We start from the raw sequence: 57,671 nt of genomic DNA, 5'->3' as shown, positions 1-57,671 counted from the left end.
TTTAAACTATTTTTGTCACAAATTAGCAAAGATATGCTATAGTAATTAGAAAATATTTAGCATTCTAAAATATTGAGTAAAGGAGAATGTAATTTGCGCTATTTAACAGCAGGAGAATCTCATGGAAAACAATTAACAACAATAATTGAAGGAATTCCATCAAAAATGCCGATAACGAAAGACAATATAAATGAATCGCTATTACGCAGGCAAGGTGGACACGGAAGAGGAAAAAGACAGCAAATTGAAAAGGATCTGGTAAATATCACGAGTGGTATCCGTCATGGATATACATTAGGTTCACCAATCTCTCTCGTTATTACGAATGATGATTTTAAACATTGGACAGACATTATGGGAGAAGACCCTCTTAGTGAAGATGTTGCAATACGTAGAGTTGTATCTAAACCAAGACCTGGACATGCCGACTTAAACGGTGCATTAAAATATGGACATCGAGATATGAGGAACGTTTTAGAGCGGTCATCCGCCCGTGAGACAGCAGCTAGAGTTGCAGCGGGTGCTGTTGCAAAGACACTTTTAAAACAATTAGGAATTGAAGTTTGTGGATATGTAAAAGAAATAGCAGGAATTCGTGCAAAAGAGATAGGTTCACTATCTATGGAAGAACGACAAAATCGTATAACAGAATCACCTGTAATGGTATTAGATAAAGACGTGGAACAAGAAATGATGGATAAAATCGATCAAACGAAAAAAGAAGGGGATTCTATTGGCGGGGTTTGTGAAGTGTATGTAGAAGGCATGCCAGCCGGAGTTGGATCGTATGTTCATTATGACCGTAAATTGGACTCTAGGATTGCGGGTTCCGTCGTTAGCATCAATGCCTTTAAAGGTGTTGAGTTTGGTATTGGATTTGAAGCAGCTAAAAAGTATGGAAGTGAAGTGCATGACGAAATTTCCTGGAATGAAGAACAAGGTTATTACCGAACTTCGAATCGTTTAGGAGGCTTTGAAGGGGGAATGACTACTGGAATGCCAATTGTCGTTCGAGGTGTTATGAAGCCAATTCCCACCCTAATGCGAAAACCACTTGAAAGTGTTGATATTGAGACGAAAGAACCCTTTAAAGCGACAGTAGAAAGGTCTGACGCCTGTGCTGTACCTGCTGCATCTGTTGTTATGGAACATGTTGTGGCATTTGAATTAGCAAAAGCCATCACAGAACAATTTCCTAATGATCAATTTACGAAACTCAAAAAGGCCATTGATGATTACCGTGATGAAATAAGGTGTTTTTAGTGGAAAAGGTTCAAGTTCAATCTAGCACAAATAATTATCAGATCATTATTGGAAATGGGCTAATGAAGGATATATCACACTATCTGACTAAGGAGTATTCATCCATCTTAATCATTACCGATGATAAAGTGGCAGATCTGTATTTACAAAAGATAAAACTAGGCTTACCTAAGGATAGAGTGTTTGAGGCTATCGTTCCAGCTGGAGAACAATCTAAAAGCATCGATATCTTCTATCGTTTACATACAGATGCTATTAAATTTGGGTTAGATCGTCATTCATTAATCATAGCTTTAGGTGGGGGTGTAGTAGGTGATTTAGCGGGATTTGTTGCCTCTACTTTTATGCGCGGAATTGATTTTGTTCAAGTTCCTACTACTATTTTAGCACACGATAGCAGTGTTGGTGGGAAAGTTGCTATTAATCATGAGTTAGGTAAAAACATGATTGGAAACTTTTTTGCGCCAGTTTCGGTGATTTATGATGTTGAAACACTTTCGTCACTTAGCAAAAAAGAAGTTCGTTCCGGTTATGCAGAAATAATGAAAGAATCTATGATTTCTGACGATCGAATGTTTAACGAAATACGTGATACTAGACTAGATAGAATTACAAACCATCAACTTCAAAAACATCTATCATATGGGATAGAAGTAAAAGCTGCAATTGTCCAAGAGGATGAAAAAGAATCAGGAGTGCGAAAATACTTAAATCTAGGGCATACACTGGGACATGCATTGGAAGCAGAAATGGGTTATGGCAAGTTGACTCACGGAGAAGCAGTAGCTATCGGCTTGCTATTCTCTCTGCATGTTAGTAATGAAATTTATGGTGCAAATCTACCATTTCAATCGTTATTTACATGGTTAAAAGAGAACGATTATCCTATTGATATTACTAATTGGGATTATGATGCTGTTATTAACCGAATGAAATCAGACAAAAAGACGACAAATAAGCAAATTCAAATGGTATTACTTAAAGAAATAGGAAAGCCAACTGTTGAAAAAATTAATGATGATGCGTTAAAAACCTATTTACAATCTTTTAAAGGAAAGCTGGTGTCTAAATGACAAGAGGGGTTCGAGGAGCAACAACCGTTTCTCTAAATGAGGAGAAAGAAATTCTAAAGAATACCAAAGTATTAGTAGAGGAAATGATTGAAAAAAATGATATTTCTGCTTCCGACGTGTCCCATGTGTTTATTTCAGTAACGAGGGATTTAAATGCTACTTTCCCTGCAAAGGTTCTTAGAGAAATTGAAGGATGGAAGTATGTACCAGTCATGTGCATGGCTGAGATAGATGTTCCTAATAGCTTGCCTAAATGTATTCGAATTATGATGGTGACAAATACAGGCCTGTCCCAGGAAGAAATTATTCATGTCTTCCAAAATGAAGCAGTCAAATTAAGACCAGATTTAATTAAGGGTGAATAGTTTTGAGTCAAAATATTTTAATTGCGGGGCTGGGACTTATTGGTGGATCAATAGCGAAAAATCTCACAGAGTCCGGCCAAAATTACACAATAGGATATGATGTAAAAAAGAAAACGTTAGAGTTCGCCTCCAGTAACGGGATAGTTAACGAGACAAGTACTGATTTTAAGGAAGCTGTTCAGAAAGCGGATATCATTCTCTTAGCTGCACCTATTTCAGAAACCATTCGTTTAATGGAATCGTTAGATACGATAACTTTTACTAAAGACGTAATCGTTACGGATGTTGCCTCGGTGAAAAGCCCAATCATTAATGCTGCCAAAAGATTAACGAATAAATCAATAACTTTTATTGGTGGTCATCCAATGGCGGGTTCTCATAAACGTGGTATTGAAGCGGCGAAGTCCCATTTATTTGAAAATGCTATCTACGTACTAATACCACCTTTACAGAATGATGAAGGAAAAGTAAATCTATTAAAGGAAGTATTACAACACACAGGAAGTAAATTTGTTGTATTAAGACCTGATGAACATGATGAGATGACTGGGGTTGTTTCTCATTTTCCACATTTGATAGCTTCTTCTCTTGTACATCAAGCAAAGAAGTGGCAAAATACCCATTCTTTTTTGCCGAATCTTGCAGCAGGCGGTTTTCGTGATATTACTAGAATAGCTTCCAGTAATCCTAAAATGTGGCAAGATATCTTTTATCATAATCGTGATAAACTATCGTACTTACTTGGGGAATGGATAAACGAAATGAAAGATTTAAAGTCTTTAATCGATAAAAATGAAAAGACGAAGATGATTACATATCTTGAGAATGCAAAGAATTATCGAGATGGATTACCTGAAAAAGAAAAAGGAGCTATCCCTTCATTTTTTGATATTTACGTAGATATCAGGGATCAGCCAGGTGCACTTGCCTCTGTTGTATTACTATTAGCTAATAAGAAAATTAGTATAAACAATATTCAGATCCTTGAAATTAGAGAGGGACTAACGGGTGCGTTACGTCTAAGTTTCTCCACTAAAGAAATTCAAGAGGCGAGTTTAGAAGTATTGCACAATCATGGATATGAAGCTACAATTCAAGATTAATATAAGGAAGTGAAAAGGATGGGAAAAGTTACATTATCACCCTATAATGGTGCATTATCAGGAGAACTAGCAGTACCTGGGGACAAATCCGTTTCTCATCGTTCTGTTATTTTAGGATCATTGGCCAATGGGACAACTAAAGTGACAAACTTTTTAGATGGAGAAGACTGTTTGCGAACCATAAATGCTTTTCGTTCAATGGGAGTTTCCATTAAAAAAGAAGGATCTTCTTTAACAATAGAAGGGAAAGGTATATCCGCCTTAAAAGAACCTACTGAACCTCTTTACTTTGGGAATTCGGGAACCACAACAAGATTAATGTTAGGTATATTGGCTGGTTTGGAGTTTTTCACAACTGTGTATGGAGATAATTCACTATCTAATAGACCAATGGATCGAGTGGTTAATCCATTAAGATTAATGAAAGCAGCTATTGATGGAAGAAATGGCGGAAGTTTATTGCCATTAGCGATTAGAGGAGAAAAGTTACAAGGGATTAACTATACTCTACCTGTCAAAAGTGCTCAAGTTAAGTCTGCTATCCTTTTAGCTGGTATCCTAGCTGAAGGTAAAACGACAGTTACTGAAAAAGCTCAGACAAGAGACCATACAGAGAATATGTTAGAAGCGTTCGGTGCCGATATTCGAAGAGATGGACTAACCACAACTGTAACAAGTAGTAAGCCACTACAAGCATCAGATGTAAATGTTCCTGGAGATATTTCCTCTGCTGCATTCTTTCTTGCTGCAGGTGCAATTGTACCTGGAAGTAATATTAGGTTAACTAAAGTGGGGCTTAATAAAACCAGGACTGGCATAATTGATGTTCTAATTGATATGGGGGCAAATATAAAAGTAGAAAATCAGCAATCAGTTAGTGGAGAACTGATAGGTGATATCAATATACAATTCTCCAATCTTCAATCAACCACTATTGAAGGAGAGATAATACCGCGACTGATTGATGAAATACCAATAATAGCTTTGTTAGCAACGCAGGCAGAAGGAAAAACAATAATAAAAGATGCGGAAGAGCTTCGAGTAAAGGAAACTGATCGAATTGCAGCAGTGGTAGATGTCTTAACCAAATTAGGGGCGAACATTGAAGGCACAGATGATGGTTTGATAATTTACGGGAAAACTTCATTAACAGGAGGAAAAATATCCTCTTACAATGACCACCGTATTGCTATGATGGGAGCTATAGCTTCATTGATTGCGAAAGAAGAAGTCATTATTGACGACGCAACTTCTATCTCCATATCATACCCATCATTCTTTGACCATTTACAATCTATTACTAAATAATAACTTTGAATAAAAATACACACACTTTTTCAATTGTAAAAAAGTGTGTGTATTTTACTCTTTCTATCTAGCAAGCGCAGAGATGGTCTTATTCAAAGTTGATAGAAACTTATGATCTATTTAATTAAGAATAAATAACTAATGAAGCGATTCGTTAACACCGCTACGGAAATACACTCCGCTTTCCGCGGGGAGGCTGAGGCCGTGCCCGCGAACCGCAAGTATTCTGCCGGAGCGAATGATTGCACAAAACAAACATAAATGTAAGCGAGAGCTACACTATTCTAAATTACAGATATCAACAGTCTATGTTAAAGTAATAAATGTTAAAAAGCGTATATCTTCAAAAATAGTCGATTACCAAACAACAAAAGGGAAATGAGCAATTTTTTTGGGTCATGTGCTGATTTTATTATATGATGATGCTAGTTTACCAAAAGACATTACCTCTTACTTAGCGTATAATATATTATGTTAGAAAGGATGTTCGCGATTGAACACCATTATGGAAGCATACCAACTGATTGAGAATAATCAATCAGAAAAAGCATTAGAATTATTAAAGCAATATGAAAAATCAGCCACAGATGACGAAAAGTTTACGATTGCCCAAATGTACATGCAGTTAGGCTTTTTACAGGAGGCAAACGTCATCTTAAGTGATTTATTGATGAAATATCCCGATGAAAGTGAACTTAATATAACATTGGCTGATATATATATTGAACTGGAACAAGATGAACAAGCAATTGAATTACTTCTTCAAATAGAAGAAGGAGATCCATCCTATCTTCAGGCATTAATTCAACTGGCAGATTTATATCAAGCACAAGGATTATTTGAGGTTGCGGAACAGAAACTTCTGAAGGCGAAGAAACTGGAACCGAATGAAGAAATTATTGATTTTGCATTAGGAGAATTGTATTTCTCAATAGGAGAATATCAAAAAGCTATTTTATATTATGAAAAAGTAATTTCTGAAAAAGATCAAGTTGCTAATATCTCTATACATGAACGCCTTGGTGAAGCCTACGCTGCATCAGGTGAATATGAAAAAGCATTGTCTCATTATAAAGATGCGGATAGCACGGATCCTGAGAGTTTGTTTCGCTATGGAATTACAGCGTTCCAGGCAGATCGAAATGATATTGCAATTAAAGCTTGGGAGAAGGTAATTGAACTTGACCCGTATTATCATACAGTTTACTATCAATTAGCACAGGCGTATGAAAATGATGGACGTATTGAAGAAGCCTTTCATACAACTAAAGATGGAATCCAATTGGATGAGTTTAATAAAGAATTGTATTTTCTTTCTGGCTCCCTGGCACATAAATTAGACAAAAATGCAGAAGGAGAAGAATTAATTAAGGAAGCTGTTGCCCTAGATCCCGATTACAAAGAAGCTGTATTATTTTTAGTGGAGTATTATAAAGAAGCTGAAGAACACGAAAAAATAATCGACCTTTTAACCGAAATTAAAAATATTGGAGCAGATGACTCCCTTTATGAATGGGAATTAGCACGAGCTTACAATGAAATTGAATTATATGATCATGCATTAAAGCACTATCATGAAGCATATAATAGTTTAAATCAAGATAGCGACTTCGTGAAAGAATTTGGATATTTTCTAACAGAAGAAGGGAGGATGAAAGAAGCAATTCCAGTATTTGAGCTATATTTATCATTAGAACCATTAGATGTAGATATGGAGGAATTTGTCAATCGCTTAAAACTGTCTATTGAGGATTATTAGATTAATAAAACCTGTTAAGGGGTTATTATAAGGAGGAAACGAAATGGATACTCCTGTCTCTGCACAAGACAAAAAGAGCTTTATTCAATGGTTTTTAAAAAATTATCAATTAAAGAAAAGAGAAAGTGTTTGGATACTTAATTATATTCTTAATCATAATCAGTTGTTAAGAAAAGTTCATTTTGTTAGAGACGTTAAGTTCTGTCCAAGAGGAATTGTAATTACATCACAATGTTCTTCCGAAGTACCTTTTCGCTTTTATAAAAATCACCTAGTTACTACCGATGCTGAAAAGTCCTTTCACGATATACGTTTAAATCAAGATGAGGATTTGTATATACAACTTAATTTCAGTAAATCCCATCAAAATTCTAATTATGTTTCAGTTTTGGAAGAGAATCCTTTTGTTCCAGAAGATTATTTTGTGACAAAGAAAGATAAAGTACTTGCTAAAAAATTATTAGAAAAAACGGTCTTTGAGTATAAAAAGAAAACTCTTCAAATAGAAATTGACCGTGCGCTAGATGAATTAGATCAAGATAAATTTTTAAAGTTATCCAAAGAATTGAATCAATTAGAATATGCGTATAGGAATCAACCTAAATTGCAAAAGCAATAAGGTTGATTTTTTTTGTTTGTATAGATAAGATTTAATAATAATCAAGAAAGAAAGGGGTGGGGATATGAAATGGAGAAGCAAAGACTTAAAGCAATATTTACAAGCCAAGGAATATATAGATACTATTATGGTACCGTTAGTACCGTTTCATTTATCAAATGAGCAAGATATGGAGAAGGACTCATTTCGGAATGAGGTCTTAACTGTTTTTTCTAATGAAATGGAAAAGGAATTATCCGGAAGAATGATGCTAATGCCGGTTTACAATTACATAAAATCTACGGATATGAACGTGGAAAAGGACCGTCTAAACGATTGGGTTGAAGATATAAAGGTTCAGCCATTTAAGCATATCTTTTTTATTACTTTTGATTCTAAATGGAGAAAGTTGGAACAAGAATTAGACGGCACATTGATTTGGTTGCCAACCGTTCAAACCGGAGATATCCTATCGAAGGAATTGCAAAGTATGATTCGTGAGCAAGTGAAAGAAATAACAGAATTTATTCGATCATATTGGTAAGGATGATAGCCAAGTTTTCTTTACCATTTTTTTTAATAACCAATTTTTAACATAATTGTAGTATTTAACTAAGGTTATTTATTGACCGAATAAATAGATTGCGCTATCATTGGTATTGTCCTAGTAATCTGTTTATTAAGTATATGTCTGTGATAATGAGAAAGAGGGGGGAAAATTCATGAGTGACAAAAAGCAACAAGTATCCCGGAGACAGTTTCTAAATTATACGCTTACAGGTGTAGGGGGCTTTATGGCGGCAGGTCTGCTAGTATCTCCATTACGAATGGCGATTGATCCTGTTTTGAAAGAATCTTCTTCAGGTGATTTAGTAAATGTCGGCTTATCAGTCGATGATATTACAAGTGAACCACAACGTGTGGATTGGACAGTTGAACAAGTAGATGGATGGTATGAGTCTGAACCAAGCCGTTCAGCATGGGTTTTTAAGAACGATAATGGTGATATTGTGGCTTTGTCCCCAATTTGTACGCACCTAGGCTGTGTCGTTTCATGGGAAGGAAGCGAAGATTATCCTAATCAGTTTTTCTGCCCATGTCATGATGGACGCTATGAAAAAGATGGAACCAACGTACCTGGGACTCCACCATTAGCTCCATTGCCATACTATGAACATGAAGTTCGCGATGGAATTTTATTCTTAGGAAATCCAATATCGAGAGAGGGGGCGTAATTATTTATGCTGCAGAAATTATATGATTGGATAGATGATCGTGTAGATATTACGCCTATTTGGCGCGATATTGCAGATCATGAAGTACCGGAACACGTCAACCCAGCACACCATTTTTCAGCATTTGTATATTGCTTTGGTGGCTTAACCTTTTTTGTTGTGGTAATTCAAATACTTTCTGGAATGTTTTTAACTATGTATTATGTTCCAGATATTGAAAATGCCTGGAAATCTGTTTATTACTTGCAAACTGAAGTGGCACATGGACAAATTGTACGAGGCATGCACCATTGGGGTGCAAGTGTAGTTATTGTTATGCTGTTATTACATACGTTACGTGTATTTTTCCAAGGCGCATACAAAAAACCGCGTGAGCTTAACTGGATTGTTGGTGTTTTGATTTTCTTCGTTATGCTTGGATTAGGTTTCACAGGATATTTGCTGCCATGGGATAACAAAGCATACTTTGCTACACAAGTAGGACTGGAAATTGCTGAACAGGTACCTTTTGTAGGTGAACAGTTAAAAATTCTGTTAGCTGGTGATGCAAGTATTGTAGGTGCACAGACATTAACAAGGTTCTTTGCAATCCATGTCTTCTTCTTGCCGGGTGCACTATTTGCACTTCTAGCAATTCACTTTATTCTAATACGTAGACAGGGTATTTCTGGACCACTATAAAAAGGAGGGGAAAGCATGCATAAGGGTAAAGGTATGAAATTTGTTGGAGATTCTCGTATCTCTGCAGAAAAAACATCACAAATACCGAAAGATTATTCTGAATATCCTGGTAGAACGGAAGCTTTTTGGCCCAACTTTTTATTAAAAGAATGGTTAGCAGGCTCAGTATTTTTAGTTGGATTTTTAAGTTTAACATTAGCACACCCATCTCCGTTAGAAGGAATGGCTGATCCAACTGATGCTGCCTACATTCCACTACCAGACTGGTATTTCTTATTTTTATATGAGTTATTAAAATATGAATTTGCAAGTGGAGATTTTGTGTTAATAGGTATTCTTGTTATGCCTGGACTAGCTTTCGGTGCACTGTTACTTGCGCCATTTCTTGATAACGGTCCTGGACGCAGACCCAAACAGCGGCCAATTGCTATCGGGATGATGCTTCTTGGACTAGCATCTGTCATTTGGTTAACGTATGAGTCTGCTGCTCATGTTGATTGGGAAGCACGTGCTGAAGCGAATAAACCTGTTCCTGAATCTGCGGTTGAGGTAGATACAGAGCATGAAGGATATGCAGTATATGAGAACAGTTGCGCTTCCTGTCATGGTGGAGAATTAGAAGGTGGCCCAGCTGCACCAACTCTTCTTGGTTTGGAGTATTCTGCAGAAGAAATTGCTGACATCGCCGTAAACGGTATTGGTGGCATGCCAGCAGATATATTCCAGGGATCCGATGAAGAGTTAGAACAACTAGCTGATTTTATTACATCAGTAAATGAAGCAAACGCTGAATAATGTTATAGAAAAGCACCTTCACGAACTTGGTGAAGGTGCTTTTTACTATAACTATTGAGGGAATGATTACAATGTTAAAATACATATTATTAGATAAACGCTTCTTACTGGCACTATTCTTAATTAATTTCTTTGGTACAATATATGGATACATATGGTATAAAAGCCAATTATCTATTACACCAGATATTTTCCTCATTTTTGTGCCAGATAGTCCTACTGCAAGCTTGTTTTTTACCATATTTCTGCTGTTTTTTATTTTTAATAAAAATGTTCCATATATAGAAGCTTTGGCTATTACTTCTTTGTTTAAATATGGTATATGGGCTGTGATTATGAACATCTTAACTCTTGTTGTAGAAGGAAACTTAGATCCAACTGGATATATGCTTATGGCCTCCCATTTAGGCATGGCAGTTCAGGGGTTGTTATATGTTCCGTTTTACAAAATTAAACTGAAACATCTTACAGTTGCTGGTATTGTATTACTACATAACGATATTATTGACTATGTTTTTGAAATGATGCCGATATATTCTTCCTTAACCGATTATATGAATGAAATTGGATATTTTACTTTTTGGTTAAGTATTCTAACCATTATTATTACTTATATGTTAACCATTAGGAAGAACAAAGAAAATCTTTGATGAAAATAGGTTGGTTATAAGTGAGAAAACCAAATCATACATTAATGAATAAGACGTATGTGAGGTGATCTCTATGCTTAAAGTCCATTTGTATCAAATACTTAAGATATTCACCATCGTCGTAGGGATACTTGTATTTTTACATCTAGGAGTTCATACAGTAGACGCAAACCCTGTACAAGAATCTGACGTTTCAAAAAATAATTTAGACTGGGTTCCATTTATTTGGGCAGTTGTTATTATTGGTGGAAGTATAGGTGTTACATTATCTTATGTAAGTTGGAGAAAATATAAAGGAGAACAGCGAAAACTCAAGAAAAAAAAGGACAAAATGATTGACTAAAATTTAGTTTTTGACTAAAATTGACCTTAGATATACTTTTACACACTATAAAAAGTATAAACTCAAAATTTCATTATTTTAAGAAATAAAATCAGGACTAAGATATGACGATGGAGGTATGCAGATGGTAGGATATTTAGTCTATTTTGCACTAATAATCCTTATCCCGTTATGGGCCCAGGGGAAGGTAAAAAGCACTTACAAGAAATATTCCAAACAACCAACTTCTTCTTATATGACCGGTGCAGAAGTGGCACGCAAGATTTTGGATGATAATGGTTTATATGATGTAACAATTGAGGAAACTCGTGGAATGCTATCAGATCACTACGATCCAAGGAAAAAAGTGGTCCGTTTATCTTCGGACAATTACCATGGTCGTTCTATGGCTGCTTCTGCTGTTGCAGCACATGAAGTTGGTCATGCTATCCAAGATCAGCAAGATTACGCCTTTTTACGTTTTCGCAGTGCATTAGTACCAGTAGCGAATCTAGGTTCAAATTTATCCATGATTTTAATCATTGCGGGTATCATTTTTTATTCACAAAGTTGGATACTATTAGGGATTATTTTCATGGCGGCAGCAGTCTTATTCCAATTAGTAACACTGCCAGTTGAATTTGATGCATCAAATCGAGCGATGGGCGAGCTCGTATCCACAGGTGTTATTCGGAACAATGAAGAGAGAGATACAAAGAAAGTATTGAACGCAGCTGCCATGACTTATGTAGCAGCAGCTCTAGTAGCACTGTTGGAATTAAGCAGATTTCTATTGATTTTCCTATCCATGAATGATGATTAATATATAAAAGGATGGCTAATGCCATCCTTTTTTTGATATTAAAGTCACAGATGATACATATCCCTGATTTGTTAAACAAATGATTTTTAATCATTAATAGGATTTTTATTTTCGTCAAGTGTAAATCCTTCCCCAAGTACATCATGAACTGTTGTTACTGCGACAAATGCATGAGGATCGATAGAGTGAATGATGTTCTTTAACCGGACAATTTCATTTCTACCAACAATACAGTATAAAACATCTCGCTTTTCACCAGAGTAGCTACCACGACCATGCAAAACGGTTACACCACGATCCATTTTTTTCATTATTAATGCTGCTATTTCATCGCTATGACTGGAGATTATCGTTGTACCCTTGGCAGAGTATGCTCCTTCTTGTAGAAAATCAATGACTCTCGCTCCTACATACACTGCAACTAAAGTGTACATTCCTTCGTCCAATTCGAGGATAACAAAGATGGAAGTGGTAATAACGACTAAATCAAAGAGAAACATCGTTCGCCCCATACTCCATCCAGCATATTTATTAACTAGGCGGGCAATAATATCCACTCCTCCAGTTGTCCCACCATATCTAAAAATAATTCCCAGCCCTACGCCGATAAAAACACCAGCGAAAAGAGCTACTAATAGCATGTCATCCTGTAAGTTAATTTGAAATTGATAAATTTGAAAGATTCTTAAGAAAACAGACACGGTTAACGTCCCTATAATTGTATAGAAAAATGTATTTCTTCCAAGAAACTTCCAACCAATAAAGAACACAGGTATGTTTAACACAATATTCGATAAAGCTGGATCTATCCCCCATAAAAAGTAAAGTAACAAAGTAATTCCAGTAAATCCACCTTCTCCAAGATTATGTTGCATATTAAAGTGAACGATACCAAATGAAAATATTGCAGAGCCCAATATAATAAATAACATATTTTTAATCTTTAACCCGAAAATCATTTAACAGTCCTCCTTACGATTACCATTTCCTTACAAATACTATTTTATTATAGTCAATTACAGTCTAAAGAACAATTTCTAAATTATAGCTAATTAAGAACGGAAGATTAATCTAAGAATTTGTGCTGCCACTCTAGAGTATATAATTTGTCAAATTCAACTTAGTTCGCTAACATGAAAGAGATGTACTATAAATAAAGGGGTAATAAAAATTAGTAAACAAATTTATCATACAAACGAAATTCAAAAAAGAGTAGATGACTATATTTCGCAGTTTAAAGAAGGGTATTTCTCGCCATTAAGTTTAATGGCAAGATTATCCGAAGAGACAGGTGAGTTAGCAAGAGAAGTAAATCATTATTATGGTGAGAAACCTAAAAAACCTACCGAGCAAGAAAAAACGGTAGAAGAGGAGTTAGGGGATATTATATTTGTATTAACTTGTTTTGCTAATTCACTTGATATCGACTTATCCGAAGCCTTTGATATGGCAATGACTAAAATTGAAACACGTGACAAAAATCGTTGGACACGTAAAGATCTATCATCTTAATTAGGAGGACATCCAATCATGATTAATATAATTGTTGCAGGACCGCGTGGGAAAATGGGATACGAAGCTATTAAAATGATAAATAAGGAAGAGAATTTTCGACTTGTAGCTTGCCTGGATAGAAAAAATAATGGAAAGACACTTAAAGAAGTGGATGGTTTACCTGATTTAGACGTACCAATCTATGAAAATGCGGAAGAATGTTTTCAAGCAGTAGATTCTGCTGATGTATTAGTGGAACTGACCATACCTGAAGTAGGTTATTTACATACTAAAACGGCCATCCAACATAATATACGACCAGTAGTGGGAACAACTGGTTTTAACAGTGAACAATTAGAAGAATTAGATGAATTATTGACAAGTAAAAATATTGGTGGAATTATTGCTCCTAACTTTGCTATTGGGGCGGTATTAATGATGAAGTTTTCACAAATGGCAGCAAAATATTTACCAGACGTTGAGATAATTGAAAAACACCATGACAATAAGTTAGATGCGCCTTCCGGAACAGCTGTAAAAACGGCTGAGATGATACGTGAAACAAGAGAACCTAAATCTCAAGGACATCCAAATGAAACAGAAACAATTACAGGAGCAAGAGGAGCTGAATTGGATGGTATGAGAATACATAGTTTACGTCTTCCGGGTCTTGTAGCACATCAGGAAGTTATATTCGGAGGACCTGGTCAAACGTTATCAATTAAACATGACTCTCTAAATCGCGCCTCCTTCATGGATGGTGTTCGATTTTCCATCGAAAGAGTCTTTGAAATTGATGGCTTAGTTTATGGACTTGAACAACTATTATAATTTCTATAGGAAAAGAGTGAACACATGAAAATAGGGATTACATGTTATCCAACAGTGGGCGGATCAGGTGTTATAGCTACTGAGCTCGGAAAAATGCTAGCAGAGGATGGCAATGAAATTCACTTTATTTCCTCTAGTCTTCCTTTTCGCTTAGATAAATTTTATCCTAATATTTTTTATCACGAAGTAGATGTTGGCCACTATCCAGTATTTCAGTATCCACCATATGACCTAGCACTAGCTACTAAAATGGCCGATGTAATTGATGAGAAAGAATTAGATGTATTACATGTTCATTATGCAGTACCTCATGCCATCTGTGCCATTTTAGCCAAAGATATTGCTGAACGGGATGTTAAAATTGTTACTACTCTTCACGGTACGGATATTACTGTTTTAGGAGTAGATAATACATTTAAAAAAATGATAAAGTACGGTATAGAAAAATCAGATGCTGTCACTGCTGTTTCAAAAAGCCTAGTCAATCAAACTAAAGAGATGATTGATACCAATAAAGATATCTCTATTATATATAATTTTGTTAATGAAGAAGAATATATGCCGAAACAAAACCCTACACTGAAACAAAAGTATGGAATAGCAGCTGAAGAGAAGGTTATGATTCATATTTCGAACTTTCGTAGAGTAAAGCGAGTAGATGAAATTGTGCATACTTTTCGAAAAGTAAAGGAACAAGTAAACAGTAAATTGTTATTAGTTGGAGACGGGCCAGAATACTCTTCTACTGTACAGCTTGTTAAAAATCTAGGACTCGATAATGACGTTTTATTTTTAGGGAAACAGAATAATATTAGTGACTTATTATCTATTTCTGATTTAATGTTGCTATTATCTGAGAAGGAAAGCTTTGGATTAGTATTATTAGAAGCAATGGCTTGTATGGTGCCTTGTATTGGCACAGATGTAGGAGGAATTCCTGAAGTTATTAAGCATGAGGAAACAGGGTATACAGTGGAGTTAGGAAATACAGAATTGGCAGCTAAATATGCCATACAGCTATTAGAAGACACGGAGAAATTAGAAGAATTTTCAAGAAATGCTTTCAATCACACACAAAGATATTTCAAATCAAGTGAAATTGTTAAACAGTATATGAATCTATATAAACATATTCTTATAAGTAAACAATAAAGAAAATGGTGAAATACATGTTACGAGGACCCTTTAATAAAGCAGTGCCAATTATACAAAAAATAGAGAGCCATAACCATAAAGCATATTTTGTTGGTGGCTGTGTGCGTGATTTATTGCTGAATCGGTCTATTGGGGATGTAGATATTACTACGTCTGCACCTCCTGAAGTGATTCAAACTATATTTGAAAAAGTGATTCCAGTTGGGATTAAACATGGAACCGTTGTTGTCGTACATGAAGATATCCCTTATGAGGTCACGACGTTTCGAACGGAAGGGGTATACTCAGATAGTCGCCATCCAGATACGGTTACATTTATCGATGATATTGATAAAGATCTAGAGCGCCGTGATTTTACAATTAATGCACTAGCAATGGATTTAGCTGGAAACATTATTGATCTATTTGATGGGAAAGAAGACTTAAAAAAAGGAATCATTCGAACGGTTGGAGACGGTAATGAACGGTTTAAAGAGGATCCATTAAGAATTATTCGAGCACTTAGATTCTCCAGTCAATTGGGGTTTGAGATTTATTCAGAAACAATACAACAAATGAAGGCTGTACAAAGTGAAATAGAATCACTAGCAGTTGAACGAATAACAAACGAATTTGAGAAACTTTTTGCTGGTAAATATGTAAAAAATGGTTTGGAATACATAAATATTATAGGGACGTATCAATTTTTACCGATCTTTAAAGATAATCCATCATTATTTAGTAAAATTCCAAAAACAATCCAACCATTAGCGTCTTTCGGAGAGGTCATCGCACTACTTCATCTTTTAGAAAACAATATTAGTATTTCTGAATGGGTAAAATCCTGGAAATGTTCCAATCAAGTCAAAAAGGATGCGAAGGTATTAGTCGAATCATATAACTATTACGAGACCAATGGTATAGATGAATGGTTGGTATATACATTGGATAATCGATATTATGAGGGCTTTTCGCGAATTGTTAACAGTATACATCAAGAAAACACGAACCATAAAGACCTTCATCATATGAATAAACAATTACCTATTCATTCCAGAAAAGAATTGGCTGTTAATGGATCAGATATAGCAAATATATTTCCTTTACTGCAAAAAGGCCCTTGGTTACAGAAGATGTTAACAGATATAGAAAAAGCAGTGGTTTTTAGAGAATTGGCTAATAGTAAATCTGATATAAAGGAGTGGATAAAATGCAATCCACCCGAAGCAAATTAATCGACCTTCTAGAAAAGAATAAGGAACAATACATCTCTGGTCAGTCTTTGTCAGAAGTATTAGGAATATCAAGAAGTGCCATATGGAAGCATATGAATGAATTAAAGAAGGATGGCTATATAATAGAAGCAAAATCTAATAAAGGGTATCGAATCATTGATTTCCCAAATAAGTTAAGTGAAAATACTGTAAAATGGGGACTGCGTACGAAGTGGCTAGGTAAACGAATAATTCACCATGAATCTATTGCATCAACACAGACAATTGCTCATGACGAAGCTCGTAACAATGCTCCAGGTGGTACGATTATTATTGCCGATGAGCAGACAAAAGGAAGAGGAAGAATTGCTCGTAATTGGGATTCTTCAAAAGGAAAAGGAATTTGGTTGAGTATGATTCTTAGACCGGAGATTCAGCCACATCATGCACCACAATTAACGTTATTAACGGCTACAGTATTAGCGGATGTTCTTAGTAATTATGTTGATATTAACCCGAAAATCAAATGGCCTAATGACATTCTAATGAACAATAAAAAGATGGCTGGCATTCTTACCGAGATGCAAGCCGAACAAGATCAAATATGGTATGTCATCATTGGAATCGGATTAAATGTTAATCATTCGATAGATGATTTGCCAGAGGGACTAAGAAATATAGCAACATCTATTAAAATGGAGACAAGTAAGGAATGGCTCTTGAAAGATTTAATTCAAGAGATTTTAGTTACGTTTGAAAGAACGTATGAAGATTATTTGGAAAATGGATTTTCAGAAATAAAACAGAAATGGGAAGGCTATGGGTTTAAAATAGGTCAAGAAATTGCCATAAAAACATTGAAAGAGGAATGGAAAGCTCCTTTTTTAGGTATCACCGACGACGGAGCACTATTAACTAAATCAAGTAGCGGTGAAACAATTGAGTTGTATTCAGCAGAAATAGATTGGTTCCATCAAACAGATAAAAGTTGACGACTGATTGATTATTGTTATCATAGAAAAGTAGTAGAATAAAAATACTTTTCTTCAAGTAATTGGAATCATTATTCGAATGTATAAAAGTAACTTGTTTAAGCAACTTATAAAATAAAAGCCTCATAAGGTTAGAGGTACGAGACGAAGTGATTATTCTTCATAGAAATGATTAGAATTCACATATATAATGTTTAGGCTTTAGAAAGCTAGGTGGATAAAATGGAAAATAGATATGTTGTCATTGATTTAGAAACGACAGGTCATTCACCAATAAATGATGACAAAATTATAGAAGCGGGTCTTGTAGTTATTGAAAATAATCAAATTGTAGAGACCAAATCTACTTTTTTTAATCCTAATAAGTCCATTCCACCTTTTATATCAAACTTAACCGGTATTTATGATAAAGATGTCAAATATGCTCCATTTTTTTATGAAAAAGCCGATGATATCATTGAGGTTTTTGAAAACAGTTATTTAATTGCTCATAATGTACCCTTTGATTTAGGATTCTTAAATGCAGAATTAGAAAAGAATGGTAGGCAACCATTAAATAACCCAATTATTGATACAGTTGAACTTGCACGGATATTATTTCCGAAAGCACCAAGCTATAAGCTGTCTCAGTTAGCTGAATACTTGCATATCAATCATGATGAACCGCACCGTGCTTTATCAGATGCAATTGTTACAGCAAAACTATTTTTAAGATTAAAAGAAAAATTGGAATCATTGCCATACGAAACCATTCAGGCTTTATTAAATTTGGAAGAAAAATTTAAATCGGATTTGTATGCATTATTATTGCGAAGGCAAGAAGATTTGGCATTTTCTACGAATGAAAATGAATTAATTGAATCCTTTCAAGGTTTGGCTTTCAGAAAGACGGAGTTATCAAATGGACAAACCGTGACTATGGAGCAATCATTTGGCGATTATTTAGATGGTATTTATGAAGAAAATGGAACGTTGCACGAATATAAGGTAAACTATGAAAAAAGAAGTGGCCAGAGAGAAATGTCTGAGGCGATATATGATGCCTTCCACTCCAAAGAACATGCACTAATTGAAGCAGAAACAGGGACTGGTAAATCTTTAGCATATTTATTACCAGCTATCTATGAAGCAATTAAATCCAACCAAAGAATCATTATCAGCACATACACAACCCAATTGCAGTCGCAATTAATGGAAGAAGAGATACCCTTAATAAAGTTGCTGGTTAAGTTTCCTTTTAAAGCAGCTATATTAAAGGGAAGGAATCATTATATTAGCCTGGAAAAATTCGTCCACGAGTTAAATACGGGGCATAATGATAATTACGATATTGTGCTTTGTAAAGCGATGATTCTTGTTTGGCTTACAGAGACAGAAACGGGAGATATTGATGAGATAAACCTTCCGAAAAGTGGTTATCTTTTTTATAAGAAAGTTTCAACTGATGCAGAGGGAATCATAGATCCATATTCTCCATGGTTTTCAAAATCCTACTATCAGAAAGCAAAAAAACGAGCACAGCAAGCAAATGTAATCATCACTAATCATGCCTTGTTATGTACGGACATATTTAATGATTACCAATTTTTGCCATCATATAAGAAAGTAATCATTGATGAGGCCCATCACTTCGAAGACACCGCATCCCATCATTACGGGCTAAAGATTGATTATACGAATATACAATATGTACTAAATCAAATTGGTCATACCGAAGAAATGAAATCATTAGGGAAGATTTTATCCAATTATTCTCTAGTATCAGAAGAACTTCCTTTAAAGGAATGGAACAGTGTATTTGATTCAGTTAAATATGAAATAGAAGATTTGTTTCGTTTATTATTTCAATATGTAATTCAGCAAAGAAAGAATTCTAAAGCTGTTAGTGATATCGGACGGATACAGTATCGTTTTGATGAAACAAAAGAAGATCCCGAAAAATGGGATATAATTAAGGAAATGGTTACAAGGCTCACTTTTTACTTTAGGGATTTAATTCATGTTCTTGCACTTATGGAGCAATATTTATCTCATAAAGAGCTTCTTGATAAATACGATAAGGATGATTTGAATGGAATTTCTGAACATCTTCAGCAGTTTATCGATAGTTTTGAAAAATTATTTTTAACGGATGATCGCGTTCCACAAGTCAGGTGGATAGAAGTGGATACGAAGGGAACTAACAATGCTGTTTATTTATATTCTGAGCCAACTGATATTTCTACTTTACTTAAAGAGGAGTTCTTTGACAAAAAAGAAAGTGCTGTCCTAACCAGCGCAACCTTAACAATGAGTAACTCCTTTTCATTTATTAAGAAAAGATTAGGAATACCGGTTAATCGTTTAACTACGCAGAAGATAAATTCACCTTTTTCCTATCAGCAGCAGGTGCAATTAATGGTTCCAAACGATTTTCCTGATATTAAATATGGGAACATGGACAATTATATTTATGCTACTTGTGAATCCATATTATCATTAGCGGAAATTACCGATGGAAGAATGCTTATTTTATTTACATCCTACGACATGTTGAAGAGATCCTATAAATTATTAAAAGAAACAATGGATGTAGATAAATACATGTTGATTGGACAAGGAATTACGAGTGGTAGCAGAACAAGGTTAAAAAAGAATTTTCAAACGTTTGACCAAGCTATTCTGCTAGGAACCAGCTCTTTCTGGGAAGGTGTGGATATACCTGGAGAAGACTTATCATGTTTAATGATTGTCAGACTTCCTTTTCAACCACCTGACCATCCAGTTTATGAAGCGAAATCCAATTATATGAAAGAACAGGGACAAAATGCATTTATGGAATACTCGCTTCCTAATGCAGTTATACGATTTAAACAGGGATTTGGTCGTTTAATTCGGTCGTCAAGTGATAGAGGAATCGTGTTTGTTTGTGATGCGAGGATTATGAAATCGAGATATGGAAAATATTTTTTAAATTCTATTCCAGAAGTCCCAACTACCTTCGATACAACCAAAAAACTAATGGAAAAAGCAAAAGAATGGTTTTAATGGAAAGGCTATTTTCAGAGTATCTTTATTTTGCAATATATGTAAGCGAAAGCTAACTATTCTAAAATTAAATAAATCAGGAGTTTCTATCCACTATGATATTTAAGAATCAACAAAGTATACGAAAAGAGCCAAAGTAAAAAAATACTGATGCGATAGTTGCATCAGTATTGGATAATAGATAATGGTGTGGGCGTTATTTTGTTGAATTTTATAAGAACAAAGCAAGTACCGAAGAAAATTGATATACTTTACTTGTGCTTCATCTTGATAATATCAACGTAATTTTATTGTTTGCATATCAAGTGTTAGTATAACTAGCAAAATTTGATAAAACAAACAGTATTTATAATGGAGGGGAAAAGATGGATAGTAATAAAATTGAAACGTTATCGACGGTTAAACTTCAACATTCCTCAGAATTATACAAAATTGTTGATGCGTTAAATCGTACGTTAAAGGATGATGATTTAATGTTTGGGTTAGCATTGGATGATGAGAATGAAGAACAGGCAATTTTCACAATCTACAGGACGTAAATGGCTGCGAACCATTTTAATCATCCTTTCTATTGCAGCTATTATTGGTTTAGCCTTGGGAATATATTTGTATCAGGATATAATGGAAGAGAAAAGAGCTGGTTTTGACGACACAAAGGAAATCATTATGAGTCAAACTTCTATAACTAAGGTAGAACAAATTGACCGGTTCCATGGAGATAAAGCATACCATATAGTCTATGGAGAAAATGATAAAAAAGAAAAGAAAATTATCTTTTATCCATTGGAAGGTACAGAAAAAAATATTACAACGGTGAATACTTCTGATATTATTAAAAAAGAACAGATTCTAAGTAATTGGAGTAAAAAATGTAATACGTGTAATTTAATCGATATTACTCCTGCTTTAATTGAGGATGATGTTTTGTGGGAACTTACATATTATGATGAGAATGATCGATATGTATTAGACTATTTTTCGATATACGACGGTACGTCTTTTGAACGATATCGATTTAAGAGAATGTTTAACTAGAGAGGAGAAATGAAATAATGCAATTATCCAAAAGAGTAGAAACATTAACACCATCATCAACATTAGCCATTACAGCTAAAGCAAAGGAATTAAAAAAAGAAGGTCACGATGTGATTGGTCTTGGTGCTGGGGAGCCTGACTTTAACACACCAAATTATATACTTGAAGCAGCTGCTGAAGCGATGAAAAGCGGAATGACAAAATATACGCCATCAGGTGGTATTATAGAACTAAAAGAAGCGATTATAAACAAATTTCAAGACGATAATCAATTAAGATACTCAACAGATGAAGTTATCATCACTACTGGTGCAAAACATGCATTATACACTTTATTCCAAGTACTTTTAAATGATGGGGATGAAGTAATTGTACCTACTCCATATTGGGTCAGTTACCCTGAGCAAATTAAACTTGCTGGTGGTAATCCAATATTTTTACAGTCATCCGAGGAAAATGAATTTAAGATTACACCAGAAGACCTGAAAAAGGCAATTACACCAAAAACAAAAGCGATTGTTCTTAACTCACCTAGTAATCCGACTGGGATGATGTACAGTAAGGGTGAACTGGAAGAACTTGGCAAGGTTTGCTTAGAGCATAATATACTGATTGTTTCAGATGAAATTTATGAGAAATTAATTTATACTGCTGATCAGCACGTTTCTATAGCAGCTCTATCACCTGAACTAAAAGAGCAAACAGTCGTCATAAATGGTGTTTCTAAATCTCATTCCATGACAGGGTGGAGGATCGGCTATGCTGCAGGCCCACAAACCATCATCAAAGCAATGACAAATCTAGCTTCGCATTCAACATCTAACCCAACGTCGATTGCTCAATATGCTGCGTTAGCTGCTTATGAATCAAATGATGCTTCATTAAGCAAAATGAAAGAAGCTTTCTCGGAAAGGCTAAATGCTTTTTATGATTTAATCACAGATATACCTGGAATTACTTGCAAGAAACCAAAAGGGGCTTTTTACATCTTTCCAAATGTTAGTGAAGCTGTAGCAATGAATGGGTTCTCTAGTGCAGATGATTGGGTAAAAGCAATTCTTGAAGAAGAAAAAGTTGCACTTGTTCCAGGATCTGGTTTTGGTTCACCAGAAAATGTTCGTCTTTCATACGCGCTAGGATTGGATGACTTAGTAGAAGCAGCTAAAAGAATAAAACGATTCGTAGAAAATCATCAATCTTAAGAATTAGTATTACGGAGGTAAATCTTAAAAATGAAAACAACTATACAACAAGTATCAAAACATCTAGAAGAAACAGTAACTATAGGTGCATGGCTTACTAATAAGAGATCCAGTGGAAAAATAGCCTTTTTACAATTGCGTGATGGTACAGGTTTCATGCAAGGTGTCGTAGCAAAAAGTGATGTGTCAGAAGAAACATTCCAAACAGCCAAAAACATGACACAAGAAACTTCCATGTATATAACTGGAAGAATCGTGGAGGACAAGCGGTCTCCTTTTGGATACGAAATGCAGGTCACGGATATAGAAGTAATACATGAAGCAACTGATTATCCAATAACACCAAAAGAACATGGAACTGAATTCTTAATGGATCATCGACATTTATGGTTGCGTTCTAAGAAACAGCATGCAATTATGAAAGTTCGTAATGAAATCATTCGCGCTACATATCAGTTCTTCAATGATAATGATTTCGTTAAAGTCGATCCACCAATCTTAACTGGCTCTTCTGCTGAAGGAACAACCGAATTATTCCATACTAAATATTTTGATGAGGAAGCTTATTTATCCCAAAGCGGTCAGTTGTACATGGAAGCTGCAGCAATGGCGTTAGGAAAAGTTTTTTCATTCGGTCCGACATTCCGTGCAGAAAAATCAAAAACCCGAAGACATTTAATCGAATTTTGGATGATTGAACCGGAAATGGCATTTGTAGATCATGAAGAAAGTTTAAAAGTTCAAGAAGAATATGTGAGTTTTATTGTTCAATCAGTTTTGAATAACTGTAAACTTGAATTAAATGTATTGGAGCGCGATACTTCTAAGCTTGAAAAAGTACAAGCACCATTTCCTAGAATTTCTTACGACGACGCTATCACTATGTTAAAAGAGAAAGGATTCACAGATATTGAATGGGGAGAAGATTTTGGTGCGCCCCATGAAACGGCAATTGCAGAAAGCTATGAGAAACCTGTTTTTATTACCAATTACCCTGCTGAAATTAAAGCATTTTATATGCAACCAGCTCCTGGACGTTCAGAAGTAGTACTGTGTGCAGATTTAATTGCTCCTGAGGGTTATGGTGAAATAATAGGAGGATCACAACGTATCGATGATTTAGATCTAATGAAAGAACGTTATGAGCAACACGGATTAACTGGGGAAGCTTATGAATGGTATTTACAACTTCGTCAATATGGTAGTATTCCACACTCTGGATTTGGATTGGGACTAGAAAGAACTGTAGCTTGGATTTCTGGAGTAGATCACGTAAGAGAAACCATTCCATTCCCAAGATTATTAAATCGTTTGTATCCATAAGTAAATCTCGCACTTACTTATGTGGGGTAATGAATGATTCTCTCTATTTTGCAAATAAATATAAAATCCCTTGCTAAATTGCAAGGGATTTTATATTCCATCCGTATTAATAAATCATGATATATTTAAAACGAGGTGCTTCATTATGGCGAAATCTATACCAATTCAACACATATTTCTAAATCAAGTCCCGATTCCAGCGAAGCTTTTGTCAGAATACCATACACTTGGATTGAACGAACAAGAAGTAATGGTTATTATTCAGTTACTGCATTTTTCACAACTTAACAACGACTTTCCAACTCCAAACGAAATTGCAAATCAGATGACGATCGAGGAGAAAGAGGCTGCTCAAATTCTACGTAAATTAATACAAAAAAATATACTGGCAATTGAACAGCAAGAGAATGAACAACATATATTGAGTGAAACCTATTCTCTATCTCCACTATTTGAAAAATTGTATCAACCGAATAATAATGATAGCCAAGAATCAACGGATGGCAGCATTTTTATTTTGTTTGAACAAGAATTCGGGAGACCTTTATCACCGTTTGAGATTGAAATGATTAATGGATGGCTTGATGAAGACCAAATAGAAGCCTCCTTAATAAAGGCTGGACTGCGCGAATCGGTACTAATGGGGAAATTGAATTTTAAGTATATTGACCGTATTCTTAGGGAATGGAAGAAAAAAGGAATTCATACGGTAGAACAAGCGAGAAATGCTAGCAAAAACTTTCATCATAGACAATCTTCAAAACAACAATCAACTACTAAAAAAAGAGATACCTCTATTTATTATAACTGGTTAGAAGGGGAAGATTAACCACATGCTAAATAAAAAACAAGTTAGATATTGTTTGGATGAAATGGCGAAGATGTTTCCAGATGCAAAGGGAGAACTGAATCATTCTAATCCATTTGAATTAGTAATTGCAGTTCTGCTATCAGCTCAATGTACAGACAAATTAGTAAATAAAGTAACTGCAGATTTATTTCAGAAATATAAAAGTCCGGAAGATTATTTGGCCGTTTCTTTAGAAGAGCTTCAACATGATATTAAATCAATAGGACTATATAGAAATAAAGCGAAAAACATTCGGAAACTATGTCAGGTTTTAATTGATGAATATAATGGAGAGGTTCCACGTTCAAAAAAAGAATTAATGAGTTTAGCAGGGGTAGGGAGAAAAACAGCCAATGTAGTGGCATCCATTGCCTTTGACGAGCCTGCTATTGCAGTGGATACACATGTAGAGAGGGTCTCAAAACGGCTAGGTATTTGCAGGTGGAAGGATTCCGTATTAGAAGTAGAAGAAACGTTAATGCGAAAGGTGCCTCGTGAGGAGTGGAGTGTTACGCATCATCGAATGATTTTTTTTGGCAGATACCATTGCAAAGCAAGAAACCCGAATTGCCCCGAATGTCCACTGCTTGATTTATGTAGAGAAGGGCAAAAGAGAATGAAACAGGCGAAAAAATAGGTCAACTCCTTCTTTGGAGTTGACCTATTTGCTTACTGTTCTTCACCGTCTTCATTTTCATCTTCATTTTCTTGATTTCCTTCATTTTCCCCGTTATTATCGGCTTCCTCTTCTGTATTTTCCGTATCCTCATCCTCCTGTTCAGATACTGGCTCATCATTGTCTGCAGGGATTGTATAATTAATACTTCTCGTTTCTCCTTCTATGCCACTATTAGCTCCATTTTGTCCAATAGGTGTAACACTAATAGCGTATGTTTGACCTGGTGTAACATTACCTATTTCAATCCCATTTGCTTCTACTAAGTTGGGGTGTTGTTCTCCATCAACGGTAACTCTAAATAAAGCCGGTGGGCCATTATAATTCCATGTTACATCAATGTATCCCTCATTAGCGATATATTCCGCATTTAATCCCTCAACAGGGTTTATATTACCTTCAGATTCTTCTTCTAACTCTGGGACGGTTACAGTAGCAGTTGTTGGCTCACTACTATTGGAATCATCTTCATTACTCACAACAACAATTTGTATTTCATAATCCCCTGGTTCTACTTCTGTAATTTCAAATGTAGTATCCTGTGTAGAAGACAATTCTTTCATGTCGCCACCATCTCGAGCAGAGCTTAACACGAAACTTACATCATCATCTGAATCATAGTCCCAGCTCACTTCGATAGACTCAGATTCCTCATTGAAAGTAGCAGTTAGATTAGAAACTGGATCTAATTGATCATACTTCTCAGAAACATTAGTTGGCTCTGTACCTTTTACGAACAATTCCGTTACAATTTCTGAAGAAGGTGTATACTCACTAGGTTTGGCAGCTGGATTAGATCCTTTTTCCACTTTTGCTTCCACAACAGATTCAGGTTTCGTAAAGTTAGGCGTATCTAATCCTTCTGATATTTTTGTCATAGCATGTTTAAACAATCGCTGTGAAATTTTTGTATCAGGAAGAGCTGCTCTTTTAAGTGAATCATCTTCTTCCTTAACATAACCACCTGTCCAGGCAGCAATTGTAAAATTCGTTGTATAACCTGCAAACCATGCATCTGGAGAACCTGGTTCATCTTGTAGATTCGTGGTTCCCGTTTTTCCAGCTACATCGAGACCAGATACATTTGCTCCAGTACCAGTACCACTAGTTACAACGCTTTTCAGCATATCTGTTACCATATATGCAGTATAGTCGGACATTACTGCTTCTGACTCAGGTGTTAAATCTACAACTTCACCATCTGGAAACTCTACTTTCGTAACAGCATATGGTTCGTTATAAATTCCTTCGTTACCAAATGCACGGTATGCACCTGCTAATTGTAGAGGTGTAACGTTTGTCGCTGTTCCACCAATGGCATCACGGATATTAATTTGATCATCAGCAAAACGAATTCCTAAACTTTCAGCAAAGGTTTGGGCATTTCCTGCCCCGACTTCTTCAAACAATTTAACGGTTGGAACGTTAAGTGATTGTTCTAGAGCATATCTTGCTGTAACCCATCCAGCATAACTACGATTCCAGTTTCTGATTGGATTTGAGCCTGCAGTTTCGTAAGGTTTATCATCATTTAACTGATGATAAGTGGAGATTTTGTTATATTCTATTGCAGGCCCATACGCCATAATTGGTTTAGCTGTTGATCCAATTTGGCTACCACCTTGAATAGCATAATTATACTCTCCATAATTTTGCGGATTTTTTCTTCCTCCAATAGCTTGAATAGCACCTGTCTTTGTATCAAGTACAGCCATTGCAGACTGCAAATCAGGCATTTGTTCATTCGGATACGAAATTGGATTTTCTTCACTATCTGTTAATAAAAATTCTACATATTCCTGTGCATGGGTGTCTAAGGTTGTATGAATTACTAACCCATCTGTATTAATATCTATCCCGTCCAATTTTTGTTTAACTTCTTGTTCAACTTGTTGTATAAACGCTCCATAAGGCGCAGAATCGGGTTGTGATTCAACAAGTAGGGAAGAGATATCTACTTCTCTTGCTTCATTCGCCTCATCTTCTGAAATTTTTCCATGTCGTACCATTAAAGATAATACGGTATCCATTCTCTTTTTTGTCAAATCTGGATTTTCAAATGGATTATAAGCGGTTGGACGCTGTGGCAGTCCGGCTAAAATTGCCGCTTCGGGTAAAGTTAAGTCTTTTAGTTCTTTGCCAAAATAGGTTTCTGCTGCTTGTACAACACCATGAGAATTAGCGCCATAAAATATTTTATTTAAATACATTTCCAGAATTTCTTCTTTCGTGTACTTTCGTTCTAACTTAAGTGCTAACCACTGTTCCTGTACTTTTAATTTTAATTCTTTATCTGGTGTCAAAAATGACTTCTCAACTACCTGTTGTGTAATGGTACTAGCACCTTGAGATCCAAAACCATCTACAATATTTGCAACAACAGCACCACCAATACGTCTTAAATCTATTCCAGGGTGATCAAAAAATCGAACATCTTCAGTAGCTGTAACTGCATCTATTAACACGTCTGGTAAATCTTCAAAATTAACTTTTTTTCGGTTAGCTCCAAGTTCCGCAAATCTTTCACCATCTTTGTCTAATAGGACAGAAGAATAGGGATCTTTGAGCATTGTTTCATCTATTTCCGGGGCAGTAGCTACCCAATATGTAACAAGTGTACCTACTCCGATACCTACAATTAAAATAAGTATTAATGCAGTTAAAAAAAGTTTCTTCCATATTGGCTTTTTAGCTGATTTTTTTTGTTTTCTTCTTGCTGTTCGAGTTTGGCCATTATCTGCCATATCTCTTTACCTCCGTCTCTCTAAAAATAAAGCCTATCAACAATCGTTAAATAATCTACTCGCGTTTGATAATGGAATGGAATCAAATAACATGATTGTTTAATTTTTTCATAAGGGATTGATTTTTTCCCACCATTTAATTTGTCGCTCCAAAAATGAAAAAGTTTCTCTGCTGGCATGAGGTAAGTCTCTTCAAATAAAGTAAATCGAATAATTATAAAACTAATACCTCCATGATGGATAATCGACTCCATGTGCTGAATTTGGTGGTCATGAATATTTGCTAAGGGAAAAGTCGTCTTGTTTTTCGTTTCTTTTGCCTCAAAATCTACATATTTTCCACGATATAATCCATTATAATCAGTAGTAGACGCTTGTTTAAAATAGGCCTCCGTGATTACTGCTGCACTACGTCTTGGATAATTAACTTTTACTATTTGTACAGGAGTTGGTTTTTTATGAATAACGGCTTTATTCATGTCTAAATAATATTGGTTTGTAACATTAATATCATCTTCCAAAGACATTCCACGATTACTAAAGATGTTAGTAGAATGTTTTGCTTTTGGATGACTCTGGTTAACAGGTTTCTTCTGTCCATTTGGATAATTCATCCTATTCCCCCTAATCTACAGTATCATACCAGAAAATTGTTCAAATGGTAACTCTAAACTAACTTTTCCTGTTAACTAATGTCTAGAAGAAAGGCTAGTTCCTAAAAGAAAAGAGAGTTTTCAAATGAGTAATGTACAATCCTATCTTTATTATATATCAAAGGTAACAAAATCAAAAAATATGGACAATATTTCTAGAACAAAGGCATACCAGAAGTTTTATTTCAGACATCCAGAAATTAAATGGGCTTTATTAGCAAGTGTCGTTTCCAGGAATGCTGGTTGGAATATGACAGATCTTTTCATTCCTTCTTTTCAAACAGTATTAGGTGAAAAGGAGAGGATGGAATTATTCATGACCTATGAAAGAGCCAATTGGTTGATCTTCTCTGATGCATTTCCTCAATTATTAATATATCAGCTTTCAAAACAAAAAAGAAAACCATTGTTTTCATTACTTTCTTATTTTCATGTATCGTCCTTTATGATTAAAGAATGGAATCATTTTTGGGAAACATACGATGAAGACAGATTGATGGTAGCGCTGATTATAAATGAACAAAATGTTATACATCATCCGGTCATTAAACAATCCTATTTTAAAAAACAAATCTTTCATAAATTACCATATTTAATGCAGAATTACTTATTCATGAGTGCTGTCATACTTCCTACTAGATCTGCAAGGTTATATGGGGTTACTGTATTTCAATTCACAAACCTGTCAAAGCGTATTGAAACTGGAAAAAGAATAGCCAATATCTTGTTTAATAACAAGATACATCCACACATTCTCTGTTTTTTGCAAACAGTTGAGCATACTGGTTCACGCTTTGATTATGAACAATTTTTAAGGATGTCCTTACCAAAGAGCCCAATGTTGCGGTTCGTATATCCAGTTGTGACCCACAAAGATAAAATTCGTAATGACTGGTATAAATATAGGGGTGTGAAATCGAAATGGTTTCAAAATAATACAAAAGATAAAATCAGCCATTTTGGAACTTCTTTTTATTTAAAAAGACACATTCTAAAAAAATATACTTCACTTAAATCAAGGCTCTTTTCGTAAGATTTTTCTTTAAACGATGTTGGAGTTGATAGAAATTGCGTATAAATGAGACTAAATAAAAATACGAATTATTAATAATATGGTCAATAGTAGGATTATCTAATACTGTTAAATGGTTATCTTAACCAAAGAAAAGGATTTGTTATAAACAAATCCTTTTCTTTTACCGTATTATTTTTTTATTAAGTGGAAGGACGGTTTGGTCCATTTAATTTCTTGTCACCTTTAATAGCCCCTTTAGATTTTTGCTGCTGTCTTTCTTTCTTCTGAATTTCTTTGCTTTTATCCATTTTCAGACCTCCTTTACCCTTATTGTGTCTAATTACGCGAAAAAGATTAGGATTTTAACTTCTTTTGTACATTTTCTTCTAGTTTTGTCGAACACAGAGGAGTTGAACTGTATTTAGCGAACTAGTGTTTAATAACAATAATAAGAGGTGAGGATATGTCAGTTGCAATGAAAAAAATGGAGGCTTATTTAGATGGAGTCAATAAAAAGCAATTCGAAGCATCCTTACATGAGATTTCCGATCAAATTCGTATCATGGATCAGAAATTAATCATGAAGACTGAAAATGAGATAGCACTTCGTTATAATAATCAACAATACGAAATAAATAATGTTCGAGATACTTTAAATAACCTTAGAAAATAACCGCTGAAACATAAAATATGTTACAGTATATACAAAACATACTGTAATGGATAGAATAAAGGCGGAATTACTATGGAATTAATTATGCGAACAGAATATCTAATAAATCATCTTCATGAGTTAAAAGATCATTTTGAAAATAGCGAAGCACCGGAAAATATAAGAGATAAAGCATTCTTTGCGCGAGTGAAAGAAAAAACAACGCCTATCTTTGAGTCGTTGGAAAAATGGGAAGAAGAGGCCTTGCGAGTAGTTAAAGAAAGAAAAGTGAACATTCACCCACAACAAATTAACTCTACGAGAGAAAACATGGAACTCGTTCTAATGCATAGCTATTATAAAGATTTGCGAAGAAGAAGATATATGGAATATTATAAGTCTATACTGTATATTTTTGAACAGCTAGTGGATGAATTGAAATAAGCTAATTCCCAATAAAAATCTCAAGTAAATAACGAATTCTAGAGGGGGGATATAATGAGTACTGAGGATTTAGTAGAGAAAGCCATTAAAATCAGAAGCAATGCTTATGTTCCATATTCAAAATTCCCTGTTGGTGCTGCATTAAAAACGAAATCAGGCAAAGTGTATACAGGTTGTAATATTGAAAACGCTGCTTACTCAGTTGGTTGCTGCGCTGAAAGGGTAACGATATTTAAAGCTTTGTCAGAAGGTGAGACTGAATTTGTTGAAATGGCAGTTGCTGCGGATACGAACAGACCCGTCCCACCGTGTGGAGCATGCCGGCAAGTGATGAGTGAATTTTTTAGTAAGGATATGAGTATCCATTTAACCAATCTAAATCGTGATACGAAAACATTTAGTATGGATGATTTACTTCCATTTTCTTTTAATAATGAAGATATGGAAAAGTAAAAAATGGTTTAATTGAAAGGGGGCAGTCATTCTCCAAGAGATGAGAATAACTGTCCCCTAAAGATGTGCAATGATAGAAACCAGTCTTATTTGACATCATTTCAGGAAGAAAATTCCTTCTAATCCTTATTGATGGATAAGTTTGTGGTATAATAGGATTTACATATAACTATTTTAAATATGTTTGAATTGAAAATAAAGAAAGATTATAGCGTATAAAATTATGAGGTGATTATTAGATGAGTGTAAAAGGAATACGTCTTAATGGAAAGGAAATACTTGAAAAAGAATTTAAAACCGGTATGCGCGGATATAATCAGGAAGAAGTAGATGAATTTTTAGATATTATCATTCAAGACTATGATGCATTCGGACAAGAAATTGCTCGTCTTCAACAAGAGATAGACAAACTGAAGAAAACTTCTACAGAGCAAACGAGGTTAAGATCTCCCCAGCAGCCAGCACAAGTAAATTATGATATTTTGAAACGACTTTCAAACTTAGAAAAAGCTGTTTTCGGTAAAAAGTTTGCTGATTCTGAGGGGTAAAGTTCTTCTTCCATAAAATACCATTGTGTAAGAAACATGGTCATGTTATGATGTTTACAGAGTTAAAGTTAAATACTCAGGTAATCGCTGCATGAATTTTTCATGCAGAGGAAAGTCCATGCTCACACAAACTGAGATGTTTGTAGTGTTCGTGCTTGACGAAATCATAAGTCAAGGTAGCTTTTAGGGCTAACGGCAGGATACGTTCCTAAGTCATCTATGATATGGAACTACATCCTTGAAAGTGCCACAGTGACGTAGCTAGAATGGAAACATTTTAGGTGGAACGAGGTAAACCCCACGAGTGAGCAACCCAAATAATGGTAGGGGCATCCTTTAGTAGGGAATTCAACCGAAAGAGGGACAAGTCTTTTGACTTGTAGATAGATGATTACAACCGGCGTACGAGGAATGACCACCGTTTGCAGTACAATGGAACAGAACATGGCTTATCGAGTATTTAATTGGTCACTAATGATGAATAATAAGTAAAAACCTTTTTTATAGCAAACGCTATAGAAAAGGTTTTTTTTGTTTTTAACTGTGGTAAACTATATTAATGAAAAAAATTGGAAATGAGGGCCAAAAATGCAAAATGTGACATTAATAGCAACCGCTGCAATGGGTTTAGAATCCGTTGTTGCAAATGAAGTAAAAGAACTTGGTTACGAAGTCAGTGTGGAAAATGGAAAAGTTATATTTGATGCACCAATTTCAGCGATACCGAGATGTAATTTATGGCTAAGAACAGCAGATAGAGTGAAAATTCTCGTAGGGGAATTTGAAGCAAAGACATTTGATGAGCTTTTTGAATCTACGAAGAAACTACCATGGGAACGATATATTCCTGAGGATGGTCAATTTCCAGTCACAGGGAAGTCTGTTAAATCAGAATTACATAGTGTACCGGATTGTCAAAAAATCGTAAAAAAATCCATAGCCGAAAAACTAAAATTAAAGCATGGTGTTGTGTACAAAATGCCAGAAACAGGAGCACAATATAAGATTGAAGTCTCCTTATTAAAAGATAAAGCAACACTAACCATCGATACATCAGGAACAGGGCTTCATAAGCGCGGTTATCGAGTAGGCCAAGGGGAAGCACCATTAAAAGAAACCATGGCTGCAGCATTAGTACTGTTGACCAATTGGAAGCCTGATTTTCCTCTCATTGACCCTTTTTGCGGTTCAGGTACCATAGCCATTGAAGCCGCATTAATTGGTCAAAATATTGCACCTGGTTTCAACCGAGACTTCGTTTCAGAGGACTGGTCATTTATAAAGAGCAAACATTGGGATAAAGCTTTTGAAGAGGCAGAAGATAAAGCAAATTATGATCAAGAATTATCCATTGTTGGTTCAGATATTGATCATAAAATGATTCAGATTGCAGAACAAAACGCCATTGAAGCAGGATTGGGAGATCTTGTATCTTGGAAGCAAATGCAAGTTAAAGATTTATCCATTAAGTCGGAAAATGGTTATATCATTGGGAATCCACCATATGGACAACGATTAAGTGATCAAGAGTCTGTTGCCACATTGTATCAGGATCTTGGAAGCTTGATGAAAAAACATCCATCATGGAGTGTTTACATTTTAACTGCCTACGAAGACTTTGAAAAAGAATATGGACAAAAAGCAACAAAGAAACGTAAATTATTTAATGGATTTATCCAAACGAATTATTATCAGTATTTTGGCGAAAAAGTGAGGGGGGAATAAGTAGCATGGGGAAGACTAGCAGAGTGGAGGAAGATTTTCAGGATTATCTACATGAAATGGATGCCTATCGAGAAGTCATGATGCTTACGTATTGGGATATGCGTACAAAGATCCCCAAAAAAGGGGTCGATCAAAGATCTGAAGTGATTGGTTTCCTAGCAGAGAAGGTACATCAACTCGAAACATCTGAGAAGATGAAAAATTTCATCGATGCGTTGAGAGATGCAGACAATGAAATAGTAAGAAAATCAATAGAAGAATGTGAAGAAACTTACCATAAAAGCAGTAAAATACCAACCAATGAGTATAAAGAATATGTAAAACTGCAATCGAAATCGGAATCCGTTTGGCAGGAAGCACGAAAAAAGGCCGATTTCACTTTATTTCAGCCCTATTTAGAACAACTGGTAGAGTATAATAAGAAATTTGCTAATTACTGGGGTTACGAAAAAAATATCTACGATGCTTTATTGCATCATTTTGAGCCAGGAATAACAACAGAGATTTTAGATGGCATCTTTCCGAAACTTAGAGACTCGATAACAGATTTATTGGGAAAAATAGAAGGAAGCATGGATAAACCAGATCCTAGTATTCTTAAAGGTCATTTTCCTAAAGAAAATCAAGAGGCTTTTACGATAGAAATATTGAAGCAAATAGGCTATGATTTTGAATCTGGCAGATTAGATGAAACCATTCATCCTTTCGAAATTACGTTAAATAGAAATGATGTACGTATTACCACGAGATATGATGAAGAAGACTTTAGAATGGCTGTATTTGGAACGATACACGAAGGCGGACATGCTTTATACGAGCAGAATATAAACGCCAGTCTGGCTAGGACTCCACTTGCTACAGGAACTTCTATGGGAATTCATGAATCACAATCCCTTTTTTGGGAAAACATAATTAGTAGAAGTAAAGGTTTTTGGCAGAATAATTATGATTTATTCAAATCCTATGCTCCGAATCACTTTCAGCATGTTGTACTGGAGGACTTTTACCGTGCGATTAATGAAGTGAAACCATCATTCATTCGTATTGAGGCTGATGAGTTAACGTACCCATTACATATAATGATTCGCTACGAATTAGAGAAGGGGTTAATCAACGGGGATTTTGCGGTAAAGGATCTACCAGGATTATGGAATGAGAAAATGGTGGATTACTTAGGTATAGAGCCATCAACAGACCGTGAAGGTGTTCTGCAGGATATACATTGGTCTGGTGGAGACTTTGGCTATTTTCCATCCTATGCATTGGGATATATGTATGCTGCTCAATTTCATCAGACCATGTCCCAAGAATTGGATATAGACAAACTACTATCTTCTGGGAATTTTAAACCAATTAAAGAATGGCTTACGAAGAATATCCATCAATATGGAAAAATGAAAAAGCCACTGGAATTAGTTGAAGACGTGACCAAAGAAAAATTAAATGCTGAACACTTAATTCGATATCTTACAAAAAAATATACAGATATCTATTCATTGTAATCGGGGAAAATCTCACATCTTAGAAGGGTGACAATATCCAATGACTTATATCTGTTCCACAGGTATTAGTACACCTAAATATAATATGAATCAACAGGAAATTAAGCAGTTTGTAAAAAACATATTTAGCTACTCAACAAGACAAGTGGACAGATTGCTGCCGGTTTTTGATCATGCGGAAGTAAAAAATAGACAATTCGTAGTTGAGAAGTCGTGGTTTGAAGAAGAACATTCTTTTGAAGAAAAAAATAACCTTTACCAATTGTATGCTAAGGAATATTCGTTGAAAGCCATTGATCATTGTTTATATAATCCTGATTTTCTGGTTGATTCTATTCCATATGAAGCTATCGATATGATTATTTATGTTTCCAGTTCTGGAATTGCCGCACCGTCAATGGATGTTTATCTTCTTAACGAACGTCCATTTCGTAGGGACGTGAAACGTATGCCTTTGTGGGGGTTGGGTTGTGCTGGGGGAGCAGTTGGTTTGTCCAGTGCATACGACTGGACTACTGCTCATCCAGAGAAGGTTGCACTAGTTGTTTGCTGTGAGCTTTGCAGCCTAACCTTTCAAAAAGGTGATGTAAAGAAAAGTAATATTGTGGGGACTGCTCTTTTTGGTGATGGTGTAAGCGCTGCATTAGTGGTGGGCGAAGATTCTCCATATCTCAAATATAGAAAAACAACGGTACCAAAAATTTCTTCAAGTAGCTCGTGGCTTCAATCAAATAGTACTTCCGTAATGGGCTGGGATGTCACAAATCGTGGCTTAGAAGTCATATTTGCTAAAAGTATTCCCTCATTAGTTCTTTCATTTTGGAAAGAACATATTCAATCATTTTTATCACATGTAAATTACAACAAAAGCGACATCCATTCCTATGTTGCACATCCTGGTGGAAAAAAAGTTCTCTTAGCGATGGAAGAGGTATTACAATGTTCGTCGGATAAACTGGTTCATTCTTATAACGTATTATCGGATCATGGGAATATGTCTTCTGCGACAGTATTATATGTTTTAAATAGATGGATGTCTGAGGGAGTAGACAGCAAGGAAAAGAGTATTCTGTCTGCATTAGGCCCTGGATTTAGCTCAGAATTACTGTTATTGGAGTGGAATGAATGATGCAGGCATTTTTATGGTTATTGTTTATCTTCATTATTATACAACGTTTAATTGAGTTAAAAATTGCTAGAAGAAATGAACAATGGATGAGAGAACGAGGGGGCATAGAACTAGCTTCTGAACATTACAAATGGTTTGTTATTATCCATGGATTATTTTTCATCTCTATTCTATTCGAGGTATTCCTGCGTGATCTCAGAACAATTGAGATGAATAATTACTTGTTTTCTCTATTTCTCCTTACCCAATTAGTTAGGGTATGGTGCATTCAATCATTAGGTAAATTCTGGAATACAAAAATTATTGTACTTCCTAATGTTGCGCTAGTAAAAAGAGGACCGTATAGATATATTAAACATCCAAACTATATCATCGTTGGTATCGAATTATTTTTAATACCTTTGCTATTCGGAGCTTACCTGACATCGATTATTTTTCCGATATTCCATTTATTATTAATGAGAATTCGAATACCGGCAGAAGAAAAGGCTTTGAGAGGAATAATAAATAAATAAAGAGGCCGGGAAAAAGAGAGTTAATGGACCTTCTGTGAGCTCAAACTTGCTCTGGAAACGTTGGTCGTCTTTTGAATTTAACTCTTTATTTATCTCCCAGCTTCTTTATTAAGAATTAATTATTACCAATTGGCCATGCAAATGGTGCTGATCCCGGAGGTGCGTTTTGGATAACATCTGCAATCGGAATTGTATATGCAAATAATATCAAGGCAATGGTTATGGCAATCCACAATTTCCAACGTTCCAACCACATAGGTGTTGGCTCTGCATCGATTTCTTCTTCTGCAATTGGAAATTCCTCTTCCCCTTTAGGAGCAAAGAATGCTAATTTTATGAAGATATACAGCATGATGATAATAGCAATGAAGAGAATAGAGCCACCAATTGCTTGAGCCATTTGATATGCTCCCCATTCAGCAACTTGCTCTGTACCATTGTATTCGGAGTATGCTGAACGTCTAGGACCTCCAAATAGTCCTTGGATATGCATCGCACCTGACATAATAGTCATACCTAATGTCCAGAAAATGGTTTGTATAATGCCTAAACGATTCATTGATTTTGTTAATTTTCGTCCGGTTAAGTGTGGTACCAGCCAATAAGTAATACCGAAAAATGTAAGAACTACAGTAGTTGCCACGGTTAAATGGAAGTGTCCAGTAACCCAAATAGTGTTGTGAACAACCGTATTTAATTGGTAAGAAGCATTAATGAGACCACCAGCGCCGCCTGGAATGAATGCTAACATACCTATAAATGGTGCTAAGAAGCGAACATCTTTCCAAGGTAAGTGTTTTAACCAACCAAATAATCCACCATATCCTTTTTTACGACCGGTAATTTCAAATGTAGCAAACATAGAAAATGCAGTCATTAAGCTTGGAATAACAACCATGAAAGTTAAGACTACTTGAATAAATTTCCAGGTCGTATCCAAACCAGGTTCAGTCAACTGGTGATGAAGTCCTACTGGAATAGAGAAAAATAGGAATAGGACAAAAGATAATCTTGCTAAAGAGTCACTGAATATCTTTCCTCCAATTATTTTTGGAATAATGGCATACCAAGCCATATATGCTGGTAGTAACCAGAAATAAACAAGTGGATGTCCGAAGTACCAGAATAATGTACGGCTTAGCAGAACATCAATGGTAGCGGCATACCCTAATGACCAAGGGATAAACTGGAAAAGTACCGAGCCAGCTACACCGAGTGTTGCAATAAACCACATGGCCATATTAATGACAACCATGAACGCTAATAATGGTGATTTTTCATTTGGATGTTTCTTTTTCCAAATGTATAATTGTCTCCAATTCACGAAACACGCAATCCAACTACCTACAATAACTAAAGCTAACCCGATATAGAAGGCAGGATGAGCCTTTAATGGTGCATAAAAAGTATAAAGTACACTAGCTTTACCGTATAATACAGTAATTGCAGCCATTACTGTGCCAATAGTCATAATCCAAAATCCTAACCAAGCTACTCTGCGCTGTGTATCGGAAATCCCAACTGTTTTGCCCATTAGCGCATATTGGAATCCGACAATGAAATAAGTGGTTAGAACCAAACCTAAAATAACACCATGAACAGTTAACACTTGATAATAGTCAATACCTGCTGGTAATGTAAAATGACCTGAACGCACTAATACTTGTAAAAGCCCCATTAGCCCACCGATAAATAGTGCAATAAACGCAAATGATATAAAAGACATATAAAGTCGTTTTTCTGATTTTGAAAGGGTTAATGGTAGCCTAGAATTCGTTTCATAATTAACTAATTTTTCTACAGCCATTAATCAGTCACCTCCACAGTGGCAAACATCATATGATGTCCTACTCCACAGTATTCATTACATAAAAGTGTGTATTCTCCTGGCTGCTTCATTTCTATTTCCATGCTGCTTATATAACCTGGTTCAACCATCATATTTGCATTGGTTCCAGCTATGTTAAACCCATGTACAACATCTGGAGTAGTCGCTTGAATAAGAACAGTAGATCCTTTTGGAATCTGAATGTGTTTTACTGGATTACCATCTTCATCTGTTCCCAGGTCATAATTAAACGCTGAGGCAACAACATTTAAAACATACTTTCCTTCATCTACTTTCGTTAGGCCTAAATTCTCAGGTTTAAAAGCCTCTTCTGCCTCAATATTTTCTGGATCAATAGTGATTCCATGACTCTGAGGGTGTGTTCCTAAATAAAATGCTCCAAATCCTAAAATAATCAAGAAGACTATTAAGGATGCAATGCCAAAAGTTAACCACCATTTTTCATATTTGTGCAAATGCATGTTTTTCTTTCCCCCTTAATTTTCATTTTTAATCAATTTACCTTGAAAGAAATAAAATAAAGACTCCAACCCATGAAGCAATTAGTACAAATCCAAGTATTGATACGGAAATTAAAGTACCCTTAAGATTTGTTTCTTTTTCCTGACTCTCTTTTAAACTCATATATTCTTCACCCCTTCAGAAGCTAGAATTAATTATCTATTTTCATCATACACAATATGAAAATGGAATTTACATGGTTTGAAAACTTTTCACAATTTGTTCAATAAGCATTATCAAAGGGGATTTGGCAATTTTACTAACTATTACGTTAGAAAAGTATTTGAACATTTTGTGATAAAAAGGGGAATGAATGTTCTAATTCGGGCACAAAAAAAGAGGAAATCTCAAGTAGATTTCCTCTTTTATATATTAGTTATTATTTATTTTTTTACAACATTTGCAGCTTGAGGACCACGTTCACCTTCAACAATTTCAAAAGAAACTTCTTGTCCTTCTTCTAAAGATTTAAATCCTTCTTCTTGGATAGCGGAATAATGAACAAATACATCATTTCCTTCTTCCAATTGGATGAAACCATAGCCTTTTTCCGCATTAAACCATTTTACTACTCCGTTTTCCATTTTCTTTCCTCCTAAAAACTTTCACGTAAAACGTGGTAATACAAAGTAGAGCAACAAAAACATTAAATAAAAAAGGCAACTTTTCTCTAGAAGAGTAGGATTATAATTACATCCACTTCTAGGAGAAGTTGCCTGTTTCTTAATGAATCCGTACATCTTCTTTGCTTGCCCCTAATATAGCTTATTTGTAAGCGTTAGTCAAGGATTTTATACCATTTTATGTTAATTTGTCAATATATTTCTAGAATAAACGAACATCATTTATAATTTTTTGTAAAGCAAGTAGAGAATCTTAAAAGGAGATTGATAATGGTGAACATCAAGCAAAAAAAAATAGAGGAAATTAAAGAATATGTTCAAGATTTATTTAATAAAGATTCATCAGGTCATGACTTTTATCATATGCAAAGAGTAGCAAACATGGCGAAAAATATTGCCTTACATGAAGGAGCAGATGAATTTATATGTGAGGTAGCAGCGTGGTTGCATGACATTGGTGACTACAAGTTATTTCAAAATCCGGATGTAGCAATTAATGAATTGAAAGCCTTCTTAATTTCGTTATCTATTAACGAACAGGATATGGAAACAATTCTTCATATTATTCGTAATATCTCCTATAGTAAGGGAAAAATTCCAGATACAATAGAAGGTAAAATTGTACAGGACGCTGATAGGTTAGATGCTATTGGTGCGATTGGTATAGCGAGAACCTTTGCTTATGGAGGCACGAAAGGTCAAATGATTTACCACGAGGAACAAGAAAACACTTCTGTCCAGCACTTTTATGATAAACTACTAAAACTAAAAGAGATGATGCATACCGAACAAGCAAAAAAAATAGCTCAACAACGGCATCAATTTATGGAAAATTTCCTAGAGCAATTTTTTCAAGAATGGTAAAAGGAACCTGAATATTGGTATCAGTTACCAACACGAAATTTACACCATCTCATTTATAATTCTAGTTAACTATACTAACAAAGCTTTTTATGGTAAATTGCACCTATTGCTTTTTAAAGTTTAAAGTTGATAGATATTATTGATAAACTGAATTTAAGTAATGTGCTTAACCTCGCTGCGGAAATACACTACGCTTTCCGCGGGGAGGCTGAGGCCGTGCCCGCGAACCGCAAGTATTCTGCCGGAGCGAATAATCGCACAAACCAAACATAAGTGTAAGCGAGAGCTACACGATTCTGAATTAAAGATATCAGGCCTATATACAAAATGTAATGTAAAGTCATGTTAAAAAGCAACAATCTTTTTGAAAAGAACTATTCATTAAAACAGTTTTGCCGGAGTGAGTTTAAACCCTATAAATAGCATTTTATGAAATGAAACTTATGAACACCATGAACAAACATGAAACAAATTTCTATTGGATACGTTTTGCACCTAAGTATTTGGGTTGCCAATAGGAACTGTTCATATTGCTGATTGTAACACCTGATGAGGTTCCTGCATGAACAAACTCTCCATTACCTATGTAAATCCCCATATGGGATGGCCCCGATTTGTAAGTAGTAAAAAACACAAAGTCTCCAACTGAGGGGGAACTAACCGTTTGACCAACACTCCAAATCTCACTGACCGTTCTAGGAAGATCGATTCCTTGAGTCTGATAAACATAATGAATAAATCCGCTACAATCAAAGCCTGATGGAGATTCACCACCCCAGACGTAAGGAGTACCTATAAAAGATGTAGCAACTTGAATCACGTTAGATTGACCTGTGTTAGGCGAGACTTGATTATTCTTCTCTTCAATTGTTTCTACTTTTTCTTTTTCCTGATTCGTTGAATGAGGATTAGTCTCAGCTCGATGATCGCTATAATTATCTTCTTCCGTTGTTTGCTCATGAAAAGCCGCTATTTGGGTTTGAACTTTCTCTTTTACTTCCAGACCAAGTTCCTTTTCAGCAACATCTAGCGCTTCTATCGTTAATGGACCATATAAACCATCAATTTCTCCTTCATAATAACCAAAATATTTCAGGGATTTCTGTATTTCCTTTAAATCATTCTGATAATCACGGTAATCATCTATAACTATGGTCTTTGTTAAGTTTTCTAATTCTTGAATAAACCTCTTTTTCTCTGATTCGAATAGCACTCGAAAAGTCTCATGATTTTCCCATTTCATCCTATCCTTTGGATGATTATTTTTTATTTTCTGTATGATGTGGCTTGGTTCAACGTGGAAATCATCGTCTGTTTCTTCGGTTGCGAGAAAGGTGACATCATTGGGTTTATCCAATCGTAACCGAGAGATTTCTTTATGGTTATAAGAACTATTTTCTTCCTGCAATGTACCAACATGCTCTAACTTGGTCTCTGATGTACTGGTAATAGGCATGTTTAAAAGAATACTGTATGAGAATACCCCTATTATTAGGTATTTAATGGCCTTAGCAAACAAAATATTTCCTCCTTATTATCTATTTTTGTGTGTTTAGTAGTAAGATGATATGGTTTATCCTTTTCAATATAATCAACCATATCAACCAATGTTACTATAATAGATTTATGGAAAATTCATCTTTATATGATTTACTATTGTGTTACAATAGATGCAATAAAAATTTAATAGATAGATGAACTTGGAGGAGAGTAAGCCATGAGTAACGGTGAAAAAGCCTATTTAAATTTATGTGAATATATATTAAACAATGGTCATAAAAGAGATGATCGAACAAATACAGGAACTTATTCCACCTTTGGATATCAAATGAGATTTAATTTACAAGAAGGGTTCCCATTACTAACTACGAAGAGAGTTCCGTTTAAGTTAGTAGCTAGTGAACTTTTGTGGTTTATCAAAGGGGATACCAATATTCGTTATTTACTTCAACATAATAATAATATTTGGAATGAATGGGCATTTGAAAAGTGGGTAACAAGTAAAGAGTATAATGGACCAGATATGACTAATTTTGGTATAAGAAGTCAGCAGGATGCTGAATTTAATCAAACATACCAAGAACAAATGAACCTATTTAAAGAAAAAATATTAAACGACAATACATTTGCTGAAAAGTTTGGTGACTTAGGTTCCGTATACGGGAAACAATGGCGAGATTGGAAAATGTCCAACAGTGAAACCATTGATCAATTGAAAGAAGTTATTCATTCTATAAAAACAAACCCTAATTCCAGAAGGCATATTGTAACTGCATGGAATCCTGAGGATATTCCGAATATGGCATTACCTCCATGCCATACGATGTTTCAGTTTTATGTTGCAGATGGGAAATTATCTTGTCAGTTATATCAAAGAAGTGGAGATGTCTTCTTAGGAGTTCCTTTTAATATTGCCAGTTATGCACTATTAACTCATTTAATTGCTCATGAATGTAACTTAGATGTAGGGGAGTTTGTACACACGTTAGGAGATGCTCATATTTATGCTAATCATGTGGACCAAGTGAGGACACAACTTAATCGAGATAGGAGAAACTTACCCAGAATAGAAATAAACAAAGAGAAACAATCAATTTTTGACTTCGACATAGATGACTTTAACATCGTTGATTATAACCCACATGCAGCGATTAAAGCTCCTATTGCTGTCTAACAAAAGATAAGGAGAGATTAATATGCTGTCACTTTTAGTAGCAATGGATAAAAACCGTATTATCGGGGCCAATAATGATTTGCCATGGCACCTGCCAAATGACCTCAAATTCTTTAAGCAAAAAACTACTGGCCATACAATCATAATGGGCAGAAAAACTTTCCAATCTATTGGAAGAGCCTTACCCAATCGAAGGAACGTGGTTCTTACAAAAAGTAAGATAGATTTTCCAGAGGGTGTAGAAGTCATTCATGATATCACTACGGTATTACAGTGGAACAAAGAACAGCCAGAGGAGGAATTTTTTATCATTGGTGGTGGAAATATTTTTACTCAAATATTACCTTTTGCCGACCGGATGTATATTACATGGATTGATGAAGAGTTCCAAGGCGAAACCTATTTTCCAGTTTTTGAAGAAGAGAAATGGAATCTTTCCTCTAAAATAAAAGGGGAAAAAGATGAGAAAAATCGATATGATTACTATTTCTTACAATATGACCGGAAATAGCTGAGGAGTATTACTTGTTTATTTGAATATGTACATGTTACTATATGATAAAAAGGTTTTCATAATTTCAATACTATAGATAAGAAGGTGTGCGGAATGGGACTTGCAGGTATAGGGGTACCAGGTTTAATCTTAATTCTAATTATTGCCTTAGTTATATTCGGTCCGAAAAAACTTCCTGAAATTGGGAAGGCTGCTGGACAAACTTTGAAAGAATTTAAAAAATCAGCAAATGATTTAACGAGTGACGCTAAAGAAGAAATGGAAGATGCAAAAGCAATCGTTACAGACAAAAATAGCAAATAATCTTTCGGAGTGATGACAATGAGTATTGGATTTCCAGGACTGATTTTAATTTTACTTGTTGCTTTAGTAATTTTTGGTCCTTCCAAATTGCCCGAAATTGGGAAAGCTTTTGGTTCTTCATTAAAGGAATTTAAGAAAGCTGTACAAGGCATTAATGATGACACAACAAAGTAAATACTTATTCATTTGGAAGGTGTAGGGATGTTACCTTACATCTTCTTTTGTGCTTAAAGAAGGAGTGAGAAGTATTGGGAGAAGACAGTAAAACAAACAAGAAGGAAAAAGAAATGGATGTCGTTGGTCATTTATCAGAGTTGAGAAACAGATTAATCATTACTGCTGTTTTCTTCATCCTATTTTTTATTGTAGGGTTTATTTATGTAGAAGATATTTATTGGTTTTTTGCAAATGATTTAGGCTTTCAACTAACAGCTATTAGTCCTGGAGAAATTTTATGGCTTTACTTTTCAATGGCTGGTGTTATTGCGATAGCTGGAACCATGCCTATCTTGGCTTATCAGTTCTGGGCATTCGTGAAACCAGGTCTTACACCTAAAGAAAGAAGGGCATCTCTATCCTATGTACCAATTATATTTATATTGTTTATAGGTGGCCTCGTTTTTGGGTATTTCTTATTTACCGAATTCATCATACCTTTTGTTCTCAATTTAAATAATGGCATGTTTGAAGTAATGTTTACCGTCGATCGCTATTTTAAATTTTTACTGAGAGTAACATTACCATTAGCCATTTTATTTGAATTACCAGTAATTGTTATGTTTTTAACCAGTATTGGAATATTAACACCTGAGTTCATGAAAAAGTCCAGAAGATACGCCTATTTTATTTTGATTGTTGTTAGTGCCATGATTACACCACCGGACTTTGTATTACCTCTACTTGTTTCCATTCCATTGATTGTGATATATGAAATCAGTATTGGATTAGCAAAAAGGGTACACCGAAAAAAACTAAAAAAACATGAAGCATACATGAACCAGGAAACAGTTTAATTATAGGGGGAAAGAAATTGAGATCGTTCTATCAATTTTTAATAACGTACAGAGGAAAGAAACAGCCCGATGATCCTTGCAGGTTAGCGGATTGGGCATTTTACGATCATAATTTCCCAAAATACTCATCAGATTATCATGAAATAAGCAACTATTTAGAATGGAATAGTCCATTTAGCAATGCACTCACTGTTTTCGATGAACTATGGGAAATATATATTTTATAGCAGGAAAGGCCATGATTAAAGGGCCTTTCCTATTTGGTATATAGGAGTACACAAGAATATTTACAATCTTCCTCTTAATTCGGCAAAAAACATCAAAATAAATGATCTTTTTGTTGATTATTGCGCTTGCCCAGGAAATATATATAGAAAAGAGATAAATTGCCGACTAGTTAACTAATCGCCAATAGCTTCTCTGCCTACACACTTTTCAATTAATTACGTAAAATAAGTTAGGTGTTTATAATTAGAGCAAGTGGAGGGAAAACGTATATGTTATTTCCAACTCAAAGACCACCAAACCGATATCCCATGCGTCAAAATCAACGGCCAACTGGATTTATGATGGGACCACCTAGAAATATTCCTAATTCAAGAAGTAGTGGTACCAATCTGCTTCAAAAAGTACTAGGAAAAGGCCCGCAAACAACAGAAATAGCTAGCAGGGGGGCTGGTGGGCTTTCTAAAACCCTATCAAATGTCCAGCAAGTATTGCATGTTATTCAGTCAACTGCACCAATCATTCAGGAATATGGGCCAATGGTGAAGAATCTTCCAGCAATGTACCGAATGATGAAGGCATTTAAAGAACTTGATGATGATGAACCCTCTGAAGATACGGAAGAAGTAAAAGAGATTGAATCAACCGACTTTGAAGATGATACGGAAATAGAAAACGAGGATATAAATCAGCAAGAAAAACCTAGAAAGAGAACTGGTCAATCAACACCAAAGTTATTTATCTGAACGAATAAAACGCAGAACTTGATTTTTACTACAAAAAAAGGAAAAATAGAACTAAATACTTGCAGTAATGGAGGAATTGAAATGACTTCTAATTTAGAGAAAGCAACATTTGCTGGTGGTTGCTTCTGGTGCATGGTAGAACCATTTGATACGAGGCCCGGAATTGAAAGTGTCGTATCTGGATATACTGGCGGGGATGTAGAAAATCCAACGTATGAGCAAGTCTGTTCTAACACGACGGGCCACGTAGAAGCGGTTCAGATTACTTTTGATCCGAATATTATGTCTTACGAACAGCTTGTTGATACGTTCTGGCAGCAAATAGACCCTACAGATCCTGGTGGTCAGTTTAATGATCGTGGTGAATCTTATCAAACAGCCATTTTCTATCACAACGACAAGCAAAAGAAAATAGCCGAACAATCTAGACAAAATTTGGCTTCCAGTGGGAAATTTTCCAAACCTGTTGTTACAAAGATTCTACCTGCTAAAACTTTTTATCCAGCTGAAGAAAATCATCAGGACTATTACAAAAAACAATCCTTCCATTATCGCTTATATAAAAAAGGATCTGGAAGAGAAGACTTTATTAAATCAACATGGGGGATGAATGTAGACAAATCGAAATTAAAAGATGCATTAACCCCAATCCAATACCATGTTACGCAGGAGAATGGTACGGAAAGACCTTATCAGAATGAGTATTGGGACAATGAAAAAGAAGGAATTTATGTAGATATCATCTCTGGAGAAGTTCTATTTTCTTCTAAAGATAAATTTGATGCAGGCTGCGGTTGGCCAAGCTTTACTAAACCAGTTGATCCATATCAGGTTCAAGAAGAGTTGGATCAATCACACGGAATGATTCGTACCGAAATAAGAAGCAGAAAGTCTAATTCTCATCTTGGCCATGTATTTGAAGATGGCCCGAAAGAAGCGGGTGGGCTGCGTTATTGCATGAATTCTGCTGCAATGAAATTTATTCCTAAAGAACAAATGGAAGAAAAAGGATATTCTAACTATTTATACTTATTTAACAAATGAAGTTTAAGATAATATTATTATGTAAACTAGGAAGCGGGATGTAAAAAATGATGCATTTAAAATGGGAAACGAAAGAAACAATAAAACAAATCAAGTGTGTACACGCAAATGCTAAAAAGTTTAAAGTAGATAATAAATTAACACCTGGAAAAGTATATGACGTTAAAAATGAGACAGATGAGTTCTATTTTATTGTAGATAATAGCAACCGTATAGGTGGTTTTTTAAAGGACTATTTTACAGAAGTAGAATAAATGTAAAAAAACTCGGAACTTCGGATGAGAAGTTTTCCGAGTTTTTTCTTTATAGTTTTCCAATTCAGATAAATTCTGTTATATTAAGGGTAAGTCTAAAGGTAAGGGAATGATTATGTTGAAAAAAATCTATTTTGTTAGGCATTGTTCTGCTTATGGACAGCATATTGATTCACCATTAACAGAAACCGGTATCACACAAGCAAAACAACTCAGTCAATTTTTTAAGCAACAAAATATCTCTATAGATAAAATTATTTCGAGCCCTTATTTACGTGCAATTGAGACAATTAAACCATATGCAGAAGAACATAATATATCAATAAGCATTGATCAACGATTAAAAGAACGTATTCTAAGTGAGGAACCTTTAGATGATTGGTTGGATGTATTAGAACATTCCTTCCAAGACCCTGATTATAAACTCCCTGGTGGAGAATCTGCAAGTGAAGTAAGTACCCGAGCAAATCAAGTGGTAACATCGGTATTGGAGGATGATTCCATAACTAACACCATTATAGTTAGTCATGGTAATTTATTAGCCATTGTGTTTAAGATGTTTGATTCTAACTATGGATTTGAACAATGGAAAGAATTACGTAATCCAGACGTTTTTTTATTGAAACATGAGAAGAATAATGTTTCCTTAAACCGTATTTGGGATGGTTAACACCTATAAATATAAATTAGCAAGCATTATTCCCAAACTTTCCTCGTATATTTCAGGAAATTGATTGATTGGTAAAGGATTAACGCCACTACCGAGTTCTACTGTATATCCAGGCCTTCTGAACTCTTGAATAAACCAATCTTTATACCCCGCAAAACTATCCACAAACCTTACCTGCCTATATCCGCTTACTCTGCTAAATTCATTCACAACAGATTCAGCCACAGGTGGTTCCAGACCTTGGAACCCCCAATAAATTACTTCTCCCTGAGTATGGAATGCATTCATCCTTTGAAAATTTCGTTGCTGCGCTAATTGTGCCATTGCAATTGCTTCAGGTTCTGTCAATGGATTAGTTCCTGGAAAATCTCTTGGTTGAGGAGTAGTCGGTTTTCGTTGAGCTTCGGTTTCCCATAAAGCAGGGTACTGATTATTTAAATCCACACCATTGATATTTGCCTTCCAATTAGAGAAATCATCATTCTGATTATTGATAGCTAAAACATCATCACGACGGTTTCCGGCAGCACTGGCACCGTTTATAACTAAATTAACACCATCTGGATTGACCATAGGAACAAGGGAAAGTCTTGTATTATTGAAATAAGCAAGCATCTGAAGACCACGAATCGGTTGATTATTTGTTAAGGAGAGAACATACTCATTTAAAAAATTCATGATAATTGGTGTTGTAATCCATTCATTGGCATGAAAAGATCCATTAACATGAACTTCTTTCGACCCGATTCCCAGTTGTAACTCTATAATATCTTTTCCCATAACGGAATGACCAATGGATTGTCTGGCGATGAATGGATAAATAGAAATAAGACGGTTTATATCCTGCACCATCTTATCGTACGTATAATTGTTTACATCAGTCACTACTAAATTTGTGATACGCTCAGGGATTATAAGGGGCTGGCCTACTTGCAAATAAGCTGGATTAATTTTTTGATTCAATAATTGCAACATATCCAGTGGAATATGGTTACTCATTGCAATGGTCCATAATGAATCATTGGGCTGTACGGTATATGATTTCGCTACAAAACCAGGAATACGGATGTTTTGACCTACATACAATTGTGCAGGTGTAATGTTCGGATTTGAAGCCTCGATTAAGATCAAAGGGACCCCAAAAATCTGACTATAGTACCATAATGAATCCCCCGGTCTTACGGTAATTTCCATTTTCTCACCCCTGTGCCATATTATAGTAAATAGTATGATAAATCATAAAAAAGATGAATCTTTTATTTTTTTAAGAAAATCAGTTATACTAACAAAGAGTAATTGTATATGTAGGAGGAGATATAGTTGGCATTTATCATCACATCACCCTGTAAAACAGAAAAAGCCGGAGAATGTGTGGAAGTTTGTCCTGTAGATTGTATTGAAGAAGGGGAAGATATGTTTTATATCGATCCGGATATTTGTATAGACTGTGGAGCATGCGAAGCTGTTTGCCCAGTAGAAGCAATTTATATGGAAGATGAAGTTCCTGAAGAGGAAAATGAATATATAGAACTGAACCGGAAGTTTTTCGAGGACAGATAGGATAGTGGTTTTCGTTTTAGTGATGAGTTATATGAATCATATCGAAGCGGCCTGACACATAAAAATAAACTCTTTATTCCGAAGTTTATGGACATAGGTTCCTTTATTATCTATTTTTAGCTGATTCTTCCGATTTCTATGTAAATAATGGAATCTATGTCCTAATTAAACCAGGGTTCTTATAGAAAATATAAGGAGACAATCTAGTATTTTATCGAAAAATTTTTATATCCCTGGTCCTCAGAAGTGGACAGTACATCTATCTCGTCCATGCGAATAAAAGGGTTAAGACCTTTATTCATCTTTTTAAGAAATGTATGAACGTCTTCAGATCTTCCCTCTACCTCTAATTCAACCTTTCCATCTGGGTTATTGCGTACCCAGCCTTTTATATTTTGCTGTAAGGCAATCCGCTGGACCGAATAACGAAAACCTACTCCTTGAACTCGGCCAGAGACTAGTACGTGTTTGTTCAATTTGAACCCACCTTTGTATTAGTTTAATTCCTCTTAATAATTTCTAGATGATAAGAAAATAGAGTCTTTTCCCTCCAAATTCGTCATTAATTCCTATTAACTTTATCTTAACATCATTTAAATGAACCGTATAATTAGAGAGATTAATTACTACTCCGATTAACTGTTCCCACTATGTAACATTATTCGTATTTCCTACTTTTCATTTAATAGAGGAATTGTTCTAGCACTTTTGTTATAATGTAACATTCAGTCGCTATGGCAGATAGGGGCTCTGTTTTATCGTCTGAGTCATATACATAAACAAATCGGAGGAAACAATGCGGAAATTTATTTTTATATTCATCGTTTATGCCACCTATATCAGTTTGGGATTACCTGATTCTCTTTTAGGAGTAGCTTGGCCAGAGATGGTGGGGGAATTTCAAGTTGTATATAGTGCGGTTGGGATTATTTCAATGACGATTGCAATTTGTACGGTTATCTCAAGTTTGCAGACTGATCGGATTACTAAAATAATTGGAACAGGCAAGTTAGTTTTTGTGAGTGTACTGTTTACTGCAATTGGATTAATATCTTTTGCGTATACTCAGAATTTCTATCTATTAATAATTGCAGCACTTCCTTTAGGTTTTGGAGCAGGTGCCATTGACACCTCTGTAAATGACTACGTGGCTGCTAATTTCAAGGCACACCATATGAATTGGCTACATGCTTTCTGGGGAGTGGGAGCAACGTTAGGTCCCATTATTATGGGGATTGTACTAAATCATGATTTCTCTTGGAGAAATGGATATTTAATTATAGGTGGAATTCAAGTAGCGTTAGTTTTTATTCTCTTCTTTTCTCTTACTCTTTGGAAGCAAAATCAACAAAAAGAATCTATTTATTCGGATGAAAAAACAACTACGTCTAGAACAATATTGAGACAAAAAGGAGTTATATTTTCTATATTATCCTTTGTGTTTTATGTCGGATTAGAAGGAACCATCTTTTTGTGGGGTAGTAGTTACATCATAGAAGCGAAGTCATTATCCGCAGTAACTGCTAGCTTCATTATATCCACATTTTTTGCAAGTTTAACTGGTGGTAGAATTATTTCTGGTTTTATTACTTTTTGGCTATCTAATCAAAGGATATTGTTTTATAGTGAAATAATCCTTCTTATAGGCATCGTTACAGTTGCTGTTGGAACAGGTAGTGCTTTATACGTCGGATTTATACTCATTGGTCTTGGTTGTGCTGCGATATTTCCGACTATGACGCATGAAACACCAAGAAGGTTTGGAAAGAGGGATTCAGGTAGAATTATTGGATTTCAAGTAGCTTCTGGTTATGTCGGAATTACCGTATTACCTCCGTTAGTAGGAATCCTGTTTCAAAGTTATAGTATGAATTTATTTCCAATATTTTTAGCTATTTTTGTTCTCGCGCTGCTTGGAGCTACCATTGTCATAGAGAAGGGGAGAACTGTTAGAAATGGATAATTTATTATTTAAGGGCATTGGACCAAACCAATTTTACCTTTTGTAGCAATATGAGTAGAAGTTAGAATTTTCCACTTGCATTCGTTTAAAAAAATATTACTGCCAATGTATCCTATTTTCTTTTGAGGATATTACTAAAAGGATGAAGTGTTACATGAAGGCAACGTGTTTTTTTCATACTATAACGTTAGAGGTGGAAAAATGAGTCAACAGAAGCCTAAAAAGAATATCATGTTGATTATCTCCATTATGTTTGGCTATGCATTGACATATATGGATAAAAATATGATTTCTGCGGCAATCATCCCTATGAAGGCAGAATTAAACTTAGATGCCAGTCAGTCAGGTCTATTAATGAGTATGTTCTTCATTGGATATACAGTGATGCAATTTCCTAGTGGTTGGCTCTCTGATAAAATTGGCCCCAAAAAAGTGTTAATCATTTCGATAGGCACGATCCTCGTCGCAACGTTTTTCTTTGGATTTGTCAGTTCTTTGATTTTGCTGATGGTGGTCCGATTAGTGGCGGGGCTGGGTCATGCTGGAGTTCCAACAAGTTCGGCTAAGGTTGTCTCCAACAGATTTGAGCCTAAACAAAAGATGTTTGTTCAGTCATTAATCCTAGCCACATCCGGTATTGGTGGGATACTTGCGTTTACCTTAGGATCCACATTAATAAACATGGATTGGCGCTATGCTTATTATGGACTAGCTTTGTTATATGGGATTTCAATTCTTATGATTTTTTTCTTCTTTCCTCGAAACAAACAGATGCAGCAAAAAGGGAAAGAAGGGGGAAAGGTCTCCATTCGTATGGTTTTTAAAGATAAAAATGTGTTTATCCTATTTGCTGCCTTACTATTTCTCAATGTTGTTCTATACGGCTACCTTTCCTGGTTACCATCCCTCTATGAGGATAACTTTGGGTTGGATTTAAGTACTATTAGTATTATTTTGAGTATCAATGCTATTTTAATGAGTGCTGGTGCTTTAAGTTCTAGCTTCATCGTCAAAAAAGTATTCAAGGAGAATAATAAGCGGTTTGCTCTCATAGCGGTTGTTATAACAGCAATAGCATGTATTGCATTTGCCATGACCGATAGCTTCGTCTTATCCATTAGCCTAATGTTTCTTTTTACACTTACATCCAATGCGGTCTACGTCACTTTATTTAGCTGGCCACACAAATTAATAAAAAAAGAGGTAATTGGTTCATCCATTGCCATTATTAATATGGGTTCTACGTTTGGAGGATTTTTGTCTCCGGTAATCACCGGCTATTTAATTACCGCTTTCGGTGGTGATTATAATGTGGCCTTTATTGCTATGGGAGTCAGTGCGCTTGTAAGTGGAGTGGGTATTTTGTTGGTAAGAACAAAACAGAGTGCAACCGGATAGACAGCAGGCATTTTTATAAGAAGGGTATGTATTAAACGATTAAACACCCACAAACAAAGTTATATCCATGTTTGTGGGTGTTTTTGTTTTATGGGATAAAAGTGGAATTATGGTGCTACACTTTGAACCGCGTCATCAATACTTTTAACTGAGATATCCGAATGAGATGTATTCCAAAGAACTTTCTTTTCTTGGATTAAAAATAGTTGAGGGGATTCATGCTTCACACCAGTCACTTCAGCAATTTGGTTAGACACAGGCCTATCCTCAATTACTTTTACTAAGTAACAATTTATGTCTTGATCGGCTGTTTCCAGATAAGTTTTATACTGTTGAAAAGCGCCTGCGCTTATTGGGCATGTGGTACTGTGCTTGAATAAGAGGATAGGCTTTTTCACACTTCCTTCCCAAGCTTGATCCCAATCATTTACTTCATGAAGTTCTTTATATTCCATCATCATGATCTCCTCCTTGTAACAGAAACAATTTTCTCTCCAGCTTGAACATACTTCTTTTAAGATTAGCTTGCAAATAATATGGTTTAATGAAAGGTTAATCCATAACTATATTTAATATCATTCTTTTAAATTTGACTAGATGTCTGTTCCTGCTGATAATTAGTTTAGGTGATAGGATGACTAACGTAGTAAAAATATCAGTAAGAAATTTAGTAGAATATATATACCGTAGCGGCAGTATTGAGTCTGGATTTCGTGGGATACGGGCCATGACAGAAGGAACTAGAATCCATCAGTTCATTCAAAAAAGCTACCAGGAACAAGATGAAAAAGAAGTGTTTGTAGAAGCGGAAATTCCTTATGAAGATTTCGTTGTTCTTGTAGATGGACGTTGTGATGGATTGCTTAAAGATGGGGAGACTGTGACCATTGATGAAATAAAGTCTACTGCACATCTATTGGATGATGTGGAAGAAAATACACATCCAGTCCACTGGGCACAGGCAATTTTTTATGGTTATATTTATGCTGGAGACCATCATTTATCAGAGGTGACTATTCAACTTACGTATGTTCAAGTGAAAACGCTGGAACAGAAAAAATTTCGTCGTGTGATGACATTGGAAGAAATGGAATCCTTCGTATATAAAGTAATGGAGGAATATGCTACATTCTTAAAAGTGAAAATAAAGCATAAAGAAGAGCGGAATAAGACAAGTAAATGCCTGGAATTTCCGTTTGAGACATATCGTGAAGGTCAACGTAAACTTGCAGGTGCCGTCTATAAAACGATTGATGACAAAAAAACATTATTCGCAAGTGCTTCGACAGGGATAGGTAAAACCATTTCCACTATTTTTCCTGCTGTCAAAGCAATTGGCGAAGGAAAACTGGAGAAGATGTTTTATCTAACTGCAAAAACAATCACAAGAACAGCTGCAGAAGAAGCATTTCAACTTTTGATTGATCACGGTCTAGATATGAACGTCCTGACAATAACCGCTAAAGATAAAATTTGTTTTCAAGAGGAAACCGTTTGTACGAGTGAAAATTGTCCATTTGCCGATGGTTTTTATGACCGAATCAATGGGGCGGTTATTGATATTTTGGAGCAGGAGAAACTGATAAATCGGGGCATTATTGAACGTTACGCTAGAAAACATCGGGTTTGTCCTTTTGAATTTCAGGTTGAACTAGCTTATGCAGTGGACGCCGTCATTTGTGATTATAATTATATTTTTGACCCGAGAGTATCGTTGAAGCGGTTGATGGAAGATCAGAAAAAGAAAACGGCCATACTAGTAGATGAGGCGCATAACTTAGTTGATCGCGCAAGGGAAATGTATTCTGCGTCAATTAATAAATCCAACTTTTTGCAGCTGAAGAGAGACTTTAAAAATAGCCCCCTTGCTACAAAGGCTAAAACTATTAATGACTATTTACTACAAGTGAAGAAGTCTGAGGAATATTTACGCAAGGACTTAGAGGTAGAGCTAGTAGAATTACTAGAAACATTCATCATGGAAGCGGAGATCGAGCTAGTAAGGATGGAACATGATTTGTTACTAGAGACGTATTTTGCCGCTCAAACTTTCGTGAAAATTGCTAAACTATACAATGAGCAATTTGTAACTTATGTAGAAACTCACAAGAGTGAAGTAAATATGAAATTATTTTGTCTAGACCCATCCGAGCAAATTTATAAAATGGGGAAAGGATTTAAGGCGAGGGTGTTCTTTTCAGCAACGTTAATACCTGCAGATTATTATAAAGATTTACTTGGTGGACAATCCACTGATTATGTTATTTCTATTCCATCTCCTTTTGCGAGAGAAAACACAGAGGTTATTATTGAGCCGTTATCGACGAGGTATCGGGATAGAGAAAAGACATTGGAACCTATGGTACATTTTATGAAAGAGGTAGTAGATAAGAAGGAGGGGAATTTCTTAATCTTCTTCCCGTCTTATCAATATATGAGAAATGCGTATGAGCAATTTACCGATAATTACCCAAGTGTGTCTACTATTATTCAAGATGTGGGAATGGCAGAAGGAGAAAGAGAAGACTTTCTGGCAGAATTTACGTCTGATCGTGCAGAAAGATTAGTAGGTTTTGCTGTACTCGGAGGAATTTTTTCTGAAGGAGTGGATTTAAAAGGGGACCGATTACAAGGTGTTATCGTAGTCGGGGTTGGCATGCCACAGATTGGTTTGGAAAGAAATATTATAAAGGACTATTTCCAATCGGTTGGAAAGAATGGCTTTGATTATGCTTATGTATATCCTGGAATGAATAAAGTACTGCAAGCTGGTGGAAGACTTATTCGATCTGATTCTGATACTGGCGTGATCGCCCTAATCGATGATCGGTTCTTACAGAAGAAGTATCAGGCACTCCTACCGTATGAATGGCAACATTATAGAGTGGGTGGGGAGTTCAGGGTCAGTCCACCATTTAAATAGTGAGGGACACTACATTATATTATGTATCATGTTAAAAGGAGAGTAGGTTCATGTAAACCTATTCTTTTTTATTAGTTAAATAATGGTGTTTATATAGAACCTAAGAGCATGTTTCATCACCACCTCTTGAAGGAATACATACATATATTACATAACTGTTACAATTAATACATTTCTTTTACAAAGTTAGAAGGAATGGATAATGCAGAGAAGTTTACACCGAGGAGGATGATGATGAAAAAATTAAAATTCCTTATGACATCGATTTTAGCTGTAGGGATGCTCTTAGGAATAGGTGTAGGTCAAAGTCACGCTGAGGTATCTACAGTAACAGTAGAGGAAGGGGATACACTTTGGAATATTGCAGCATCTCATAAAAACATAACCATCTATGATCTATATGAGTGGAATCCAGGGGTTAATCCATATAATATTAGAATAGGAGCGGAAATTATTGTAGATCCGGGAAGTGATTGGTATCATACGGTTTCTGCCGGCGATACATTTTACAACATTGCCAGTATCTATGAAGATATCGATTTAAGAGACTTATATGTATTGAATCCAAACGTGAATCCATTTGATTTACAGATAGGATCCAAAGTCAGAGTCAAATACGCTGATTTCGGTAACGAGTACTATACAATTAAGGAAGGAGACACGCTCTATTCGATTGCTATGATGCATGCAGATGTATCACTACTTGATCTATATAATCTTAATCCAGGAATTAACCCCTTAAACCTACAAATTGGATTGGAAATTCGTTTGAAGTAAAGTGTGGCCTTTTAAGAGAGGGGAGCAGGGGACTGTCCTCCGAGTTCTATTCTTGAAAAGAACACTGAATTTGTTCCTTAGATACATTTGACATTATAAATCACAAAAATTATATTAATAATAAGAATAGGTACTAAGTAGTTGGAACTAGAACTACTCAGTACCGGCAACTACAGACCGTATAAAGTACGGTTGACCATTTGTTGGATATATTTACGAAGAAGTAACCGCATTCTTGGTCGGAGGGCGGTTATTTCTTTATATTTAGAAGGACGACAATAGTTACAATGAATGTTAATCCTGTTAGTAGGGAAATACTCGTTTGTACTATTATAAGCTTAATGCTTCAAATGTCGTCATCCTTACCACCTCCCTTCTAAAAGGAGATGGTCAACCGCCCATTACAAAAAATGTTCATTAGATCAAATGTTTCTCGGATTCCTTCGTATAATGAATTACTTGATTAAGTTTACCGTTCCTCAGTTTTACTGCCCATTCTGGATCTGCTAGCACCGCGCGGCCTACTGCTACATAATCAAACTCACCAGCCTTGATTTTTTCATCCACAATTTGTAGATTCTCTTCAATGGATACATGATGATTATCCTGATTACTCAAGTATGCGCGGTTAATCCCA

The 57,671-nt window shown here is 35.3% G+C and carries 63 protein-coding genes and 1 other RNA gene (1 of these 64 cut by a window edge); 52 read left to right on the top strand and 12 right to left on the bottom strand.

The window, feature by feature from the left end; all coding sequences use genetic code 11:
- The first annotated feature begins 93 nt into the window (after positions 1-93).
- The 14 genes from aroC to D8M06_RS02255 all read left to right on the top strand — a co-directional run bounded on the left by aroC (position 94) and on the right by D8M06_RS02255 (position 11,975).
- Positions 94-1,263 (top strand): chorismate synthase, encoded by a 1,170-nt coding sequence (gene aroC / locus D8M06_RS02320; RefSeq protein WP_121202737.1) that lies wholly within the window; start codon positions 94-96, stop codon positions 1,261-1,263.
- Entirely contained in the window at positions 1,263-2,336 is a 1,074-nt protein-coding gene (aroB, locus tag D8M06_RS02315; protein ID WP_121202736.1) for a 3-dehydroquinate synthase, read from the top strand. The genes aroC and aroB overlap by 1 nt, the downstream gene beginning before the upstream one ends.
- Entirely contained in the window at positions 2,333-2,701 is a 369-nt protein-coding gene (gene aroH, locus D8M06_RS02310; protein ID WP_121202735.1) for a chorismate mutase, read from the top strand. The genes aroB and aroH overlap by 4 nt, the downstream gene beginning before the upstream one ends.
- Before the next feature lie 2 nt (positions 2,702-2,703).
- The gene (locus D8M06_RS02305) at positions 2,704-3,804 is read left to right on the top strand and encodes a prephenate dehydrogenase (RefSeq protein WP_121202734.1); all 1,101 of its coding nucleotides are present in this window, start codon (positions 2,704-2,706) and stop codon (positions 3,802-3,804) included.
- Between the two features lie 18 nt (positions 3,805-3,822).
- The gene (gene aroA / locus D8M06_RS02300; RefSeq protein WP_121202733.1) at positions 3,823-5,112 is read left to right on the top strand and encodes a 3-phosphoshikimate 1-carboxyvinyltransferase; all 1,290 of its coding nucleotides are present in this window, start codon (positions 3,823-3,825) and stop codon (positions 5,110-5,112) included.
- Positions 5,113-5,605: 493 nt separating this feature from the next.
- Positions 5,606-6,871: a tetratricopeptide repeat protein gene (locus D8M06_RS02295; RefSeq protein ID WP_121202732.1), complete on the top strand. Its 1,266-nt coding sequence runs from the start codon at positions 5,606-5,608 to the stop codon at positions 6,869-6,871.
- Positions 6,872-6,914: 43 nt separating this feature from the next.
- Positions 6,915-7,490, top strand: coding sequence for a ReoY family proteolytic degradation factor (locus D8M06_RS02290; RefSeq protein WP_121202731.1), 576 nt, complete (start codon positions 6,915-6,917; stop codon positions 7,488-7,490).
- A gap of 64 nt (positions 7,491-7,554) precedes the next feature.
- Positions 7,555-8,013: a YpiF family protein gene (locus D8M06_RS02285; protein ID WP_121202730.1), complete on the top strand. Its 459-nt coding sequence runs from the start codon at positions 7,555-7,557 to the stop codon at positions 8,011-8,013.
- A 178-nt stretch (positions 8,014-8,191) separates the two neighbouring features.
- The gene (locus D8M06_RS02280; protein WP_121202729.1) at positions 8,192-8,704 is read left to right on the top strand and encodes a QcrA and Rieske domain-containing protein; all 513 of its coding nucleotides are present in this window, start codon (positions 8,192-8,194) and stop codon (positions 8,702-8,704) included.
- A gap of 6 nt (positions 8,705-8,710) precedes the next feature.
- A complete protein-coding gene (gene qcrB, locus D8M06_RS02275) occupies positions 8,711-9,385 on the top strand; it encodes a menaquinol-cytochrome c reductase cytochrome b subunit (RefSeq protein WP_121202728.1) in 675 nt (224 codons plus the stop codon).
- A 15-nt stretch (positions 9,386-9,400) separates the two neighbouring features.
- Positions 9,401-10,180, top strand: a complete 780-nt coding sequence (locus D8M06_RS02270; protein WP_121202727.1) for a menaquinol-cytochrome c reductase cytochrome b/c subunit — start codon at positions 9,401-9,403, stop codon at positions 10,178-10,180.
- 71 nt (positions 10,181-10,251) lie between these two features.
- Positions 10,252-10,830 (top strand): lipoprotein heptaprenylglyceryl N-acetyltransferase LhaT, encoded by a 579-nt coding sequence (gene lhaT / locus D8M06_RS02265; protein WP_121202726.1) that lies wholly within the window; start codon positions 10,252-10,254, stop codon positions 10,828-10,830.
- Between the two features lie 73 nt (positions 10,831-10,903).
- A complete protein-coding gene (locus D8M06_RS02260; protein WP_121202725.1) occupies positions 10,904-11,173 on the top strand; it encodes a sporulation protein YpjB in 270 nt (89 codons plus the stop codon).
- 118 nt (positions 11,174-11,291) lie between these two features.
- Positions 11,292-11,975 carry a zinc metallopeptidase gene (locus D8M06_RS02255; RefSeq protein WP_121202724.1) on the top strand — a complete coding sequence of 228 codons (684 nt, stop codon included), beginning with the start codon at positions 11,292-11,294 and terminating at the stop codon, positions 11,973-11,975.
- Between the two features lie 86 nt (positions 11,976-12,061).
- Here the strand turns inward: D8M06_RS02255 and D8M06_RS02250 are convergent, their stop codons facing one another.
- On the bottom strand, positions 12,062-12,934 hold the full coding sequence (locus tag D8M06_RS02250; protein WP_194074606.1) for a YitT family protein: 873 nt from the start codon (positions 12,932-12,934) through the stop codon (positions 12,062-12,064).
- Positions 12,935-13,145: 211 nt separating this feature from the next.
- On the opposite strand from D8M06_RS02250, the gene D8M06_RS02245 reads away from it, so the two are divergent.
- The 12 genes from D8M06_RS02245 (at position 13,146) to nth (ending at position 25,714) form a co-directional block, all read left to right on the top strand.
- Positions 13,146-13,487: a nucleotide pyrophosphohydrolase gene (locus D8M06_RS02245; protein WP_121202723.1), complete on the top strand. Its 342-nt coding sequence runs from the start codon at positions 13,146-13,148 to the stop codon at positions 13,485-13,487.
- 15 nt (positions 13,488-13,502) lie between these two features.
- The gene (gene dapB, locus D8M06_RS02240; protein WP_194074610.1) at positions 13,503-14,300 is read left to right on the top strand and encodes a 4-hydroxy-tetrahydrodipicolinate reductase; all 798 of its coding nucleotides are present in this window, start codon (positions 13,503-13,505) and stop codon (positions 14,298-14,300) included.
- 24 nt (positions 14,301-14,324) lie between these two features.
- Positions 14,325-15,452: an N-acetyl-alpha-D-glucosaminyl L-malate synthase BshA gene (bshA, locus tag D8M06_RS02235; protein WP_121202721.1), complete on the top strand. Its 1,128-nt coding sequence runs from the start codon at positions 14,325-14,327 to the stop codon at positions 15,450-15,452.
- Between the two features lie 17 nt (positions 15,453-15,469).
- A complete protein-coding gene (locus tag D8M06_RS02230) occupies positions 15,470-16,669 on the top strand; it encodes a CCA tRNA nucleotidyltransferase (protein WP_121202720.1) in 1,200 nt (399 codons plus the stop codon).
- Positions 16,645-17,640: a biotin--[acetyl-CoA-carboxylase] ligase gene (locus D8M06_RS02225; protein ID WP_121202719.1), complete on the top strand. Its 996-nt coding sequence runs from the start codon at positions 16,645-16,647 to the stop codon at positions 17,638-17,640. Before D8M06_RS02230 ends, D8M06_RS02225 begins: the two co-directional genes overlap by 25 nt.
- Positions 17,641-17,862: 222 nt before the next feature.
- Complete coding sequence (dinG, locus tag D8M06_RS02220; RefSeq protein ID WP_121202718.1) at positions 17,863-20,667, top strand: ATP-dependent DNA helicase DinG; 2,805 nt, start codon at positions 17,863-17,865, stop codon at positions 20,665-20,667.
- A gap of 365 nt (positions 20,668-21,032) precedes the next feature.
- Positions 21,033-21,206 carry a YpmA family protein gene (locus D8M06_RS02215; protein ID WP_121202717.1) on the top strand — a complete coding sequence of 58 codons (174 nt, stop codon included), beginning with the start codon at positions 21,033-21,035 and terminating at the stop codon, positions 21,204-21,206.
- A complete protein-coding gene (locus D8M06_RS02210) occupies positions 21,169-21,702 on the top strand; it encodes a cell wall elongation regulator TseB-like domain-containing protein (RefSeq protein ID WP_121202716.1) in 534 nt (177 codons plus the stop codon). Before D8M06_RS02215 ends, D8M06_RS02210 begins: the two co-directional genes overlap by 38 nt.
- A gap of 17 nt (positions 21,703-21,719) precedes the next feature.
- Positions 21,720-22,904 (top strand): pyridoxal phosphate-dependent aminotransferase, encoded by a 1,185-nt coding sequence (locus D8M06_RS02205; protein WP_121202715.1) that lies wholly within the window; start codon positions 21,720-21,722, stop codon positions 22,902-22,904.
- 30 nt (positions 22,905-22,934) lie between these two features.
- Positions 22,935-24,227, top strand: a complete 1,293-nt coding sequence (asnS, locus tag D8M06_RS02200) for an asparagine--tRNA ligase (RefSeq protein ID WP_121202714.1) — start codon at positions 22,935-22,937, stop codon at positions 24,225-24,227.
- Positions 24,228-24,372: 145 nt separating this feature from the next.
- Positions 24,373-25,056, top strand: coding sequence for a DnaD domain-containing protein (locus tag D8M06_RS02195; RefSeq protein ID WP_194074605.1), 684 nt, complete (start codon positions 24,373-24,375; stop codon positions 25,054-25,056).
- A gap of 4 nt (positions 25,057-25,060) precedes the next feature.
- A complete protein-coding gene (nth, locus tag D8M06_RS02190) occupies positions 25,061-25,714 on the top strand; it encodes an endonuclease III (protein ID WP_121202713.1) in 654 nt (217 codons plus the stop codon).
- 32 nt (positions 25,715-25,746) lie between these two features.
- Here the strand turns inward: nth and D8M06_RS02185 are convergent, their stop codons facing one another.
- Both D8M06_RS02185 and recU read right to left on the bottom strand, forming a co-directional pair.
- Entirely contained in the window at positions 25,747-28,497 is a 2,751-nt protein-coding gene (locus D8M06_RS02185; protein ID WP_121202712.1) for a penicillin-binding protein 1A, read from the bottom strand.
- A gap of 20 nt (positions 28,498-28,517) precedes the next feature.
- Positions 28,518-29,111, bottom strand: coding sequence for a Holliday junction resolvase RecU (recU, locus tag D8M06_RS02180; RefSeq protein ID WP_121202711.1), 594 nt, complete (start codon positions 29,109-29,111; stop codon positions 28,518-28,520).
- Positions 29,112-29,235: 124 nt separating this feature from the next.
- On the opposite strand from recU, the gene D8M06_RS02175 reads away from it, so the two are divergent.
- The 10 genes from D8M06_RS02175 (at position 29,236) to D8M06_RS02130 (ending at position 37,133) form a co-directional block, all read left to right on the top strand.
- A complete protein-coding gene (locus tag D8M06_RS02175) occupies positions 29,236-30,183 on the top strand; it encodes a DUF2515 family protein (RefSeq protein ID WP_121202710.1) in 948 nt (315 codons plus the stop codon).
- Between the two features lie 445 nt (positions 30,184-30,628).
- Positions 30,629-30,838, top strand: a complete 210-nt coding sequence (locus D8M06_RS02170; RefSeq protein WP_121202709.1) for a hypothetical protein — start codon at positions 30,629-30,631, stop codon at positions 30,836-30,838.
- Between the two features lie 72 nt (positions 30,839-30,910).
- Positions 30,911-31,261 carry a DUF1798 family protein gene (locus D8M06_RS02165; RefSeq protein ID WP_121202708.1) on the top strand — a complete coding sequence of 117 codons (351 nt, stop codon included), beginning with the start codon at positions 30,911-30,913 and terminating at the stop codon, positions 31,259-31,261.
- Between the two features lie 54 nt (positions 31,262-31,315).
- A complete protein-coding gene (locus tag D8M06_RS02160) occupies positions 31,316-31,714 on the top strand; it encodes a cytidine deaminase (protein ID WP_121202707.1) in 399 nt (132 codons plus the stop codon).
- A gap of 239 nt (positions 31,715-31,953) precedes the next feature.
- Positions 31,954-32,262: a cell division regulator GpsB gene (gpsB, locus tag D8M06_RS02155; RefSeq protein ID WP_121202706.1), complete on the top strand. Its 309-nt coding sequence runs from the start codon at positions 31,954-31,956 to the stop codon at positions 32,260-32,262.
- 72 nt (positions 32,263-32,334) lie between these two features.
- Positions 32,335-32,719, top strand: an RNA gene (gene rnpB, locus D8M06_RS02150) — RNase P RNA component class B.
- Positions 32,720-32,850: 131 nt separating this feature from the next.
- Positions 32,851-33,987 carry a THUMP domain-containing class I SAM-dependent RNA methyltransferase gene (locus tag D8M06_RS02145; protein ID WP_121202705.1) on the top strand — a complete coding sequence of 379 codons (1,137 nt, stop codon included), beginning with the start codon at positions 32,851-32,853 and terminating at the stop codon, positions 33,985-33,987.
- A 5-nt stretch (positions 33,988-33,992) separates the two neighbouring features.
- Complete coding sequence (locus D8M06_RS02140) at positions 33,993-35,489, top strand: carboxypeptidase M32 (protein WP_121202704.1); 1,497 nt, start codon at positions 33,993-33,995, stop codon at positions 35,487-35,489.
- Between the two features lie 40 nt (positions 35,490-35,529).
- Positions 35,530-36,618: a type III polyketide synthase gene (locus tag D8M06_RS02135; protein WP_121202703.1), complete on the top strand. Its 1,089-nt coding sequence runs from the start codon at positions 35,530-35,532 to the stop codon at positions 36,616-36,618.
- Positions 36,618-37,133: an isoprenylcysteine carboxyl methyltransferase family protein gene (locus tag D8M06_RS02130; protein ID WP_121203079.1), complete on the top strand. Its 516-nt coding sequence runs from the start codon at positions 36,618-36,620 to the stop codon at positions 37,131-37,133. The genes D8M06_RS02135 and D8M06_RS02130 overlap by 1 nt, the downstream gene beginning before the upstream one ends.
- Before the next feature lie 115 nt (positions 37,134-37,248).
- On the opposite strand, the gene D8M06_RS02125 is transcribed toward D8M06_RS02130, so the two are convergent.
- The 4 genes from D8M06_RS02125 to D8M06_RS02110 form a co-directional block, all read right to left on the bottom strand.
- Entirely contained in the window at positions 37,249-38,859 is a 1,611-nt protein-coding gene (locus tag D8M06_RS02125) for a b(o/a)3-type cytochrome-c oxidase subunit 1 (RefSeq protein WP_421904167.1), read from the bottom strand.
- An 80-nt stretch (positions 38,860-38,939) separates the two neighbouring features.
- Positions 38,940-39,443, bottom strand: coding sequence for a cytochrome c oxidase subunit II (locus D8M06_RS02120; RefSeq protein ID WP_121202701.1), 504 nt, complete (start codon positions 39,441-39,443; stop codon positions 38,940-38,942).
- 37 nt (positions 39,444-39,480) lie between these two features.
- A complete protein-coding gene (locus D8M06_RS02115; RefSeq protein ID WP_121202700.1) occupies positions 39,481-39,606 on the bottom strand; it encodes a cytochrome c oxidase subunit 2A in 126 nt (41 codons plus the stop codon).
- A 260-nt stretch (positions 39,607-39,866) separates the two neighbouring features.
- Positions 39,867-40,067, bottom strand: coding sequence for a cold-shock protein (locus D8M06_RS02110; protein WP_011066143.1), 201 nt, complete (start codon positions 40,065-40,067; stop codon positions 39,867-39,869).
- Between the two features lie 309 nt (positions 40,068-40,376).
- Here D8M06_RS02110 and D8M06_RS02105 point away from each other — a divergent pair, with 309 nt between their 5' ends.
- On the top strand, positions 40,377-40,970 hold the full coding sequence (locus tag D8M06_RS02105; RefSeq protein ID WP_121202699.1) for an HD domain-containing protein: 594 nt from the start codon (positions 40,377-40,379) through the stop codon (positions 40,968-40,970).
- A gap of 475 nt (positions 40,971-41,445) precedes the next feature.
- Here D8M06_RS02105 and D8M06_RS20250 read toward each other — a convergent pair whose 3' ends face one another.
- Positions 41,446-42,489, bottom strand: a complete 1,044-nt coding sequence (locus D8M06_RS20250) for a C40 family peptidase (RefSeq protein WP_121202698.1) — start codon at positions 42,487-42,489, stop codon at positions 41,446-41,448.
- Positions 42,490-42,687: 198 nt separating this feature from the next.
- On the opposite strand from D8M06_RS20250, the gene D8M06_RS02095 reads away from it, so the two are divergent.
- The 10 genes from D8M06_RS02095 (at position 42,688) to D8M06_RS02050 (ending at position 48,413) form a co-directional block, all read left to right on the top strand.
- Positions 42,688-43,644 (top strand): thymidylate synthase, encoded by a 957-nt coding sequence (locus D8M06_RS02095; RefSeq protein WP_121202697.1) that lies wholly within the window; start codon positions 42,688-42,690, stop codon positions 43,642-43,644.
- 22 nt (positions 43,645-43,666) lie between these two features.
- Positions 43,667-44,155: a dihydrofolate reductase gene (locus D8M06_RS02090; RefSeq protein ID WP_121202696.1), complete on the top strand. Its 489-nt coding sequence runs from the start codon at positions 43,667-43,669 to the stop codon at positions 44,153-44,155.
- A 96-nt stretch (positions 44,156-44,251) separates the two neighbouring features.
- Positions 44,252-44,461 carry a twin-arginine translocase TatA/TatE family subunit gene (gene tatA, locus D8M06_RS02085; RefSeq protein WP_121202695.1) on the top strand — a complete coding sequence of 70 codons (210 nt, stop codon included), beginning with the start codon at positions 44,252-44,254 and terminating at the stop codon, positions 44,459-44,461.
- An 18-nt stretch (positions 44,462-44,479) separates the two neighbouring features.
- On the top strand, positions 44,480-44,635 hold the full coding sequence (gene tatA / locus D8M06_RS02080) for a twin-arginine translocase TatA/TatE family subunit (RefSeq protein ID WP_421904042.1): 156 nt from the start codon (positions 44,480-44,482) through the stop codon (positions 44,633-44,635).
- A 113-nt stretch (positions 44,636-44,748) separates the two neighbouring features.
- Positions 44,749-45,474, top strand: coding sequence for a twin-arginine translocase subunit TatC (gene tatC, locus D8M06_RS02075; protein ID WP_121203078.1), 726 nt, complete (start codon positions 44,749-44,751; stop codon positions 45,472-45,474).
- Between the two features lie 17 nt (positions 45,475-45,491).
- On the top strand, positions 45,492-45,701 hold the full coding sequence (locus tag D8M06_RS02070; RefSeq protein ID WP_121202693.1) for a YozE family protein: 210 nt from the start codon (positions 45,492-45,494) through the stop codon (positions 45,699-45,701).
- Between the two features lie 270 nt (positions 45,702-45,971).
- A complete protein-coding gene (gene vrrA / locus D8M06_RS02065) occupies positions 45,972-46,445 on the top strand; it encodes a VrrA/YqfQ family protein (RefSeq protein ID WP_121202692.1) in 474 nt (157 codons plus the stop codon).
- 81 nt (positions 46,446-46,526) lie between these two features.
- Positions 46,527-47,489, top strand: a complete 963-nt coding sequence (gene msrA / locus D8M06_RS02060; protein WP_121202691.1) for a peptide-methionine (S)-S-oxide reductase MsrA — start codon at positions 46,527-46,529, stop codon at positions 47,487-47,489.
- A gap of 47 nt (positions 47,490-47,536) precedes the next feature.
- Entirely contained in the window at positions 47,537-47,743 is a 207-nt protein-coding gene (locus D8M06_RS02055) for a DUF6501 family protein (RefSeq protein WP_121202690.1), read from the top strand.
- A 118-nt stretch (positions 47,744-47,861) separates the two neighbouring features.
- Entirely contained in the window at positions 47,862-48,413 is a 552-nt protein-coding gene (locus D8M06_RS02050) for a histidine phosphatase family protein (RefSeq protein ID WP_121203077.1), read from the top strand.
- A gap of 3 nt (positions 48,414-48,416) precedes the next feature.
- On the opposite strand, the gene D8M06_RS02045 is transcribed toward D8M06_RS02050, so the two are convergent.
- Positions 48,417-49,607: a M14 family metallopeptidase gene (locus D8M06_RS02045; protein ID WP_121202689.1), complete on the bottom strand. Its 1,191-nt coding sequence runs from the start codon at positions 49,605-49,607 to the stop codon at positions 48,417-48,419.
- Between the two features lie 126 nt (positions 49,608-49,733).
- Here D8M06_RS02045 and D8M06_RS02040 point away from each other — a divergent pair, with 126 nt between their 5' ends.
- Positions 49,734-49,973 (top strand): indolepyruvate ferredoxin oxidoreductase subunit alpha, encoded by a 240-nt coding sequence (locus tag D8M06_RS02040; protein ID WP_121202688.1) that lies wholly within the window; start codon positions 49,734-49,736, stop codon positions 49,971-49,973.
- Positions 49,974-50,176: 203 nt separating this feature from the next.
- Here D8M06_RS02040 and D8M06_RS02035 read toward each other — a convergent pair whose 3' ends face one another.
- Positions 50,177-50,449 (bottom strand): acylphosphatase, encoded by a 273-nt coding sequence (locus tag D8M06_RS02035; RefSeq protein WP_121202687.1) that lies wholly within the window; start codon positions 50,447-50,449, stop codon positions 50,177-50,179.
- 320 nt (positions 50,450-50,769) lie between these two features.
- On the opposite strand from D8M06_RS02035, the gene D8M06_RS02030 reads away from it, so the two are divergent.
- Positions 50,770-51,936 (top strand): MFS transporter, encoded by a 1,167-nt coding sequence (locus D8M06_RS02030; protein WP_121202686.1) that lies wholly within the window; start codon positions 50,770-50,772, stop codon positions 51,934-51,936.
- 201 nt (positions 51,937-52,137) lie between these two features.
- On the top strand, positions 52,138-53,334 hold the full coding sequence (locus D8M06_RS02025) for an MFS transporter (RefSeq protein WP_121202685.1): 1,197 nt from the start codon (positions 52,138-52,140) through the stop codon (positions 53,332-53,334).
- 107 nt (positions 53,335-53,441) lie between these two features.
- Here D8M06_RS02025 and ytxJ read toward each other — a convergent pair whose 3' ends face one another.
- Positions 53,442-53,792, bottom strand: coding sequence for a bacillithiol system redox-active protein YtxJ (gene ytxJ, locus D8M06_RS02020; protein ID WP_121202684.1), 351 nt, complete (start codon positions 53,790-53,792; stop codon positions 53,442-53,444).
- A gap of 176 nt (positions 53,793-53,968) precedes the next feature.
- Here ytxJ and D8M06_RS02015 point away from each other — a divergent pair, with 176 nt between their 5' ends.
- Both D8M06_RS02015 and D8M06_RS02010 read left to right on the top strand, forming a co-directional pair.
- Positions 53,969-56,257, top strand: a complete 2,289-nt coding sequence (locus tag D8M06_RS02015; RefSeq protein ID WP_121202683.1) for an ATP-dependent DNA helicase — start codon at positions 53,969-53,971, stop codon at positions 56,255-56,257.
- Positions 56,258-56,491: 234 nt separating this feature from the next.
- On the top strand, positions 56,492-57,034 hold the full coding sequence (locus tag D8M06_RS02010) for a LysM peptidoglycan-binding domain-containing protein (RefSeq protein WP_158591720.1): 543 nt from the start codon (positions 56,492-56,494) through the stop codon (positions 57,032-57,034).
- A 417-nt stretch (positions 57,035-57,451) separates the two neighbouring features.
- On the opposite strand, the gene D8M06_RS02005 is transcribed toward D8M06_RS02010, so the two are convergent.
- Positions 57,452-57,671 carry the 3' portion of an NADH:flavin oxidoreductase gene (locus D8M06_RS02005; protein ID WP_121203076.1) on the bottom strand. It continues 848 nt past the right edge of the window, so 220 of the gene's 1,068 nt are visible here — the last part of the coding sequence; its start codon lies off the right edge, out of view; its stop codon occupies positions 57,452-57,454.

The organism is Oceanobacillus halophilus (assembly GCF_003628505.1).
Taxonomy (GTDB): domain Bacteria; phylum Bacillota; class Bacilli; order Bacillales; family Amphibacillaceae; genus Oceanobacillus; species Oceanobacillus halophilus.
This window is presented reverse-complemented; position numbering and strand designations above follow the sequence as displayed.

Excerpts from the sequence above, each read along its gene's own strand:
- aroH (WP_121202735.1), top strand. The coding sequence starts at position 2,333 with ATGACAAGAGGGGTTCGAGGAGCAACAACCGTTTCTCTAAATGAGGAG.
- aroA (WP_121202733.1), top strand. The coding sequence starts at position 3,823 with ATGGGAAAAGTTACATTATCACCCTATAATGGTGCATTATCAGGAGAA.
- D8M06_RS02290 (WP_121202731.1), top strand. The coding sequence starts at position 6,915 with ATGGATACTCCTGTCTCTGCACAAGACAAAAAGAGCTTTATTCAATGG.
- D8M06_RS02285 (WP_121202730.1), top strand. The coding sequence starts at position 7,555 with ATGAAATGGAGAAGCAAAGACTTAAAGCAATATTTACAAGCCAAGGAA.
- D8M06_RS02280 (WP_121202729.1), top strand. The coding sequence starts at position 8,192 with ATGAGTGACAAAAAGCAACAAGTATCCCGGAGACAGTTTCTAAATTAT.
- qcrB (WP_121202728.1), top strand. The coding sequence starts at position 8,711 with ATGCTGCAGAAATTATATGATTGGATAGATGATCGTGTAGATATTACG.
- D8M06_RS02270 (WP_121202727.1), top strand. The coding sequence starts at position 9,401 with ATGCATAAGGGTAAAGGTATGAAATTTGTTGGAGATTCTCGTATCTCT.
- lhaT (WP_121202726.1), top strand. The coding sequence starts at position 10,252 with ATGTTAAAATACATATTATTAGATAAACGCTTCTTACTGGCACTATTC.
- D8M06_RS02260 (WP_121202725.1), top strand. The coding sequence starts at position 10,904 with ATGCTTAAAGTCCATTTGTATCAAATACTTAAGATATTCACCATCGTC.
- D8M06_RS02255 (WP_121202724.1), top strand. The coding sequence starts at position 11,292 with ATGCAGATGGTAGGATATTTAGTCTATTTTGCACTAATAATCCTTATC.
- D8M06_RS02250 (WP_194074606.1), bottom strand. The coding sequence starts at position 12,934 with ATGATTTTCGGGTTAAAGATTAAAAATATGTTATTTATTATATTGGGC.
- bshA (WP_121202721.1), top strand. The coding sequence starts at position 14,325 with ATGAAAATAGGGATTACATGTTATCCAACAGTGGGCGGATCAGGTGTT.
- D8M06_RS02230 (WP_121202720.1), top strand. The coding sequence starts at position 15,470 with ATGTTACGAGGACCCTTTAATAAAGCAGTGCCAATTATACAAAAAATA.
- D8M06_RS02225 (WP_121202719.1), top strand. The coding sequence starts at position 16,645 with ATGCAATCCACCCGAAGCAAATTAATCGACCTTCTAGAAAAGAATAAG.
- dinG (WP_121202718.1), top strand. The coding sequence starts at position 17,863 with ATGGAAAATAGATATGTTGTCATTGATTTAGAAACGACAGGTCATTCA.
- D8M06_RS02215 (WP_121202717.1), top strand. The coding sequence starts at position 21,033 with ATGGATAGTAATAAAATTGAAACGTTATCGACGGTTAAACTTCAACAT.
- D8M06_RS02210 (WP_121202716.1), top strand. The coding sequence starts at position 21,169 with ATGAAGAACAGGCAATTTTCACAATCTACAGGACGTAAATGGCTGCGA.
- D8M06_RS02205 (WP_121202715.1), top strand. The coding sequence starts at position 21,720 with ATGCAATTATCCAAAAGAGTAGAAACATTAACACCATCATCAACATTA.
- asnS (WP_121202714.1), top strand. The coding sequence starts at position 22,935 with ATGAAAACAACTATACAACAAGTATCAAAACATCTAGAAGAAACAGTA.
- D8M06_RS02195 (WP_194074605.1), top strand. The coding sequence starts at position 24,373 with ATGGCGAAATCTATACCAATTCAACACATATTTCTAAATCAAGTCCCG.
- nth (WP_121202713.1), top strand. The coding sequence starts at position 25,061 with ATGCTAAATAAAAAACAAGTTAGATATTGTTTGGATGAAATGGCGAAG.
- D8M06_RS02185 (WP_121202712.1), bottom strand. The coding sequence starts at position 28,497 with ATGGCAGATAATGGCCAAACTCGAACAGCAAGAAGAAAACAAAAAAAA.
- recU (WP_121202711.1), bottom strand. The coding sequence starts at position 29,111 with ATGAATTATCCAAATGGACAGAAGAAACCTGTTAACCAGAGTCATCCA.
- D8M06_RS02175 (WP_121202710.1), top strand. The coding sequence starts at position 29,236 with ATGAGTAATGTACAATCCTATCTTTATTATATATCAAAGGTAACAAAA.
- D8M06_RS02170 (WP_121202709.1), top strand. The coding sequence starts at position 30,629 with ATGTCAGTTGCAATGAAAAAAATGGAGGCTTATTTAGATGGAGTCAAT.
- D8M06_RS02165 (WP_121202708.1), top strand. The coding sequence starts at position 30,911 with ATGGAATTAATTATGCGAACAGAATATCTAATAAATCATCTTCATGAG.
- D8M06_RS02160 (WP_121202707.1), top strand. The coding sequence starts at position 31,316 with ATGAGTACTGAGGATTTAGTAGAGAAAGCCATTAAAATCAGAAGCAAT.
- gpsB (WP_121202706.1), top strand. The coding sequence starts at position 31,954 with ATGAGTGTAAAAGGAATACGTCTTAATGGAAAGGAAATACTTGAAAAA.
- D8M06_RS02145 (WP_121202705.1), top strand. The coding sequence starts at position 32,851 with ATGCAAAATGTGACATTAATAGCAACCGCTGCAATGGGTTTAGAATCC.
- D8M06_RS02140 (WP_121202704.1), top strand. The coding sequence starts at position 33,993 with ATGGGGAAGACTAGCAGAGTGGAGGAAGATTTTCAGGATTATCTACAT.
- D8M06_RS02135 (WP_121202703.1), top strand. The coding sequence starts at position 35,530 with ATGACTTATATCTGTTCCACAGGTATTAGTACACCTAAATATAATATG.
- D8M06_RS02130 (WP_121203079.1), top strand. The coding sequence starts at position 36,618 with ATGCAGGCATTTTTATGGTTATTGTTTATCTTCATTATTATACAACGT.
- D8M06_RS02125 (WP_421904167.1), bottom strand. The coding sequence starts at position 38,859 with ATGTCTTTTATATCATTTGCGTTTATTGCACTATTTATCGGTGGGCTA.
- D8M06_RS02120 (WP_121202701.1), bottom strand. The coding sequence starts at position 39,443 with ATGCATTTGCACAAATATGAAAAATGGTGGTTAACTTTTGGCATTGCA.
- D8M06_RS02115 (WP_121202700.1), bottom strand. The coding sequence starts at position 39,606 with ATGAGTTTAAAAGAGAGTCAGGAAAAAGAAACAAATCTTAAGGGTACT.
- D8M06_RS02110 (WP_011066143.1), bottom strand. The coding sequence starts at position 40,067 with ATGGAAAACGGAGTAGTAAAATGGTTTAATGCGGAAAAAGGCTATGGT.
- D8M06_RS02105 (WP_121202699.1), top strand. The coding sequence starts at position 40,377 with ATGGTGAACATCAAGCAAAAAAAAATAGAGGAAATTAAAGAATATGTT.
- D8M06_RS02095 (WP_121202697.1), top strand. The coding sequence starts at position 42,688 with ATGAGTAACGGTGAAAAAGCCTATTTAAATTTATGTGAATATATATTA.
- D8M06_RS02090 (WP_121202696.1), top strand. The coding sequence starts at position 43,667 with ATGCTGTCACTTTTAGTAGCAATGGATAAAAACCGTATTATCGGGGCC.
- tatA (WP_121202695.1), top strand. The coding sequence starts at position 44,252 with ATGGGACTTGCAGGTATAGGGGTACCAGGTTTAATCTTAATTCTAATT.
- tatA (WP_421904042.1), top strand. The coding sequence starts at position 44,480 with ATGAGTATTGGATTTCCAGGACTGATTTTAATTTTACTTGTTGCTTTA.
- tatC (WP_121203078.1), top strand. The coding sequence starts at position 44,749 with ATGGATGTCGTTGGTCATTTATCAGAGTTGAGAAACAGATTAATCATT.
- vrrA (WP_121202692.1), top strand. The coding sequence starts at position 45,972 with ATGTTATTTCCAACTCAAAGACCACCAAACCGATATCCCATGCGTCAA.
- msrA (WP_121202691.1), top strand. The coding sequence starts at position 46,527 with ATGACTTCTAATTTAGAGAAAGCAACATTTGCTGGTGGTTGCTTCTGG.
- D8M06_RS02055 (WP_121202690.1), top strand. The coding sequence starts at position 47,537 with ATGATGCATTTAAAATGGGAAACGAAAGAAACAATAAAACAAATCAAG.
- D8M06_RS02045 (WP_121202689.1), bottom strand. The coding sequence starts at position 49,607 with ATGGAAATTACCGTAAGACCGGGGGATTCATTATGGTACTATAGTCAG.
- D8M06_RS02030 (WP_121202686.1), top strand. The coding sequence starts at position 50,770 with ATGCGGAAATTTATTTTTATATTCATCGTTTATGCCACCTATATCAGT.
- D8M06_RS02025 (WP_121202685.1), top strand. The coding sequence starts at position 52,138 with ATGAGTCAACAGAAGCCTAAAAAGAATATCATGTTGATTATCTCCATT.
- ytxJ (WP_121202684.1), bottom strand. The coding sequence starts at position 53,792 with ATGATGGAATATAAAGAACTTCATGAAGTAAATGATTGGGATCAAGCT.
- D8M06_RS02015 (WP_121202683.1), top strand. The coding sequence starts at position 53,969 with ATGACTAACGTAGTAAAAATATCAGTAAGAAATTTAGTAGAATATATA.
- D8M06_RS02010 (WP_158591720.1), top strand. The coding sequence starts at position 56,492 with ATGAAAAAATTAAAATTCCTTATGACATCGATTTTAGCTGTAGGGATG.